Source organism: Flavobacterium chungangensis (genome assembly GCF_042654045.1).
Taxonomy (GTDB): Bacteria; Bacteroidota; Bacteroidia; order Flavobacteriales; family Flavobacteriaceae; genus Flavobacterium; species Flavobacterium chungangensis.
The window spans coordinates 1-57,671 of the sequence record NZ_JBHSFY010000016.1 but is presented as its reverse complement, the minus strand read 5'-3'; the positions used below and the strand labels follow the sequence as shown (position 1 = coordinate 57,671).

The following is a 57,671-nucleotide window of genomic DNA, read 5'->3' as shown; positions in this document are numbered from 1 at the left end:
ACACGATATCGGAAAAGTGCCGGATACGGAAAGTGATTTACCGCACGCACTTTTAGGTATGCAATGGGCTGAGAAATACGGCGAAAAAGAAGAAGTTTGCAACGCAATTGGAGCGCACCACGATGAGATTGAAATGAAATCTTTGTTATCTCCAATTATTCAAGTTTGTGACGCCATTTCTGGAGCAAGACCAGGAGCAAGACGTCAGGTTTTAGATTCTTACATTCAGCGTCTAAAAGATCTTGAAGATGTAGCTTACGGATTCAGCGGGGTTAAAAATGCTTATGCAATTCAAGCTGGTAGAGAACTTCGTGTAATTGTAGAAAGTGAAAAAGTTTCTGATGACAATGCAGCAAACTTATCTTTTGAAATTTCACAAAAAATTCAAACAGAAATGACCTACCCTGGACAAGTGAAAGTTACAGTTATTAGAGAAACAAGAGCTGTAAATATTGCTAAATAATCTTCGGAACATATACAAAAAATAAAGGCTGTCAATTGACAGCCTTTATTTTTACATCTATATTTAAGTTTTACATATCATTAAAAACGATTTTAAAACTGGTACCCACTCCTACTTCACTTTCTACTTCAACCGTTCCTTTCATAGCCTCAATTTGATTTCTTGTAATATACAACCCGATACCTCGAGCTTCTTCGTGTTTATGAAAGGTTTTATACATTCCGAATATTAAATCGCCGTAAACCTTCAAATCGATTCCGAGACCATTATCTGAAATCTTAAGCGATTTAAATCCTTCTGGCTCTATTGCAAAATCAAAAGTAATTATCGGATCACGATCAGGATGCGCATATTTAATTGCATTGGTTGTAAAATTCAGCAAAACACTTTCCATATACGCCGGATTAAAATTAATCGTAAGATACTTCGGAACGTTGTTGATTATCGTTACTTTTCGCTGTTTATCATAACCTTTAATAGTCGAAATTGTCTTCTCGATATACTCACAAAGCTTTAACGGAACGACTGCAATATTAATATTGCTTTGCGTTTTTACAATTTGGGTAAGATTTGAAATAGTCTCATTGAGATCGTTAGAAACGGCTCGCAAGTATTCCAGCATTTCAGCTACAGTTTGCTTACTAACATCAGCATCGATAAGATCTAAAATTGATTTTATGTTCCCGGCCTGTGTATTTAAATTGTGCGAAACAATATGCGAAAAATTCAATAAACGACTGTTTTGATCACTATACAGTTTCATAGTTTTCAAAAGTTCAAGCTCTTTTTCTTTTTGCGCCGACACATCTGTATGGGTTCCAATTACACGTAGAGGCTTTCCATTTTCATCGCGTTTAATCACTTTTCCCCGATCCAAAATCCATTTGTAATTCCCACTGGAAGTCATTACACGATGATAATTTTCGTAAAACGGAATCTTATTATCAAAATGTTCATGAATATCGGAGTAATATTTTGGAAGATCATCAGGATGAACGATTTTATCCCAACGTTCTGGATCATCAAAAATATCGGTAGATTCCAGTTCTAAAATTTTAAGAGACAGAGATGAATAAAAAACACTATTGGTAACCATATCCCAGTCCCAAATTCCAACCGTAGAAGCATCAAGAGCAAATTGAAAACGTTCTTCAGAAATCTTAAGTTTCTCTTCTTTATCTTTCAATTCCGTAATATCCGAAACATGTCCATAGAAAATGACATTTCCATTTGCAGAAGATTCTGTTTTAGAAGAAACCCTAAACCAGCGCATTCCTTTTTTTGGAAGAACAGCTCTAAATTCAATTTCCCAAGGTTTTATTTCTTTTCTAGCTTTGACTAAAGACTGAAAAAAAAGCTCACGATCCTGTGGTATAATTCGATCGTAAACTATAAACTTTACATCATTATTAAAATCCACTGCTGAAAGTTCAAATATTTCATCGGCCGATTTACTTACTAGTGGAAAGGTGTAATTATTATCAGCATCAATAACAAACTGAAAAAGCAGGTCGGGCATTTCGGCCAACAATTTTTTATAAAAATTATTTACCTCCAAGCAATCGTCATTTCCATATAAATCAAAAACCATATACTACTTTTTTATGTAAATAAGATATCGAGAACTTATGCGAGAGAAGCAAAACAAAACATCATATTTTACTGTATTAAATTCCTTTTAACGCAAATTTTTAACACAATATATAAATTTTCAAAACAAAAAACGTATAATACGATAAAAAATTACTTTCTCGGATGAAAACTATGCATAACTTCTTTTAAAAAACTGCGATCGAGATGAACATAAATTTCTGTTGTTGTAATAGATTCATGCCCTAACATTAATTGAATTGATCTCAAATCTGCACCATTTTCAAGCAGATGTGTAGCAAAAGAATGGCGTAAGGTATGCGGACTTATACTCTTCTTCAATCCCATTTTTTGTGCAAGATCTTTAATGATAGTAAAGACCATCGCACGTGTTAACTGATTTCCTCTTCGATTCAAAAACAAAGTGTCTTCTGCTCCTTTTTTAATATTGAGATTACAACGAATTGCATTTCTATAAATATCAATATATTTCTGAGTTAGTGATCCTATCGGAACAAACCTTTCCTTGTTTCCTTTACCCGTAATTTTAATAAAGCCTTCATCAAAAAATAGATCCGATATTTTTAGCGAAATCAACTCAGAAACACGAAGCCCACAACCATAAAGTGTTTCAAGCATAGCACGGTTTCGTTCGCCTTCGTTGGTACTTAAATCGATGTTTTCAATCAAAGCGTCAATTTCATTAAGCGATAAAGTATCGGGTAATTTACGGCCAGTTTTTGGTGCTTCAATTAACTCTAAAGGATTATCATTTCGATAATCTTCAAAAACCAGATAATTGAAGAAACTTTTGAGTCCAGAAATTATCCTTGCCTGCGATCTTGGATTTACTTCTTTAGCGACCGAATAAATAAATTGCTGTAATGTTTCATCTGAAATTTTTATTGGCGAAACATCTATTTGATTGGTTTCCAAAAAAAGGCACAAACGTTCAATATCAAAGCCGTAATTTTCGATTGTATTTTTAGACAAACCTCTCTCAATCCTCAAATACGACTGATAATCTTTTATGTATCTGCTCCAATTCATATTTACAAAGTAAATGATTTTTTGGCATAAAAAAACCTTCCTTAAAAAAGGAAGGTTCTTCAAATATTTTAATTTCTTAATTAAATTTATAGGCTGCAGAAATCTGGAAATTACCATTTTTTGCACTGTCATACAAATCTCCTGAGTCATCAATATTATCATCCCAAATAGGAGATAATCCCACAGTATAACGAAGACCAACTGAAAAATTATCAGTAAAACTATAACCTGCTCCAAAGTTAAAGCCAAAATCTACTGATTTTGTATCATCTTTAATATCATAACCATCAGATTTAGCTGACAACAAAAAACCAAGTTGAGGACCAGCTTCTACACTAAATTTTTTATCAACGATATAATATTTCGCTAGAACAGGAATATTTATATAGTTTAATTTTACATCTCCATCATCTCCAAAGCCATAATCAAATTTCGCTCCTTGAGTTGAGAATAAAAGCTCTGGCTGAATATAAAACTTCTCTACTACGTGGATTTCAGCTAAACCACCAATGTGAAATCCTACTAATGCATTAGCATCCCTCACATCTCCTCCAACGATACTTGAAATATTAAGACCTCCTTTTACTCCAAATCTGGTAGACTGAGCATTTGTGAATGCAAAAGCCATAATTGCAATGGCAGATAAGATAATTTTTTTCATTTTAATTTGTTTTGGGTTAAATTAATCAGATCAAATATAAAAATATTCTTCATAAATCTACATTAGGTTTTTAACAAATAAAATAGTAAATATTAGAGTAATTGTTAATTTTGAATTAAGCCAATTTAAAAATTAAAATTTTCGATACAAAAAAGCCTTTCTCAAAAATGAGAAAGGCTTTATAAAAAACTATTTATATTTCTTTTTAGAACTTATATCCAGCAGATAATGACAAAACCCTATAGTGCACTGTATTTATACCATGAAAAACATTAGTCAAACCAAAATTATATCTTGCTCCTGCTGATATATGTTTTGTAAAATCATAACCAGCACCAATATTAATACCAAAATCTACTACTTCTGATAAATCACCAAGATTTCCATTTCCCGAAAAAGAGTATTCAAAACTTCTCCCTTCATATCTTCCTTTAGTTGATAATAGAAGCCCAATTTGCGGACCAGCTTCAAGACTTAATTTATCCATGACATAGTACTTAGTCATAATTGGAATGTTCAGATAACTTAAATTAAATTCTTTGTTTATAGAAATAATCGACACCAGATTTTTCGTATGTAGCACCCTGAGTAGAATACAAAATCTCTGGCTGAATAAAAAGTCCCTTTGCAACTCTAAATTCTGCGAAACCTCCTAATTGGATACCTAACTTAGGCGTTTCATTTTCAATATTACCAACTAAACTTGACAACTGAACTCCTCCTTTTATTCCAAACTTAGTGTTTTGCGCATTTACAAAACCAAATACCATTACTGCAATTGCTAGAAAAAAGCTTTTTTTCATAATTTATATTTTTTACTTACGAATATCAAAAATTAAAATTTAGCCAATAATTGTTAAGACCCATAAAATTTAAATACATTCAAAAAAAGCCCTCCTCAATTGAAGAAGGCTTTCAAAAAAAACTAACTAAATGTTTTTTTTATTTGAATTTGTAAGTCATACCAAATCGAGCTGTACTAAAGAAGTTATTAAAAACATTTACATTTGCATCAAAAGTAGAAACAGCTTTACCACCTTTATATTTATAACTATCATAAGCCAAAATATCAGTTAAACCAAAATTAATAGCAAAACTGTCCGATACAAAATAATTAATTCCTAAACCTGCATTAAAGCCAACTCCAGAATATTTTGCTCCAGATTCTTTTCCGCTATCTAACCCAACTCCAGCTTCTGCATAAGTTTTAAATCTTTGACCAAGATTTAAAAAATAATAACGTCCAAAAACACCCGCTTTAAAAATTGAACTTTTATCAGCATCTGATCCCGTTGTCTTTTCTTTATAAGAACCAACCCCTAAGTCAAGACCAAGAGCAAATTTGTCTGTTAAAAAATACCCAGCCTTTGGGTTAAATTCAAAAAAATTAGTTTTTGTTTCTGTGTTTTTGTCATTTTTCGATGACAGACCTAAATTTCCTTCTAAAAGAATGTTTCCTTTAGAAAACCCAAATGAACTAGAATCTTGTGCGTTTGCAAAACTAAACCCCATTACTGCAATAGCAGCTAAAAAAATTTTTTTCATAAATTTTAAAATATTATTTGATTAACACCGAACAAAACTAAGATTACACTTACAAAAAATACTCCACTACAAGTTTAAAAAGTATTAAAATAAGGCAAAAATGAAATCGATATAGACCAATTGAAAATCAAAGCTTTGAAAGAAAAAAAGAGGTTTTTATAATATAAAAAAGCAGTTTGAGTGGGAATTTTAGTAATTATTTAATCCAAATTATAATGCAATAAAATGCTAAATATGTAGTTTTGAACTTTAAATAACATTTTAAAATACCAATTTTTAAAAACCTTTTTATGAAGAAAATACTTTTAGTAGCTGTTATGTTCCTTGCAACATCAGCAGCAGTAAACGCACAATTTGTACAAATCGGGGTAAAAGCAGGAGCTAACTTTGCTAACCAAACTGGAGGTTCTGATTTTAATGGAATCTCTGTTGATAAAGAAGGTATTACGAGTTACCACGCAGGTCTTGTAGCAGAACTTAAATTATTAGAAAAATTCTCAATTCAGCCAGAGCTTTTGTATTCTACTCAAGGAGCTACTTATAAAAACGCTCTTACTGAATTTAAAAACGAAATGGGATATATTGCTATTCCTGTAATGGCAAAAATTTACATGACTAAGTCTCTTAGTTTAGAACTTGGTCCACAGGCGTCTTTCCTTGTTAGTAATAAAAAAGAATTTGATGCTGCAGATCCAAAAACATTTGACTTTTCTCTTAACGCAGGTTTAGGATTAAAAGTTGTTGGAGGTCTTTTTGTTCAAGCTCGTTACGGAATTGGTCTTACTGAAATTTCAGAAGAAGCTGATTTTAAAAACTCTGTATTCCAACTTTCTGCTGGATACATGTTCTAAAAATATATCACATACTTTTACAAAAACCGCTCTATTTATTAGTGCGGTTTTTTTATTTTTACACTTATGTGTGAAATGTCATTTGTGAAATGTAAAAGGCATCACACTCCTTAATTAAAAACGAAATTACTTTATGAAAATCTGCATTATCAACGGACCAAACTTGAATCTTTTAGGAAAACGTGAACCCGAAGTTTACGGAAGTCAGACTTTTGAAGATTATTTTGAAACGTTGAAACAAAAATTTCCAAACATCGAACTTTCGTATTACCAAAGTAATATTGAAGGCGAACTGATTGGTAAAATTCAAGAATGCGGTTTTAGTTATGACGGAATTATTTTAAATGCAGGCGCTTACACACATACTTCTATTGGTTTAGGAGATGCGATGAAGGCAGTTACAACTCCTGTAATAGAAGTTCATATTTCTAATACTTATGCTAGAGAAAGTTTTAGACATCAGTCGTATTTATCCGGAAATGCCAAAGGTGTTATTCTAGGATTTGGTTTAAAAAGCTACGAATTAGCGATTCAGTCGTTTTTATAATTTTTTTTAAACAAATGTCATCCTGAGCGGAGTCGAAGGCTAATGAAAACCAGATGAGGCTTCGACTTCGCTCAGCCTGACAAAGAAGTCAGTAGTTTCTTATCGAATTTAACAAATTATTAGTAACCTCATTTTCAACTTCTTTTATTTTTGTGAGAGAAACCACTTTCATGAGAAACTATACTTTACTCGCTTTTTTATTATTTTCTATTTCTAATTTCGCCCAAATCAAAGGAACTGTAACCGATGAAAAGGGAAATCCGCTTCCATTTGTTTCTATTTTTCAAGAAGGTACCTATCAAGGCACCACTTCCAACGAACAAGGAAAATATCAGCTGAACGTAAAAGAAATTGCGGGAAGTACAATCATTTTTCAATATTTAGGCTATAAAACTCAAAAGAAAATTGTTCTCGCAGCAACGAAAACAGTCATTTTGGATGTTCAGCTTCGCGAAGAAAGCTTTGCATTAAATGAAGTTGTAATCGATCCTAAAAATAATCCTGCAAATGCAATTATAAGAAGCGCTATTGCCAATAAAAAAGAAAACTCAGATAAAACTGGAAGATACACGGCCGATTTTTATTCGAAAGGAATGTTTAAAGTCAAAGATCTCCCTAAAAAAATTCTAGGTAAAAAAGTAGATTTAGGCGAAGATATGGCTTCAAATTTAGATTCAACAGGAACAGGAATTCTATATTTATCTGAAACTATTTCGAAAGTTAGTCTTGAAAAACCAAACAAGTTTAAAGAAAACATTATAGCTTCAAAAGTTTCTGGAAACAACCGTGGTTACAGCTACAACACAGCAGCCTTATCGAACTATGATTTTTATGACAACGCTTTAGATTTTGATGTAAAGCTTATCTCTCCCATTGCAGATAATGCTTTCAATTACTACAAATACAAATTGGAAAGCACTTTTTATGATGACAACAATCAGCAAATTAATAAAATTAAAGTTATTCCGAAACGCGATAAAGAACCCGTTTTTGAAGGTTACATCTATATTGTAGATGATAGTTTTGCGATTTATGCCATCGATTTGGACATCAAAGGGTATAGAATGAAAAATGAATTCACTGAAATAATGAATCTAAAACAGAGTTTCAGTTATAACTCCAAAAATAAAATATGGTCCAAAAACGCGCAGACACTTTCTTTTAACGCAGGCATTTTTGGAATAAAATTCTCTGGAAATTTCAATTATGTATACTCCAATTATGAATTCCCAGATACTTTTGATAAAAAAACTTTTGGAAACGAACTTGTTGCTTTTGATCTCAATGCGAATAAAAAAGACGATGCTTTTTGGAATGAAATTCGTCCGATTCCGTTAACTCTGGAAGAAAGCACTGATTATGCCAAGAAAGACAGCCTTCAAACCATTAGAAAATCAAAAAAATACACTGATTCTATAGACGCCAAAAACAATAAATTTAAAGTTTGGGATGTCTTAATGGGTTATGATTATAAAAACACTTTCAAGAGATATTCTTTTGATTATAAAGGCTTGCTAAATATTGCTTCTTTAAGCTTCAATACCGTTCAGGGTTTTAATCTGGATTCTGGTTTTTCTTTTAAAAAATGGAGTGAAGACGAAGGAAAAAGCACTTCTATAAGCACCACCTTTAATTATGGTTTTTCTGATGAACGTTTTCGTGCAACTGGACAATTCAGCCATCGTTTTAATAATATAAATTATGCCACTATTTGGGGTTCTGGAGGAGTAAAAACAGCTCAATTTAATAGTGCAGAGCCTATTTCTAAATTGATCAATTCTATAAGTTCTTTGTTTTTTAAAGACAATTACATGAAGCTGTACAATTTAGAATTTGCAGAAATTAATTACGGTCAAGATATTGCAAACGGAATAAATCTTACAGGCAAAATTGGCTACGAACAGCGTAAACCACTTTTTAACACAACTGATTATTCATTCTTTAAAAAAGATGATATTTATTCTTCGAATAATCCTTTGGCACCAAACGATTTTACAACTCCTGCATTTGATCAGCATCATTTATTTAAAACTCTAGTGACAACAAGAATCAACTTTGGCAACAAGTACATTTCGAGGCCAGACGGAAGATTTAATTTTAAAGATGATAAATATCCGACGGTTTATCTAGCATTCGAAAAAGCATTCGCGGCAAGCGAAAAAAAATACGAATACGAAAGAATAGGTGCTTCTGTTCAATATGATTTATCTCTTGGAAATAAAGGTCTTTTAGGGACAAATTTTAGAGCTGGCAAATTCTTTAATGCAGAGAATATTTCATTTATCGATTACAGGCATTTCAACGGAAACCAAACCCACATAGGAACAAGCGAACGTTATTTGAATGTTTTTAATATGATGCCTTATTATTCTAACAGCACAAACGACAGTTATTTTGAAATGCATACTGAATACAATGACACTGGTTTTATCATGAATAAAATTCCGTTATTGAATCTTTTAAAATCTACAATGAATATCGGTTTTCATGCTTTAGCGATTCCAGACAAAAAACCATACTCTGAGTTTACAATTGGTTTAGACAATTTAGGTTTCGGAAAATTTAAATTATTCCGAGTAGATTATGTGCATTCTTATCAAGGTGGCATCCAACAAAACGGTGTTGTGTTTGGGTTGAAGATTTTGAATGTGGTAGATTAAGATACTAAGGTTCTGAGATGCTAAGATTCTAAGTTTTCTTTTAGTACTTAATACTAATTTTGTCAGGCTGAGCGAAGTCGAAGCCCTGCAAAGATTTTCAAACTAAAAAAAATCTGCTTAATTTATAATCTGGTTTTAAGTAGATTGTAAATTAAGTAGATTTTTAAATTAATCTTTGTCAAAGTTTAAAACTTTGACAAAGAAAAAACCTTAGAATCTTAGCATCTCAGAACCTTAGCGTCTTTAAGAGTGATAATCATCCGGCTCTATATGTATCAAAACATTTCCTAACTGCGGAATTTGTTCTTTCAATGTATCTTGTAATTTATGAGATAAATCGTGTCCTTCTTTTACTGAAATTTTTGCCGAAACTATGGCATGAAGATCAACATGATAACGCATTCCTGCTTTACGAATAAAACATTTTTCGGTTCCTAGAATTCCAGGAACAGTCAAAGCGACAACACGAATTTCTTCTACTAAGTCGTCGTTTAAGTTTTCATCCATAATTTCACCAAGTGCTGGTCTGAAAATTTTATAACTGTTGTATAAGATAAAAAAAGCTGCAAAAAGCGCAGCCCAATCATCTGCAGATTCGTAACCTTTACCCATAATTAAGGCAATCGAAATTCCGATAAAAGCAGCTACAGAAGTAATCGCATCGCTTCTATGGTGCCAAGCATCGGCCGCTAAAGATGAACTATTTGTTTGTTTGCTTCGTTTCATTACCAAACGGAAAGAGTATTCTTTCCAGATAATAATTGCGCCTAAAACATATAAAGTCCATGATTTCGGCAAATCGTGCGAAGTCCCAATATTCGCAATACTTTCGTAACCAATAATTGTTGCTGAAGTAATTAAAAATCCAACAACCAAAAACGTAATCAAAGGTTCTGCGCGCCCATGACCGTAAGGATGATTTTCGTCTGCTGGTTTATTCGAATATTTAATTCCAAACAGCACCAAAAATGACGCAAAGATATCTGTCGTCGATTCGATTGCATCTGCAATCAAGGCATAAGAATTGCCAAAAAAACCTGCAAGACCTTTTACAAGGGCCAAGCAGGTGTTTCCAACTATACTAAAGATAGTAGCTTTTATAGCTTTTTGTTCATTTGTCATTTAGACTATTTTTTTTCGCCACGAATTCACGAATTATTTTTTATAATCTTTGAAAATAAAATTCGTGAATTGCTTCGCCAGTTCGCTTTCGCTTGTGTCGTGGCAAATATTTTTTAAGCTCTCACGATTTTTGCGCCGATTGCTCTTAAACGCTCGTCAATACGCTCGTATCCACGGTCGATTTGCTCGATGTTTTGGATCGTACTTGTCCCTTTTGCAGAAAGCGCCGCAATCAATAATGAAATTCCTGCACGAATATCAGGAGAAGACATTGTTGTTGCTTTTAATTGAGATTCGAAATTATGCCCCATCACCACAGCTCTGTGCGGATCACATAACATAATTTTTGCTCCCATATCAATTAGTTTATCCACGAAGAACAAACGGCTTTCGAACATTTTTTGGTGAATTAAAACATCTCCTTTCGCTTGTGTTGCCACAACTAAAACGATACTTAATAAGTCAGGCGTAAATCCTGGCCATGGCGCATCAGCAATAGTTAAGATAGAACCATCGATATCTGTTTTTACTTCATATCCGTCTTTGTGAGCAGGAATGTAAATATCGTCGTTACGTTTTTCGATCGTGATACCTAATTTTCTGAAAGTATTCGGAATCAAACCTAAGTTTTCCCAGCTTACATTTTTGATCGTGATTTCACTTTTTGTCATAGCTGCAAGACCAATCCAAGAACCAATTTCGATCATATCTGGTAAAATTCTGTGCTCGCAACCACCAAGGCTTTCAACACCTTCGATAGTCAATAAGTTAGACCCAACTCCTGTGATTTTTGCTCCCATAGAGTTCAGCATTTTACACAATTGCTGCAAGTATGGCTCACAAGCAGCGTTGTAAACTGTAGTTGTTCCTTTTGCTAAAACTGCTGCCATTACAATGTTTGCAGTTCCAGTTACAGAAGCTTCGTCTAAAAGCATATCTGTTCCAGTTAATCCCTCTTTTGGAGATTCTACCCCATAAAAATGATCTTCTCTATTATATCTGAATTTTGCTCCAAGGTTAATAAAACCTTCAAAGTGTGTATCTAATCTACGACGACCAATTTTATCTCCTCCTGGTTTTGGAATATATCCTTTTCCGAAACGAGCTAAAAGCGGACCAACAATCATAATAGAACCACGAAGCGCTCCTCCTTCTTTTTTGAAAGCTTCAGTTTCTAAATATCCAACATTAACTTCGTCAGCTTGAAAAGTAATTGAACCTGGTTCGTTACGTTGAATTTTTACCCCTAAATTACCCAACAAAGTGATTAATTTATTGATATCTATAATATCAGGAATGTTATTAATTTTTACTTTCTCTCCTGTTAGAAGCACGGCACATAAAATTTGTAATGCCTCATTCTTTGCTCCTTGTGGAGTGATTTCTCCTTTTAAAGGAGTTCCTCCTTCGATTTTAAAAATTCCCATAGATTTCTTTTAGGTTCTTTCAAAGTTTCTAAGATTCTGAGATTCTAAGATTCTAAGTAAAAAAACTCAGCAACTTAGTAGCTTAGTAGCTTAGCAGCTTTTTTTATTTTTGTTTTTGTTTATTTTTCAAGCATCTAAGTAAAAAAACTTAGCAACTTAGGGGCTTAGCCTCTTAGTAGCTTTTTTTTACTTTTGATTATTATTTTTTTGAAATGTCTTTTTTTGACCGCCTTTATTATTGTTTTTGTTATTCTGAGTTTTCGGCTGTATACCAGAAGCTGTTTTATTAGACATGCGTTTATTGGTACGCATTAAATCTGTAGTGTTTAACAGTTCTTCAGTACTGTGCAATAAGTTGATTTTACCTCCCGATAATTCAAATAAATGCTCAAAAATCACATCGTCTTTTACAGTGTCTTTGTTCCAGCTCAAAAACGATTTTTTCATGTGATTCGCAATTACCATCACCAAAGCAGTTTTCATTTCGCCTTCTTCCCATTTATTAGCAACATCAATCATGTACTTAATGTTGTTTCCATAAAATCTATATTTCGGGAAATTCTGAGGATATTGTAAAATCTCCGGTTTGAGTTGCAAAACATCTCTTGATGGAATCGGATATGGCGATTCTACATTCAATTTAAAATCAGACATAATAAAAAGCTGATCCCAAAGTTTATGTTGAAAATCTGGAACATCGCGCAAATGCGGATTCAGACTTCCCATAACCTGAATGATATATTTTGCGGCTTTATTGCGCGTTTCATCATCTTCGATTGCAGTTGCCTGATCAATCAATTTTTGCAAATGACGACCGTACTCCGGAATAATTAAACGCAGTCTTTCAGAATTGTATTCTAAATTGAAAACAACGTCACTTGCGGCTTCTCTTTTATATTTTTCGATCATAAGTTTATAATGAAACTATACCTTCTATTGTAGAAACTTCTTTGTATTTACTGATTACATCATCTGAGCTGTGCATAGTAACATCTACAGAAACGCTGGTAAATTTACCAGTTTTTGATTTTGTTGTTTTAATCACCGCTCCCATTCTATCGAAAGCTTTTTCAACACGCTCTACATTATCTGCTACAGAAGGCACAATAAATTTGTACAAATATTCTGCTGGCCAAGTGTTTGCGTTATCAAGCTCCACTTTTAATCTTTCGTAAAATTCGGCTGTATTTTTTTCTTTATCGTTCTCCATTCGTAATTAAAAATAAACGCAAATATACGGTTTTGATTTTAGACTTTTGAGTTTAGATTTTAGATTTTTTTTGGGCTTAAAACTTTGTTTTAAAGGGACAAAGTTACAAAGGCGCAAAGGTGCAGAGAAAAAAGCAATCGAAGATTATTTCTTTGTAAATTTTACGCTTATATTTGAGAAATAATCTGCTTAAAAATTGTTCGCAAACATATAGAGTTTGTCTTTTGTCATCCTGAGGAACGAAGGATCACACTAGAAACTCGATAAAGATTGGAGAATTACTCTGCGGAGCTACTTGTGTGATCCTTCGTTCCTCAGGATGACAAGTTTGCGTTTAAACTCTTCGATATTAAAACACATTACAATGAAAAAAATCATCTTCTTACTTTTTACATTTTTCACTTTTTACAATATTCAAGCACAAGAAGTCAAAACCTTAACCTATTTCCAAAATGACACTTTAAAACTGGATTTAGATTTATATCTGCCTAAGAAAAAAGCGGGCGAAAAAATTCCGTTGATTATGTTCGCTTTCGGTGGAGGATTTTCTGGCGGAGAACGAACAAGCGAAAAAGAATTCGGAAAATTTATGGCTCAAAACGGTTATGCCGTTGCCAGCATTTCGTACAGTTTATATATGAAAGGAAAAGATTTTGGTTGCAAAGGAACTTTAACCGAAAAAATAAAAGCAATCCAAATTGGCGTAAGCGATATGTGGCAGGCAACAGCTTTCTTAGTTGAGAATGCTGATAAATATAATCTTGACACTTCAAAAATCTTTATTTCTGGAATTAGTGCTGGAGCAGAAATTGGTTTTCATGCTTCGTTCTGGGATTATAAATTAATGAATTTATACAAAAGCAATCTCCCTAAAAACTTTAAATACAAAGGTTTCATTGGAGGTTCGGGAGCGATTCAGGATATTAATTTGATTACAAAAGAAAAAGCAATTCCGATGTTATTGGCGCACGGAAGCAATGATGATACTGTTCCGTACGCTGCTGGTTCACATCGTTCTTGCCCAACAAATGCTTCTGGCTGGTTGATTCTTTTTGGCTCTTATGCCGTTTATAATCAAATGAACGATTTACATAAAGACATCGAACTGATTACTTTCTGCGGTGGCGGACATGAATTCTCTGGTTATCTTTTCCACGAAGGACAACAATATGTTTTAGATTTTGTGAATGATGTTTTGAAAGGCAAAAAGTTTGAATCGCATTTGATTGTTCCTTCTAAAAACGGAGAAAGTTCTGGGAAGTATTTGTTTTGTGAGTAATTCTTAAAATAAAGACAATGAAAGTTGATTATAAAAATTTTGAAATTGAAGTTATTGACGATGAAAATCATACTCTGAATTCGACCAAAAACTTACATCAATATCAGACCGTTTATTGTGAAGAAAGTGAATTTCATTCTGTTAGCAAGCACGGAATTATTATTAAAGAACATGGAATTGAGATTTCAAGCTTAATAATACATGAATTTGGGGGCGCAACAACAATCTCCGATGATTCTTTTATTATTGAAGATGATAAAATATGGATACGAATCTGCAATAAAATTTATTGTTTTTCAATCCCAAACTTAGAGCTTATTTGGCATAAAGAATTTGATTTCGCCACAAATTTTAGCTTTCACAAGCTTGAAAATGATTTCATCATATATGGAGAAGTAGAAATTTTCAGAATCACAAAGGAAGGAGAGATTATTTGGCGTTTCGGAGGAAGAGATATTTGGGTAAGTGTTGATGGAAAAAATCCTTTCAACATCGAAACTGATAAAATTCGATTATGCGATTTTCAGTCAAATGAATATATTCTTGATTTTGATGGAAAAGAATTAGAATTCAATCCCAGAATAATTGAGACCGCGAACAAAAAGAAATGGTGGCAAATATTTGGCTAAAGCCGAAACGCTAATCTGTAAAATTCCGTTGGTTAAAACCAACGGCAATTCAAATAAAAATTGCTCCAGCGGAGCAAAATATTTATAGCAAATTTCAATTTCCCGCATATCAAAAGCTCCAGCGGAGCGGCATATAAATTATTCAAAATGTGTCGCCCCGCTGGGGCTTTTTAACAAATAATCAATTCTGTTTTCTATAAATATGTCGCTCCTCCGGAGCTTTTTAACCTATGACATCCTTATTTTCTCTATAAATATGTCGTCCCTCTGGGACTTTTTTGTTTCGTAAAATTATATTCATAAAATAACTCCAAAAACAAAACCATCTCTCCTTTTTAGCCCTGATGGAAGCGGAAATCCTTTTGCTTTTTTCTTTAAAAAGCAAAAGATTGCAGCGGACAGCAGGAACCCATGACTAGAAAAAATGCCAAATCTTTTGCTTCAAGTAAATATTCTTTTTAATTATAAATAAGTTTAGGTAAATTTGCGCTTTATTTTTAGAATAGTGCAAAAAGAAATTATAGTCTTGCTTGGCGGACCTGGTACTGGAAAATCAACACTTATTAACGAATTGGTAGCTCGTGGCTTTTGCTGCTATCCAGAAATCTCTAGACAGGTTACCATGAAAGCGCAAGAACAAGGCATTGAGCAGTTGTTTCTAGAACAGCCGCTTTTGTTTAGCGAAATGCTATTGGAAGGTCGTATCGATCAATATAAAAATGCTCTTGAAGAACCTGACAATGTGGTTTTTATTGACAGAGGAATTCCAGATGTGGTAGCTTATATGGATTATATTGGCGATGAATATCCCGAAAGTTTCGTTAAAGCTTGCGAAGATTATAAATATTCTAAAACTTTTATTTTACCGCCTTGGGAAGAAATTTACCAAAGTGATTCTGAACGTTATGAAAATTTTGATCAGGCAGTAAAAATCCAAGAGCACCTTGTTGAAACTTACAAAAAATATGGTTACGAACTGATTGAAGTTCCTAAAGATACAGTTGAAAACAGAATTCTTTATATCTTAGACAAAATTTAGCGGTATGGTTTAAAGTTGCAAAACTAGAAACTGTTTTCTAAATTTTTAACTTTAAAACCAAAGCAATGCTCGGAGCACAGGATATTCTTCTAAAATACTGGAAACACGACAGTTTTAGACCGTTGCAAAAAGAAATTATCGATTCGGTTCTTGAAGGACAGGATACTTTTGCCGTACTTCCTACGGGCGGCGGAAAATCCATTTGTTTTCAGGTTCCGGCCATGATGCAAGAAGGAATCTGTCTCGTTATTTCGCCTTTGATTGCCTTAATGAAAGACCAAGTGATGAATCTGCAGAAAAGAGACATCAAAGCGATTGCGCTTACGGGCGGAATTCATACGGAAGAACTGATTGATCTTTTGGACAATTGCCAATACGGAAATTATAAATTTCTCTACTTATCGCCAGAGCGCTTGCAATCGGATTGGATTCTGGAACGCATTAAAAACCTACCTATCAATTTAATTGCTATTGACGAAGCGCATTGTGTTTCGCAATGGGGTCATGATTTTAGGCCTGCGTATCTTAAAATTTCGGAATTGAAAAAGTTCTTTCCGAAAATTCCGTTTTTAGCTCTGACTGCAACAGCAACTCCGAGAGTTATTGAAGATATTAGAACGCAGTTAGAATTAAAAAATCCACGACATTTTCAGCAGTCGTTTGAGCGAAAAAATATCGCTTATATGGTTTTTGAAGTTGAAGATAAACTATATAGAACCGAACAAATTCTTAAAAAGAATCCACAGCCTTCTATTATATATGTGCGAAATCGCAAAGGGTGTTTAAACATGTCTTCGCAATTGCAATCGTTAGGTTTTACATCAACTTACTATCACGGCGGACTTTCATCTAAAGAAAAGGACAAGAATATGCAGTTGTGGATGTCTGAGCAGGCGCAAGTTATTGTTGCCACGAATGCCTTCGGGATGGGAATTGACAAAGACAATGTAAAAACGGTTATTCATACGCAACTTCCAGAAAACTTAGAAAATTATTATCAAGAATCTGGACGCGCAGGACGAAATGGCGCAAAAGCCTTTTCGGTACTTTTATATAATAATTCAGATTCTATCCAGACTGAGCAGCAATTTTTAAATATTTTGCCAGACAAAAAGTTTCTGAAAACGATGTACAACAAACTTTGCAATTACTTTCAGATTGCTTACGGAGAAGGTTTAGACGAAACTTTTTCTTTCAAACTGAATCATTTTTGCAACAAATATGACTTCCCTACTCTTAAAACCTATAATGCTTTACAGTTTCTGAATCAGCAGGGAATTATTACCATGTCTCAGGAGTTTTCAGAGAAAATCAATATTCAGTTTTTGATTGAATCTAAAGAAGTGATTCGATACATGAGCTTAAATCCAAATGAAGAAGAAATCATTTTAGCGATTTTAAGAACTTATCCAGGAGTTTATGAGGTAAAATCTAATTTAAACCTGGGATTGATTGCTAAAAAAGCGAATCGTTCTGAAGAACAGGTTCTTGCTGTTTTAGAAAAATTAAAAGAAAAAGAAATTATTGAATATAAATCTAAAAATAACGATGCTACAATTTTATTTAATGAAGTCCGAGAAGATGACCATACTATAAATAGAGTTTCGAAATATTTAGAAAAACAGAATGAAGTAAAAAAAGAACAACTTTTATCGGTTCTTCATTATATAAAGGACAATAAAACCTGCAAAAACAGATTAGTGTTAGATTATTTTGGAGAAGAAACAAAAGAAAACTGCGGCATTTGTTCGTACTGCATTACACTAAAAGGAAAAATTACCGAAGCCGATTCCATTGCAGACAAGATTTTATCTTTACTCAGAACCGCTTCTCTGACTTCGAGAGAAATAGAAAATCAGATAAAAATGGATACAAAAGACATTTTGTCTGTTCTTCAGGAATTACTCGAAAACAATCATATCATTATACAAGCGAATAATAAATACACTTTAAAATCATAATGGAGAAATTGAAAATTATATTTATGGGAACACCAGAATTTGCCGTTGGCATTTTGGACACCATTATTAAAAATAACTATGATGTTGTTGGCGTAATTACTGCTGCAGATAAACCAGCAGGACGCGGACAAAAAATTAAATATTCGGCTGTTAAAGAATATGCACTTGCCAACAACCTTACTTTATTGCAGCCAACCAATTTAAAAGACGAGAGTTTCTTAGCTGAATTAAAAGCTTTAAATGCCAATTTACAAATTGTAGTTGCTTTTAGAATGCTGCCAAAAGTAGTTTGGGAAATGCCAAGTTTAGGAACTTTTAATCTTCATGCTTCTTTATTGCCAAATTATCGTGGGGCTGCTCCTATTAACTGGGCTATTATTAATGGCGAAACTAAAACTGGTGTTACGACTTTCTTTATTGATGATAAAATTGATACCGGTGCCATGATTTTAAATTCTGAAATCAATATTGAGCCAGAAGAAACGGCTGGACAATTGCACGATCGTTTAATGAAACTAGGAAGTACCACTGTAATTGACACTTTAAAAGTTATTGAAAGTGGAAATGTTACCACAACAATCCAAGAAGACAACGACGATATTAAAACGGCTTATAAATTAAATAAAGAAAACTGCAAAATTGACTGGACAAAATCTGGGGCAGAAATTAATAACTTAATTCGAGGATTAAGTCCGTATCCTGCATCTTGGTGTTTTTTAAAAGATCAAAATGAAGAATTAAACATCAAAATTTACGAAGCCAAACTAGTCTCAGAATCACACTCTTATGAGATTGGAAAGCTTATTAGCACTAAAAAAGAAATTAAGATTGCAATAAAAGAGGGCTTTATTCAGTTATTAAGTCTACAATTTCCAGGAAAAAAGAGAATGCTTGCTTCAGAATTATTAAATGGAGTGAGTTTTTCAGAAGTTGCAAAAGTGTATTAAGGTCAGTAAAACAGGGGTTTGTACCTGTTTTTCATCGATGAACAACACTCTTTATGAACAAAAAAAGCAAGTTATTAACAATTTTTGCTAAAAATAAAGAAAACACTTGCACGCAACGGATTTCCTACTAAATTTGTGTATTAACAATTTTTTTTAACCAACAATTAATAACTAATTATTATGAACAAATCAGAATTAATCGATGCTATCGCTGCTGATGCAGGAATTACAAAAGCTGCGGCGAAATTAGCTTTAGAGTCTTTTTTAGGTAATGTAGGAACTACTTTGAAAAAAGGTGGAAGAGTTTCATTAGTAGGTTTCGGATCATGGTCAGTATCTTCAAGAGCTGCTAGAGACGGTAGAAACCCTCAAACAGGAAAAACTATCAAAATCGCAGCTAAAAACGTTGTAAAATTTAAAGCTGGTGCTGAATTAGAAGGTGCAGTGAACTAAGTAAGAAAGTTCTCTAAACTTATAATATAATTAAAACCTTCCTTCTGGAAGGTTTTTTTATGCGGTTTAACGATTTTTTTTGTGATTTTAATTTTTTTATGATTAAATTTAATAAAAATTGTAACCGTATGATTTCAGAAAAATTAAAAAAAGGACACCTGCTTATTGCCGAGCCTTCAATAATTGGAGATTTATCTTTTAATAGATCGGTAATTTTATTAGCAGACCATAACAAAGAAGGATCAATTGGTTTTATAATTAACAAGCCATTAAAATATACTATTAATGACTTGATTCCTGAAATTGATGCTAACTTTAAGATATATAACGGCGGCCCTGTAGAACAAGACAACCTTTATTTTATTCACAATATTCCTGAGTTAATCCCAAATAGTGTTGAGATTTCAAACGGGATTTATTGGGGTGGCGATTTTGAGTCAACCAAAGACTTAATAAACAACGGATCTATTAGTAAAAATAATATTCGTTTTTTCTTAGGTTATACTGGTTGGGAAGAAAATCAGCTTGAGAATGAAATGCAGGGAAACTCTTGGATTATTGCTGATAATAATTACAAAAATAAAATTATCGGAAAATCTACTACCCATTTTTGGAAAGAGCAGATTATTGAGCTTGGCGGCGATTATCTTATTTGGTCTAACGCACCTGAAAATCCATATCTGAATTAATTTTCAGAGATGGATTCATTTAGTCGCTGCACTAATAAATGAGCCAGATTTGTTGTAAACTCCTTTTTTCGATATTTAGTTATCGGCTGTATTCCCATGATTACATTAGTTAGAAATAATTCGTCTGCTTTTTGAAGATCAAACGGCGAAATTATTTCTTCTGATACTTCTATACCTTCTATTTTTTTAGCTAGAGCTAAAATCTGCTTACGCATAATTCCGTTTAAAGCACCTTCTGAAACCGGAGGCGTAATAAGCTTGTTGCCCATTACCATAAAAATATTTCCCTGAAGTGCTTCTACAACATTTTTACTATCATTCAGTAAAATGCAATTGGCCAAGTCATTTTCACTCGCGTAAATACTTCCTGTAATATTAATTATCTTATTTGTCGTTTTAAGAGAAGATAATAATTGTTTTGTCACATAGAAGTCTTTATACAAATCTACTTCGTATTCGTTTGCATTTATACTGTACGCTTTATTTCCAAGAGAAATAGCGTTGATTAAGAATGAAATACCATTACTTTTTGGAAGATATAAACCACCATCGTTTCTAAAAACGGTAATTCTTGCTCGTGCTGAAGCCTCAATTCCTTCTTCTTTTACCAAACTAAGAATCTGCTCTTCAAAATACTCCATTGTAAAATCCATCGGAATCATCATTCTAACCACACGCATTGAAGCCATTAATCTAAAATAATGATCTTCAAGGAACAAGATTTTCCCATTGACAATTTTTACTGTTTCGAATATTCCGTCACCATACAAAAAAGCGCGGTTTAGAGTTAACATATTGTCTTCCTGCGCTATATTTCCGTTAAAATTAATCATAAAAAAACCCTGAATTTTGTTCAGGGCAAATATAAGGTATAAAATAGACTTTTGCTAAACAGATCCTATAAGATGTTTTAGATCTGAGATCTGATTCTCCCACAATTGTTTAGCTTCGCCTAATTCATCTTTGTCGGCAAAATCGACTACCATAAGCGATACATCTTTAGTCAATTCATCGACTAAAATATGAAGTTCAAAAAAGTACTCAGTATCTTTACTGCTGTCATCAACCCATTTGAATTTTACTTTTTCTCCAGATTTTTTTGAAGCCAGACGCGCTTTTTCCTGTGAATCATTCCACATAAAGGTAAAAAATTCACCTCTTGAATTAACATTGTCAGCAAACCATTCTTGTAAACCTGACGGAGTTGATATATATTGATACAATAATTGCGGCGAAGAATTGATCGGAAACTCTATTTCGTAACGTATTTTTGAATCCATGTGCTACTTTAATTTTTTTCGAAATATAAGAATATATGTCCAAAAACAATGCATTTTTAAAAATATTTTTTTTTCTTCATTTTATGCTTGTATGCTTTAATAATATTTATATCTTTGCACCCGCAATCAGGAATTCATGATAGCAGTCCAGGCGAGGTAGCTCAGTTGGTTAGAGCGCAGGATTCATAACCCTGAGGTCACGGGTTCAACTCCCGTCCTCGCTACTAAAAGGTAAAACCCTTAGACAGAAATGTTTAAGGGTTTTTTATTATCTTTAAATAAAAAATACTCCTAATTTTATGGAAGGCGAAATAAATTTAAACACCATTTTAGAGAATCTTAATCCTGTCCTTAATGAAGGAAAATATGTTTTTACAAAAGTAGATTCGCTAGAACAGATTCCTTTTTCAAAGATTTTATTTCTATTTAAAGAAAAAGAAGGAATTACTGTAGTATTAGAAAAACATTTTGCAGAAGAACTTAATCTTCATTTCTCTTACATTGCTTCTTGGATTACTTTAGAAGTTCATTCTTCTTTAGCCGCTGTGGGTTTGACCGCTGCGTTTTCTCAGGCACTAGGAAATGCCAATATTAGTTGCAATGTAGTTGCCGCCTATTTACACGACCATATATTTGTTGATGAAAATGACGCTCTGAAAGCAATGGACGTACTTCTGAAATTGAAAGAAGAAAATAAAAATTCTTTGTAATTAAAAAATCAAAAAATAAGCATAAAAACTGCCATTAAAATAGTTATTTTGCAGAGGTAATTTATAACATATGGACATAGTAAAATTTAAGATCACATCTAAAACTATAAAAGTAGAAGTACGTAATTCTAATAATTATGTTTTTAATTTCAATACTGCTTTAGATATTGCCAAAGAAGACAAAGATGTTTTATTAAAACTTTACAATGCGCTTGATCTTCTTTTTAAGAAAGAGCAAATTAGCGAAAACAAAAACTACATTTCGCCAAATCAAACCAACATCTTAGATCAGATTTCTGCTGCAGATTTGGAAAAGGAGGATAATTAATTTTATCCTGAGACCCTCTTTTTTAAATTAAAAACCAATTCCCGTTAATTCTTTTAACGAATCTCAAATGGATAACAAAATCATTTCTGAAAGAATAATTGAGTTGAAAAATGCTGATCTCAAATTGAGAAACAAGCTTATTGAAAACAAAAAACTTTTTGAAGGATATGATGAAGAAATGGAAAAGTTGCATAAACAAAATGCAATAATCTTAGATGAAATCATAAATACAATCGGTTATCCGACGATTGATAAAGTTGGGAAAGAAGCCAGCGAAGCTGCTTGGCTAATCATACAACATTCTATTGGATCTCCAGATTTCATGAAACGATGTGCAGAGCAATTGCATAATGCAGTCAAAGAAAATCAAGCAGACCCTATTAATCTTGCCTATTTAACAGACAGAATAGCCGTCTTGGAAGGAAATCCACAACTTTACGGAACCCAATTTGATTGGAATGAAAAAGGAAATTTAAGTCCAAATTTATTCGATGACTTAAAAATGGTAAATCAAAGAAGACAATCTATCGGACTCAACTCTCTAGAAGAACAAACCGAACTTATTCGAAATCGAACAATACTAGAAAATCAATTACCTCCCGAAGATTTCGAAAAACGAAAACAAGAAGCACTTGAATGGAGAAGAAAAACAGGATGGATAAAATAACTTCAAATCCAACTGTAATTCCCAATTAATTCCTCCTACTATAAAAAGTCTTCCTCAGTTTTTACCGACTCGAATAAAAACATTACTTTTAATCTGTATCCCCAAAAAAAGCATTTTCTGTATCTGTACCCAAATCTAAAATAGCATTAATTTCGCTAAAAAAAGATATGGAATCTAAAGCAACAATACAGAAAAAAATAACTTTTAGAGAGGTATATATATTTGACATGGAGATTTTACAAGACATCTTCAATAAAAATAGTAATGTGAAAGCTGAAGATAAAATGCTTTTTGGAATCCCTTTTCTTCTTTGCGAAAAAGACAATAAAATTAATTCGTTTGCTAGTTTACTATTGGATGAAAAGAACGAAATCATATTTCAAATTTATGATGACGGAAGTTTGAGTAATGAAGACAGAACAATATTTAATGAATACATTGAGAATTTTCTAAAGAAAAAGAGAAACGCAAATTTCAATAACGCCGAACAATTAAGACAAAGCACAGAACATTTTGTTCACTGCCTGAGCTTTTAGGCGCTTAACGGAAAAGAAAAAATGAAAAATCACGAAACATTATATTTTAAAATTGCCAAAATTATTGAGGATCAAATTCACAATGAGACTCTTTCGCTTGGCGACAAACTGCCTTCTGTTAGAAGTGCACAAAAGCTGTATAATGTTAGTTTAAATACCATTAAACAAGCGTATTTGGAATTGGAGAGCCGTTCGCTTATAGAATCTCGCCCAAAAACGGGATATTATGTGAGTAAAAGTTCGCAGCGTACCACTGCACTTCCTACAATCGCAAGTATAGACAACCATGAAAAAGAAAACACACCCGAAGATTTAATTGATAGAGTTTTCAGCACAATCAATAAATCAGATGTAACACAATTTGCACTCGGATTACCCGGAAAGAATTTCCTTCCTGTTGCTAAACTTAACAAAGGAATTATCAATGCTGTTCGCAATAGAGGCGATGCAGGCACCGCCTACGAACCTGTTCAAGGATCTGAAGAACTTCGACGAGCCATAGCCAAATGGGCATTGGTTATGGAAGGAAAAATTACGGAAGACGATCTTGTGATTACCTCCGGAGCTATGCATGCCATGTACAATGCCCTTATGGCCGTGACGTCTCCTGGAGATAGCGTTGCGGTAGAAAGTCCAGCCTATTTTGGAATACTTCAAGCAATTAAAGCATTAGGTCTAAAAGCGGTTGAAATTCCGACCCACCCATTGTATGGATTAGATCTTGATGCCTTGAAAAAAGTACTGCCTGAGATTAAGGCCTGTTGTTTTGTTACTAATTTCAATAATCCTATGGGTTTTCAAATGCCTGACGAAAACAAACGGGAATTGGTACGGCTAATTACTCAATACAACATTCCGTTAATTGAAGATGATATTTACGGCAATCTTTACTTTGGTTCAGAGCGCCCAAAACCTTGCAAATTTTATGATGAGGCTGGTTTGGTTTTGTGGATCGGATCTGTTTCTAAAACTCTTGCGCCAGGCTATCGTGTTGGCTGGATTGCGCCTGGGAAATTTAAAGATAAAATTATTCGACAAAAACTGGTTCAGACGGTTTGCAATTCTTCTTTATATTCAGATGTCATTGCAGATTTCTTAGAACACGGTCGTTACGATCATCATCTTAGAACATTTAGAAATAAGCTTTATGCGAATTATCTCCAAATTAACCGAGCTGTAGAATCTTATTTCCCGGACAACACTAAAATAGCACAACCAAAAGGCGGTTTTATGTTATGGCTGGAATTAGACGAAAGAATTTCTACAACAGAATTATACAACACTGCCCTAGCCCAAAAAATCGTCTTTGCACCGGGAAGAATTTTTTCGCAGTACAATCAATACAACAACTGCATGAGATTAACGTATGTTTTAGAATGGAATGAACGCGTAGATTCTGATTTGGAAAAATTGGGCAGAATAATAAAAAACAGTATTTAATAGCATTATGAAGAATAAAGACCAAGTAGAAATAGTTACTTATAACCCGAAGTATCAAAAAAGCTTTAAGGATTTAAATATAGAGTGGATTTCGACTTATTTTGTAGTTGAACCTAATGACGTAAAAGCGCTCGATCATGCCGAAGAATATATTATAAATAAAGGCGGAGAAATTTTTTCTGCCATTTTAAATGATGAAGTTTTGGGCGTTTGCTCCTTAATCAAAAGTGACGGAAAGGAGTATGATTACGAATTGGCCAAAATGGCTGTAAGTCCGAAAGCGCAAGGAAAAGGTGTTGGACTATTATTGGCTGAATCGGCAATAAAATGGGCTACAAAAAAAGGCGCTTCTAAAATTTATCTGGAAAGCAACACCAAACTGAAACCTGCTATTAAACTGTATGAAAAACTAGGTTTTAAAGAAATAACAGGCATTTCGTTGTCTTACGACAGAGTCGATATTCAGATGATACTCAGTATTTAATAATCCTATTAAAAAAACAAAACCCTTGGCATTTCAGTTCAAGGGTTTTTTATTTGAATTATACTGTAACATTTCTCCAACAAAAGCGTCAAATCTTAAATTAAATTACGGTTCTTTGTAACTTATTACATTCTCACTTGGGATTACTCAATTTCTGAATACAATAATATTGACTCCAACTGAGTTTAGAACTAGGAAGCTAGTCACGATATTTTCGTTATGGACAATAAAAAAATTATTTTAAGTTTAAAAAAAGGTAATGAAGCAGCTTTCAAAGAAGTCTACTTCAACTATTACGATAAACTTATAAATATTGCCAAACGATTCCATTCTTCTGTATTTACTCCCGAAGACTTTGTTCAGGAAACTTTCATAAGATTATACAATAAAAGAGAACTGCTTAACGAAGAGGTGCTGTTTGACAAACAGATATTTGTCATCTGCAAAAACATCATTCTCAATCATGTGAATAGAGAAAACAAAATAATACAGCTTGATCCTTCTCAAGTTGAAATGTTAGATGATGAAGAAACCGATTCAGGAATTTTTGAAGAAAGACAAGAAAAACTACAAAATTTCATAAATCAGCTTCCAGAGCAGCAGCAAAAAATATTTACTTTACACAAACTGGAAAACCTTAGCTATAAGGAGATTGCAGAAATAACGGATCTTTCTGAAAAGACCATTGCCAATCATATTTATCTCGCCAGTAAATTTATTCGAAAAAAAATCGAAAACCATTAGGAACTTTTTAGTTCTCGTTTGTTATACTAAAAAACAAGAACTAAAAATGCATATCGAAGCGTATAAAACTAATGTAAAAACAAAGAAAGACGCAAGTTTACTTGTAGCTTATTTACAGTTTATTATTTCTGATTGTATCATAAATTTTGATCGTCAAGGACAAGAAAACATCCTTAAAATCGAAACTAATCGAGACATAAAAGAAATGGTTTACGGTGTTTTTAACAAACAAGGTTTTCATTGTCAAATCATTTACACCTAAAAAAATGGATCAGGAGAAATTTGACGAGGAATTTAAAAAGTTATGGGAAGAGTCTCCCCTTTCTCATTCAGACAGCGAAAAAGAAGCTTCGTGGGAACAATTTCATGCTAAAACATTTTCTGAGAAGAAAAGAAAATTTAAACCTTGGCGTCTTTATGCTGCGGCTTCGGTTTTACTTTTTGCGCTTATTGGAACTGGAATATATTTCAACCAGGAAACTACTGCTGAAAATATAGTTTTGGCAGAAAATGTAATTGAAAATACTACCTCAGCAATAAAACATGTTGTTTTACCAGACAGCTCAAAAGTAGAATTAGGTCCGAATTCTAAAATTATTTACGGAAACAATTTTGCTTTAAACAGAAAAATAAAAATTGATGGTGAAGCTTATTTTAAAGTTAAAAAAGACAAACAGCATCCTTTTCAGGTTTTTTGCGATGAAACGACAACTACAGTTTTAGGAACTTCTTTTACGGTTAAAGAATCTGAAAATAAAGAAGTGACCGTCGAGCTTTTTGAAGGAAGCGTTCAAATGAATGTAAAAGGCCAAAGCCAAAAATGGATCTTGAAACCGGGGGAAAAATTTACATACGGAAACCAAACTGCTTCAGTATCCGAATTTAGCCGTTTTATAGATTTTGATAATGAAAATCTTTCTGCTGTAAGTCATTACATCGAAGAGAATTATGGCTATAAAGTGGTTCTTCCGAAAGAAAACCAAAATCAGAAAATCACTATTCGAATCAATCGAAAAGAAGATTTAAAAACGATTCTACAATTACTATCAGAAATGTATAACCTAAACTTTGAAATAAATGAAGATTTAAAGCAGATCACTTTTCAATGAAGACAAAAAAGGATGTAAGCCGCGAAACTCCACATCCTCCTTAATGTTCAGGATAACATTAAGTTATCCATTTAATAATATTCAAAAATACAAAATTTCATGAAGCATATAATTTCAGCGTGCTTTTTTTTATTCAGTTTATGTATGTCTGCCCAGAGCGTCACAGTAACTGTAGATCAAAACGTAACTTTAAAAGAATTCTTCAAGCAGATTGAAAATCAAACCGATTTTAAATTTGCTTTTACAGATCAGATAGATACCAATAAAAAGTATTTTACGCAAAAAAACACGTATAAGAATATCGAAATGAGTAAACTTATTTCGGAATTGAATCAAACTTCGATTGTACAGTTTTCTATTTCGGGCAATAATATTTTTGTCAAACAGAAATCTCAAACTCAAAAAACAGCTAAAAAAAAAAATAAGCTGACAGGTCGCATTTTTGATGATGAAAGACAACCCGTTATTGGCGCCAACGTTTTTATTAAAGAATTGGAAACAGGTGTTGTAACAGATGTTAATGGAAATTATAGCATTGAAGTTCCTGATGGGAATTATACGGTTCAAGTAAGTTATGTTGGATTTAAAAATGAGGAAAAACGAGTTTCTGTTACAGATGACAATAAAATCAATTTCAACATAGATCCAGATAGCCAGCAATTGGGAGAAGTTATTGTAATGAACAATAAAGCTGCCGATATTAAAGCAACTCAAATGAGTGTTAACAAGCTTTCGATGCAGGAAATTAAAAAAATTCCTGTTGCTATGGGCGAGCCAGATCCTTTAAAATCAATTTTAACTCTTCCTGGAGTTACCAATGCGGGAGAAGCTTCTTCTGGATTTAATGTAAGAGGTGGTGCTGCCGATCAGAATTTGATCCTTTTGGATGGCGCTCCGGTTTATGCAGATTCGCATATGTTTGGATTCTTCTCTATTTTTAATGCCGATATCGTTAACGGTTTAGATTTATACAAAGGGGGAATTCCTTCGAAATTTGGAGGACGTGTTTCTTCTGTTTTAGATGTAACACAGCAAACTGGAGATTTTGAAGAATATAAAGTAAACGGAGGAATCGGAATTATCTCAAGTCGTCTTTTAGTTCAAGGTCCGTTAGAAAAAGAAAAAGGTTCTTTTATTGTTTCTGGGCGTGCTTCTTATGCACATTTATTTATGAAATTGGCAGATAATAATAACTCAGCGATGTTTTATGATTTGAATGCCAAATTAAATTATCGTTTTAATGCCAAGAATACGCTTTCGTTTTCGGGTTATTTCGGAAATGATTTATTCGATATTAACGATCGTTTTGCAAGTACGTACGGAAGCACAATGGGAATTTTAAATTGGAAGCATAAATTTACTGATCGTTTAAACAGCAATTTATCCGTTTTCTACAGTGATTACAGATTCAATCTAGAAATTCCAATTGAAAGTTTTAAATGGGATAGCAATATTGCGAGCTACGGATTGAAATACAATTGGAATTTTCAACAATCAGAGAAGTTTAAAATCAATTATGGAATTGATGGTTTGTATTATAATTTCAATCCTGGCGTTGTAAAACCGACTTCTTCAGATTCGCAATTTAATTATATGCAGCTGGATAAAAAATATGCTTTAGAAACTTCTGCTTTTGTCGATTTTGAAAATCAGATTTCAGAAAAACTGACTTTCCGCTATGGACTTCGTTACAGCATGTTTTACCGTTTAGGAGATGAAACCATCAGCACTTACGAAAACAATCAGGCTGTTGTCTATAATCCTTTATACAATATTTATGAGGAAGGAACTCCAAACGGAAGCATTTCTTATGGAAAAGGAAAAAAAATCAGCAACTTCAATAATTTTGAACCGAGAGCGGCATTATCTTATGCTTTTAACGACGAAACTTCTGTTAAAGCTAGTTACAACAGAATGGCACAGTACATTCATATTTTATCAAACACACAGTCTCCTTTACCAATGAGCATCTGGACACCAAGCGGACCTTTTACAAAACCTCAGCTTTTGGATCAATATGCGATGGGTTATTTCAGAAATTTCAAAGACGGAGATTACTCTTTAGAAACCGAATTATTCTATAAAAATGTTCAAAATCGTATTGACTATATTGACGGCGCTGATGTTTTGGCTAACAACAATATTGAGCAAGTTATTCTAAACGGAAAAGCCAGATCTTATGGTTTAGAATTGTTATTCAGAAAAAATACAGGCGTTTTCACCGGATGGGTTTCTTATACTTTATCTAGAGCAGAACAAAAAACGCCAGGGAGAACTCCCGAAGAACCAGGAATTGCAAACGGCGACTGGTATTTGTCTGGTTACGACAAACTACATAATTTGAGTATTGTGGGAAGTTATGAACTAAACCCGAAATGGTCTTTTAATGGAAATTTCACGTTACAGTCTGGACAGCCGGTAACGTATGCCAATGGCTATTATGAAATGGGAGGCATTCATATTCCGAATTATTCTTTGAGAAACGAAAATAGATTACCACTTTTCCATCACTTAGATGTTGCGGCCACATACACGCCAAAACCAGACAAAAAGAAAGGATGGCAAAGCTATTGGGTATTTAGCCTTTATAATATTTATAACAGAAAAAATGCGGCTTCTATGAGTTTTACAACCAATGAAGATACAGGAGCAAATGAAACCAGAAGGCTTTCTATTTTCGGAATTGTACCTGGAGTTTCTTATAATTTTAAATTTTAATGCTATGAATAAATTGAAAAAATATACAATAATGAACAGAGCACTGGCATTAATAAGTCTTCTTTTTGTTTTTTCTTTTGCTTCTTGCGAAGATGTAGTCAATCTGGATCTGGAAACTGGCGAAACGAAACTGGTTATCGATGCTGAAATAATCTGGAAAAAAGGAACTGACGGAAGAGAACAAACTATAAAAATTAGTAAAACGGCTCCTTATTACAACAATTCTACGCCAAAAGTTTCTGGCGCACAAGTACGAATAGAAAACAGTAACGGAGATGTTTTTACCTTTAACGAAACCGAGGCAGGAGTTTACAAATGCACCAATTTTATTCCTGTAATCGATGCCGATTATAAATTATTTATCAATGCTGAAGGGCAAAGTTTTACGGCAACAGAAAAATTAACTTCTGCAACTCCAATCAATAAAATTGAACAAAATATCGTTCCTGATTTTGACGGAACAGATATCATTGAATTGACTTTTTATTACAACGACCCAGCAGATCAGATCAATTATTATGTAACCGATTATCAAGCTTCATTTTTGATTTACCCTGAATATGAAATCACAAATGATGAGTTTTACAACGGAAATGAAATCAGTACTAGATATTCTAATGAAGACAAAATGAAACCTGGAAATACGGTTACAATTACGCACAGAGGCGTTTCTAAAAACTTCTATAATTACTGGAAATTAATTTTGGAAGCTTCCAGTTCAAATCCTTTTTCTGTTCCTCCAGGAAATATTAGAGGAAATATTATAAATACTTCTGATGCTAATAATTTCGCCTTTGGCTATTTTAGATTGTGCGAAGCTGATCAAATTGATTATTTGGTGCAATAAGAAGTAAAAAACCACCTTTCAAAAGAGGTGGTTTTTTATTTATTCTAAAATTTGAGTGAAACAACTTTTTTCTATATTTTAGTACAAATTAATTAAGAACACATCAACGTTTCTTTATTATTGACTTGATGGTCTAGCCACTAATCTCTGCATCATTTCTTAAAAATGAAAATAAAAAAAGCTCTGTTTATATTATCTTGTCTCGTTTTAGTCTCCTCCTGTGAAAAGTATAACAGAAGCAAATCAGAAGCATATTTTGAAGGTATAGATTTAGATTTTGTCATTTTAGAAAAGAAACCGCTAAACCATGGGAGAGAAGTTAATTTAAAAATAAAAAACAACAAAAATAATACGATTGAGATTTATTGTGAAGAGAATACTTTATTCGCTTGGCATTACAAAGACTTTGAAATTGGTGACACAATAGTCAAAAAACAAAACGAAGATTTTTTTACAATTCATAAAAGAGACACCATACTATATTTCAAGTTTGGATACAAAAAATAAAATATTTCATTTCTAATTTGGCTTCTCAATTTCATAAATGAAATTCAATTTCGGTTTTTCTCCAAAATAAGCTACTACTTCCTCCGCTATTTTTTCGGCTCCTATTCTTGAAATCGCAATTTGCGAACGAATATTCTCGGCACCAATATGAAATTTCACTTTTGAAACATATTGAAAAAGATAATCCAGCATCGTCTTTTTTACACTTAGGTTAAAACCTTTTCCCCAACAGGAGACAGCATAAAAAGTATAACCAATCAAAATGCTGTTGTCTTCTTGATTAAAATCATAAAATCTTGTACTGCCAACAACTTCGCCAGTTTCTTTACTTATAATTTTAAAAGCGCCTTTACTTTTCATGGCTCCCTCAAAAAAAATTTCAAAGACTTCTTTTTTCCATCGGTCTTTGTTGGGATGCTGTTCCCAAATTTTAGGATCGGAAGCCACTTTGTATAATGCATCAAAATCTTTTTCTTCTAAAGGAGATAGAATGCAAAGATCATTTTCTAAAACGGGTTGTAAATTAAAATTCATTATTCTTATTTTTATAAAACTAATTCCTCAAAAATTGGATCTTGCAAAAGCGAACCATACAGAGATTCTATAGCATGTTTAGAACCATGTATCTGCCATTCTAAAATAATATGATCTACTGTACGGTGTTGCACTAAGAGTTTAGCTTTTATACCGTAAGTCGAAAAAAGCTCTTTACATCTCGCATGACCCGCATCTGAGCGCTTAAAGGTTATTCGAAGCGTTTTATGCTCATTTATTAGGTCAATTTTATCCTGAAGAAAAGTTAGCATCGTTAGAATTATAAGAATCATAAGTGCCGCACAAGCCGAAGCAAAATAATACCCCGCTCCTACTCCCATACTAACCGCCGCTACCGACCATATTGTCGCTGCCGTTGTAATGCCCGAAACATGATTGTCTGATCTAAAGATTACTCCCGCACATAGAAAACCTAAACCGGTTACAATATTAGAAGCTATACGATCTGGATTTCCAGCTCCTCCAATCCATTGGGACATTAATGTAAAAAAACAAGCTCCGACAGAAATCATTATTGTAGTGCGAAGTCCAGCTGCTTTTCCTCTATATTCTCTTTCTGCTCCAATTAAAGCTCCCCAAAATGCTGCTAAAAGCAATCTTATGATAATTTCTACTTCCATTTAAGTCTTGTAATTTTTCCATTAAAATTAAGGAAAAAACACAAAAAAACCTCCAAAATCAAAATGACTTTGAAGGTTTTACATTTACTATTTTATACTAAGGACTATTTTTCTTTCAATAGCTTTTCTAAATATTCAATTTTATCTTTTTCAGCTTGCAACAAACGTTCGTAAAGCTTTTTATTTTCTTCAACAGATTCTATTAATTTATCTAATGGATTAAATGTACATACATTATTACTTCCAAAATTAGTTCCCTGACTATGGCTAAAATCATTTTCTGTGAAAGTATTAAAATAATTAATTACTCCTTCCTCAGAAAAATTCTTAATAGCTTCAACACTTACGCCTAAAGCTTTAGCAACTTGAATTAGTTTCTCTTCATCAATAGTCTCACTATTTTCCATAATAGAAACAGCTTGCTGGTTTGTTCCTAGCGCCTGTGCCAATGCTTCTTGTTTCATGTCTTTCAGTTCACGAATACGGCTTATTTTTCTACCGATGTGATTTGGTCTGGTTAATGTACTCATAGTTCAAAGATAATAATTACGACTTTAAAAATAAGAAATATGTATCTTACATAATTTGTTCTGTATGATACCGAAAAACAGTAAATAGAAACTTATTTTTGCATCATGACAAAAATACAACTTTTCAGACAAAAATAAATTTTAAAAATCCAGTTTACTTATATTCTTTTTCTTTTTGTGCATACCAATCTTTCATAACATAAAAAGCTTTCTTTTTAATTCCTTGATCGGAGACTAAACCTTTGCGGTTAAAGAAATCCTGAATATTGGGCAACTGCCTTCTTGGTGATCTAAAGTCAACCAAAATCCAAGGCGAAACTCCAGCCAAACCTTCAATTCTATTAAACATTTGCGTATTTTGAATATATAATTCTTCTTGATATTCTTCGTTCCAACGTTCTTTTTTATCTCCATGTAAACCTTGTAACGCTTCGCCTCCAAACTCGCTGATGATAACGGGTTTGTTATACGGAATTACCCATTGCATGTCTTTGCAAGATTCGTTGGTTCCTCTGTACCAGCCTAAATATTGGTTGAAACTCACGATATCTACATATTCATTCATATTATCATGAAGCGTATTAATGTTGTTTGAACTCGAAGTAACTTCCATCGCCATACTAATTAAACGAGAATTGTCCTGCGTACGCGCATATTTTGCCAATTTACTTAAGAAAACATCACGATCGTCGCCATGCGGAGTTTCGTTTGCAATTGACCAAATCACAATTCCGCAACGGTTTTTATCTCTATAAATCATATCGTGCAACTGACGTTCGGCATTGGCATACGTATTTGGGTTTGTCCACGAAATGGTCCAATAAACCGGAACTTCAGACCAGATCATTAATCCCATTTTTTCGGCTTCTTTGACCATATTTTCATTGTGCGGATAATGCGCCAAACGAACATAATTACAACCAAATTCTTTTGCCCAAGTCAATAACGTAATGGCATCATTTTGAGACCAAGCTCTTCCAGATCTAAAAGGCGCTTCTTCGTGAATGCTGATGCCGCGTAAAAAGACTTTTTTTCCGTTTAACAGAATTTCCTTGCCTTTGGTTTCGATGGTTCTGAAACCAATTTGGTCGGCAATATTTTCATCTGCTTTAGAAATGGTAACATCGTATAATTTTGGTTTTTCAGGTGTCCATAAAACAGGATTGGCTTTGATTTCAAAAGAGGCAATTCCTTTAGCATCGGTTGTAACGCTTTTTTTAATTTTCAATTCTGGAATGGAAACAGAAACCGTTTGATTTGCTGATTCGCTGTTTAGTTTTATCCAGCCCGAAATTTTTCCTTTTTCTTTTTTATCCAATTGAACCAAATAATCTTCGATATACGTATTCGGAACTTGAGCCAGAGTTACGTCTCTTGTAATGCCGCCGTAATTCCACCAATCCATATTTACGGTTGGCACGTTATCTTTATGGCGTTTGTTGTCGACTTTTACTACTACAAAATTGTTTCCGTCGACCAACAAATCGGTTACATCAAAATTGAAAGGGGTATAACCTCCAATATGTGTTCCTGCCAGTTTTCCGTTTACGTAGACTTTCGCATCATAATTAACCGCTCCAAAATGAAGAATTCCTTTGGTTTTGGCGTCTTTTTTATAATTGAAATCTTTCTGAAACCAAACCGTTCCTTCGTAAAAAAACAATCTTTCGTCTTTCGAATTCCAATCAGACGGAATATCCATAACTGATGAGGTTGCGAAATTATATTCGCTCAACTCTGTAGTATTCCATTTTTTATTTTCGAAAAAGCCATTGTCTTTAAAAGGCTCTAAACGATAATTGTAATATCCGTTTTCGAGAGGATCTACAATATATCTCCATTTTCCGTTTAACGTAATATTGTTTCGAGCTGAAATGTTAGATACCAACGGAATTTCCTGTGCTATTGTTTTTCCCATTAACAGAAAAGTACAACACAGCAATATTATCTTTTTCATAGTTAAAATCATTTTGGTTTTGAGAGTCTTTAGTTAGTAAAATATGAAGATTATAAAGTTAAAAAGTTTCTTTAAAGCTGTATTAAATCAAACTCATTCATTTCTATAAAATACCCCATCAAATACTTATCAGTTTTGTGTTATGAGGCGTATTTACTTTGTTTGTCTTAAAACGATGTATTACCAATAAGAATTTATATGTCGCTCCGCTGGAGCTTTTTGAATCTGAGGATTTAAATTATGCTATAAATATTTTGCTCCGCTGGAGCAATTCATAAAGACTCAGAATTTCTAGATAATAATTTTTAATCTATATTTAATCCAAAAAAGATTTATCCCTTTTTTCATTAAACATGGAACAATTAGAAGACATAATAAAACAAGTTTCCACTAAAAATAAAAGAAACCTTTTTACCTTTTTAACGGGCGCCGGAATTTCTTCTGAAAGTGGAATTCCGACTTATAGAGGTGTTGATGGTATTTGGATCAAGGGAACTAAATTTCATAAACCTGAAGAATTTGGGACTTTTAAATACTTCCAAGAAAATCCCGAAGAAGTTTGGCAATATTCATTGTTTAGAAAAAAAATGTTCGAAAATGCAAAGCCAAATGCAAGCCATTACGAATTGGTCGAAATTGAAAACATTTTAAAAGACAGATTTTATCTAATTACTCAAAACATAGACAACCTACACAGGTTAAGCGGAACAGAAAGAATTTTCGAAATTCATGGAAATAACAGACAAATAAAGTGTTCAAACGGTTGCAGAGAAATTATAAATCTACCTGAGGAAATAAAAGGAAAAGAGATTGATAGAGATTTAACCGAAAGAGAAATAGAGCTTTTAAAATGCAAAAGTTGCGGAAGTTGGATGAGACCAAATATTCTGTGGTTTGACGAATATTATGACGAACAAACAAATAAAAAGTTCAGTTCCTTAAAAATTGCCAAAAATTCTGGAATACTTTTTATTCTAGGAACTTCTGGCGCAACAAATTTACCTGTTGCAATTGCAGAAACAACTTTAAAATATGGCGGAACTATCGTTGATATTAATATAGAAGACAATCAGTTTACGGCTTTGATAAAAGATAAAAAGAATAAAATTATCATTCGAAAAACATCTACTGAAGCTTTAAAATTGATTAAAGAAATGATTAAACATATGCATACTATAGTTAAAACTCCAATATGAGAACAATTATGATACTAACATTCATCTTCCTTACAAACAATATTTTTTCATAAAATTATTTTGACTACAAAAAAGAGCGAAATCTTTTTAATTTAAAGCTATTAAGTAAAAAGCTATATATCTATTATGCAAACAAACAATGATTGATTATAAAAAATTTCTGAAAAGTAAAATAGATCCGAATTGCGGAATATCCGAATTTATCTTAGATTCCGATATCTCCCTTTTTTATGAATATTTAAGTAATGACAAAATTAAAATTTTAGAAAAAGAATATAATAATCCTAGAATAAACTATTATCAATTAAAGATATGGGATAGCGTAATACTGATTTTTAATCATCAAAAGCTTTTAAAAAGTATTATCATAAAGGACAGTCATATCAATTTTGAAGACTATTATATTGGGATGAAATTTGAGGAAGCAATGAGTCGCACTACCTCATTTTATAATGTTGATGATGATGAAGATTCGATTTTTCACGTTTTATTTAAAGGAATAAAATTTAATTTAGATGTAGATTTACATGACAAACTATATATAGGGTCTATCGAAATTTTTGATTTTACTAACAGAGAATATATATAGTTCTGTTTGTTAAGACGAGCCTGCTCCTCAAAGAGTTCATTATGAAAAGCTCCGCAAATGTCTCTTGACTGCCTCTTAATAGTGTCTAACTTTTTAGGTGTATTCTACTCTGGCTTTGCGTATATATATAAAAAACAGAAGCCATTTCAACTAAGAAATGGCTTCTGATTCTTTTATCAATCCTAAAATTTTCCCGTAAGCAATAGCTGCTTTATGAACTTGAATCGTCCAATCTTCTGCAGCATTGTCATCAGCTCCATCAGAAATATATTTTAAACTTAAAAACGGAATATTTTCTTTCATGGCAATCATGGCTAGAGCGTAAGCTTCCATATCAACCACATTGTAAGCGTCTGAACAATGTCCCATTTCGAAATTATCTCCTGTTCCGCAGATTCCTTCTTGAAGATTATCCATTAACAAACCATATTCTAAAAGTGGCGGCAAACCAGAAAGTGGCGTTTCGTATAAAGCAAATCCTAAACCGCAAACGTCCATATCTCTTTGTACAAATTTGGTACAGCAAATTACATCTCCTTTTTGAAAACAGCTACTTCCCGCCGATCCTAGATTTATGATTACAGAGGGCCTTTTCTTTTGAATGGCTTTTGTTAATTCGTAAGCTGCATTTACTTTTCCTATTCCGGTAATTAAGACATTGTGATCTTTAAAAACTTCTGCCGCTTCAGATTCAAGAGCAAAACAGAATAATATATCTTCAATAGCAAATGATGCCGTTTGATTAATTTGTATCATGTGTAATTTATTTTCGGTTTACAAAAATACGTTTAAAAATTTACGATGCTCTAACCTAAATTTAAAATCCAAAAAAGACGTTAAAGTCTGTTTTAGCTATTGGATTTTATGATATAAAAAATACATTTGCGAGAACCAGTAAAAAATTTAAAACCAGAAAGAATAACTGCATGGATAGTGAAAAATTTATTTTCTGCCTTGAAGGCGTTAAAGATATAGACGATCATACCCAGACCAATGTGGTAAAATGTTTGGAAGAATTGGCTATTGACCAAGGTATTTCGAGCATTCATAAAACTTGCGATACGATCGAAGGTTTAGAAGAAAGTCTGAACATTTTGCTTTACGAAGATCATAATTTCAAAGATTATGAAATCATTTATTTAGCCATGCCAGGTCAGGAAAATAATATCTGTCTTCACGATTATTATTATAGCATTGAAGAAATTGCAGAATTGTTTGAAGGAAAAATGAAAGGAAAAATTATTCATTTTGCCAATCTTAAGGTTTTAGATTTAAATGAAGAAGAAGCGCAATATTTCTTAGACATAACAGGAGCGAGAGCCATTTCTGGCTACGGTTCTACGTATAATAAAATTGCCAGCTGCAGCACGATTGACAAAGCTTTTTTTAGCTTGTATCAGGAAAACGACAATTTGATTGAAGTTGTTGAAGATCTGTATGCTAAACATTACAATCTCTGCAAACTGCTTGATTTTAGATTATATTATTAGAATGAAAAAACAGGCAGAGAAAATAAAAACCTATAATCCAAAAGGATTTCGAGAAAAGTTTTTAGGAGAAGACAATCCTATTCATTTGCTTTTTAAATCGAATTCTGATCATTTTTTCTGTTTGGAAATCGAAGAAATGATGCAGATGCAGCATCCTGTTCCGCCTTCGAAACATTCTTGCCATACTTTGATTTTTATTTCGTCAGGTCAGCATGTTATGAAATTGGGGTATCAGGAATATGTCACGACCGATAATGAAATGATTATGGTTCCTGCAGGTCAGATTTTTTCGCTTGATAATGTCAACAACATTCACAAAGGTTATATCTGCCAGTTTCATCCCGATATTTTGATTCGGAAATATGGCAGCCGTGAACTGCTCAATGATTTTGACTTTCTAAAAATTTCAGGAGATCCCAAAATTAAACTTGCTCCCGAAGATATTGTCCCAATTACCAATATTTTGGAACGATTGAAAAAGGAATATTCTGAAAAAACGGTTACAGATTTAAATATTGTTCAGTCGTATCTGATTACTTTGTTTTATGAAATGAATAAAAATGCGGTGAAGACTTCTAAAAGTATTTCGGCGGCAGAAGCAATTACGGGGAAATTTAAAGAATTGATTCATGACCATATTAAAACGCAACATCAGGTCAATTACTATTCCTCGATGCTAAATGTTACTCCCAATCATTTAAACAAATGTGTCAAAAATGTAACAGGAAAATCTGCTGTAAAATGGATTGACGAAAACATATTGCTAGAGGCCAAATATTTATTGTTTCAAACCACACTTTCTGTAGGTGAAATCGCAACGCAAGTTGGCTTTGAAGATCAATCTTACTTTAGTCGATTTTTTAAAAAAGCAGAAGGAATCTCTCCTATTCGGTATCGAAAAATGATTGATAAGTCCTAATTATTGATTATAGAATCCTAACAAATATGCGGGTGTTTTTCAGAAATTTGCTTCCTCAAAAATGCAAATTATGATTTATGTTTTTAAAACTTCCGTTGACACCCCATCTAAATTTGAATTGGCCTCTATACTTCTAAATGAAATATTACCTAATTCTTTGTGGAATTTTGACCTCGAAGATTGCGATAACATTCTGAGAGTTGACAGCGAGCTGAATGTAACCGCATTACTTCAAAACAATAGTATTTTCGATTGTATCGAATTAGAATAAAACTTTACAAGCCTTTTAAATTTATATGGAATCAAAATTATACCAAAACCGAACTTTTGAAACGATTGATTATTCGGATCAGAGTTTAGCCAATGTCGAATTTGTAAACTGCGAATTCATTAATTGCAATTTTTCTAAAAGTGATTTAAGTCATAACGACTTTCTAGATTGCACTTTTAAAAATTGCAATCTTTCTTTGGCTACTTTGAGAAATACGGGATTAAAAAACATCAAATTTATTGGCTGTAAATTAATGGGATTGGATTTTAGCGCTTGCAATAGTTTTTTATTTTCGATGAATTTTCAAGATTGTGTTTTAGACTATTCTACTTTCATTTATAAAAAACTGAAGAAAACCAATTTTATAGATTGCCTTTTAAAAGAAGCTGATTTTTCTAATACCGATTTATCTTTGGCCGTTTTTAAAAACTGCGATCTTTCGGGTGCCACTTTTGTGGAAAGCATTTTGGAGAAAACCGATTTCAGAACTTCCAAAAACTATGCTTTTGATCCATCAGAAAATAAAATTAAAGGAACAAAAGTTTCCCATACGGCACTTGCGGGTTTGCTTCAAAAATTTGATTTATCCATAGAATGATTTTTAGTTTTCAGTCGCAGTCACAGTTTTCAGTAACTGAAGACTATTTCTAAAATTAAAAAGCGGGATTACAAACTAAATTGTATCCCGCTTTTCTCTATTTAATCAACCACGATTTTTATTTTATCCAACGTGGATCTCCCACTTTTCTATCAATTAATGTTTGATTTTTAACTGTAAAATCACCATTTACTGCATTCGTAAATTGAGGATCTAATACAGTTGCAGAAGCATCTGGTCTATTATTACCTGTTGTTATCTGTAAATTAGGCGAATTGAAATTATTATTATTTGCAAACCCTGGAGCAGCCGTTGCAGTAGAGTTGGTATAAACTGCAGATCCAACTGCTAATAATGTATTACGTACTGTAGATAAATTAGAAACAAAACGTATATACAAAATTCTACTTGCTGCTGGTAATGTAGGTGCATAGATTGTACATCCATCGATTAGCACATTACTTGTTAATCCAGTTCCTGTTAATCCTGAAGCAGCATCTAAACGGATGAAATCACGTGATGAACAGGTGTCAAATGTACTTTTTGTTAAAGAAACACTTGCCACATAAGTAGTTCTGAAGTCAATAAAATCAGCACCTGCATTAACGTTTACATTTTCAATAATACTATTATCCACAGAGAATGATTTCAATCTTGCTGAGGCATTTCCGTAGATTAATTGAGAAGGATAATCATGAACATAACATCCGCTTATTAAAACATCTCCTAAACCTGTAGCCGCTGCTGTCGCAATTGCTATTGCTCCACCAGTTGTACCAGTTCCGTTTAAGTCTAAATCGATTAATGAAAGGTTAACCACTTCACTTGAATTAGCCGGATTATTAGCCAACGTAAAATTAACTTTTAGTTTTGGTTTGTTTTCTGGTCTTAAACCTCTTAACGTTATTGTTTTATTTATTGCAATTGTTCCCGTTTGAGCTGTATAATCTCCTGGCATGAAAACTAAAACAGATCCAGATGGCGCATCAATAATTTTCTGAAGGAAATTATCTCCTTCTTTAACTAATATTCCTGTTCCAATGTCAATTCCAGTAGTAAAAGTTGCATTACCCCTTTTCTTTGTTCCGTTTAATAAAATTGCAGTATAAGCAGTTTCTGGTGTTAAGCCTGTGATTGTAGCTACCCCAGCTGTCTTTTCAGCTGCTGTAATGGTGTGCGCAATATTTCCAGGCATAGCAGTAATTTGTGTTACAGCGCTATTTGGAGTCCATCTCAATGTAACTTGAGTTGCTTGAATATCTGCATCTTGAACAGGGAACATGATCTGCTCAGATAATGTTGTAGCTGTTATAACCGACCATTTAGAATCTGCTAAGCCAGAAGTAACTGCTTTTACTCTAATAGAATAAACCGTTTCTCCCTCTAATGCTACTTTTACAGGAAGTTCTGTAGGAGCAACATTTATCGTTTTGTAAATTGTAGCGAAGCTTGGATCATCGGCACTAAATTCAACTACATAATGATCTGCATTTTCATCTGCTTTAACCGTCCAATCTAACTCAACCGTGGTTGAGTTTCTGATAGTAGCTTTAAGTCCGATGGGAGAAAATTCTCTTGTATTTCCTATACCGTCTAATAACGCTTCATTATAACTTTCACAGCTAGAAATTGCAACTGAAAGAAGTAATACGGTTATTAATCCTTTAAATATATTTATTGTTTTCATCATAATAACTTATAATTTATTATTAGTTTTTTGAAAGATTTTAATAACCGTAATCATTTTTTAACTGACCATTACTTGCATCAAGAAATACTTGCCATATTGGCCAGAATTGTCTCTCATCAGGATTTACTCCCGCTTTATACAATGAAGCTATCTTAGCATCTGCAGCAGTTCCTGTCCATGTCCACGCAGTAGAAGAATACAATGCTCCTGGATTTGTAGTTTCTCCACGATTAAGTCCATAGATATCTAAACTTACATTATCTGACTGATATTTATAGTACAAAGTAGCTGGCACATCTGCATATTGTCCTGTACGAGTAGATAATTCTGCCATTTTTTGCTTTGCTTTATCTAAGTTTGTTTTAAGCAAATTCCAACGGATAAGCGCTTGTTTACGTTCCATCTCTCCTGTAAACTCATATTTATTTTCTTCAACCAGAGCATTAAACATTGCATCTTTGCTCGTTAAGGCATTTACATAAGATTCAACCTTAGTCGCTTGATCTGCTGTAGAAAATGATCTTCTGCGAATTTCTTTCAAATAAGGCATTGCTGCACTTGGACCTTCTAATTCGTTTGCTGTTTCAGCAGCAATTAAAAGCACCTCAGCATAACGCATGTACATTTTATTAACCCCGTCATCATTAGTTGAAGTTACATAACGTTTCATCCATTCGTAACGATATTTACCAAAATACCATGTATCTAGAGTACCCAATTCTTGTTTTGCAATACCATTTACTGCTGCACCATATTTGTAAGGTACGCAAGTAACATTTCTACGTGTATCTGCTTGATCATAGTCATAGAAAACAAATGGCAATGGTCCTGCTACACCTCCACGGTTAGCTCCATTAGCTTGAAATTGATCAGCTGCTGCAGTGTGTTTTACTGCAAAAGTGAATAACATTCTACCACGCCCATCAGAAAAAGGAAGCTCCCAAAGAGATTCTCCTCCTGCAGCAGTATTTTCTTCATTGTATTTTCTCCATAATCCTTCAAAAGTAGATTCTAAACGAGCAGAACCACTTTGAATTACCTCGCGAGATTCTTTTAATGCCAATGCATACATGTTGGCAACTGAAAGTTCTGGATCACTACTTCTTCTTACTCCATCAGGATATTGCTGATAACCACTTGCTGCTAAAGCCAAACGTGCTCTAAATGCTTTTACAAAAGCTTTATTTACATGTTCTACTGTATTTGTATAAGCAGTTTCGTTAGGCCATGCCACCAATGTTGATGCCTCACCTAAATCTGCAATTAATTGTTTGTAAATAACATCTCTACTCGCTTTAGGCAAATATAATGTTGCAGTAGTGATAGGCTCAAAACGAGCTGGAACATCACCCCAAGACTTAAGCAAATCGGCATAATAGATTGCTCTTAATGTTAAAGCTTCTCCTAGTAGTTGTCCCATTTCTGAGCCTGGTGTAGGATTCCCATATTGACGTAAACCCTTAATACAAATATTTGCACGCTCAATACCTGAATACATCATTGAATATGCATTGTTCGTAGTATTCATCTCCGTATTAGTTGGCTTTGCATCATACACACACAAATCTGCTTTATCTCCTGCTGTTTGCGAAGTATTGTACCATTCTACATCTGTATTTAATCCATAATATGGTAAAAATCTTCCTCTATAAGAATTGGTCTCTGCGAATGGCACTTTTATTCCGTCAATAGCTCCTTTTGCAAGTGCTACTTCAGAAAATATCAAAGATGGTTCTAATGTTGACTTTGCATCTGTTTCTAAATAGTCATCTTCAAATTGCTGGCAAGAACTAAATAAAGCCGCAATAATCAATCCCGCTATTATTATTTTATGTTTCATTTTGTGATCGTTTAAAATTAGAAATTAAGATTCATTCCAAAAATCATCTGTCTGCTTCTTGGATAAGGACTTGAATCTACCCCTGGTGTAAGTGGATTTTTTCTTTTTGTTGAAACTTCAGGGTCAGAACCTTTAAAGTCAGTCCAAACAAAAACATTGCTAGCCGTTAAATAAAATCTCAATTTTGAAATTCCTAGTTTAGATGTAAACATTTCAGGTGTAGTATACCCTAATGTTAGAGTATTCAATCTTAAAAAAGAAGCATCTTCAACTGCCCAATCAGTAAAAATAGCAGATCTCATATAAGGAGACCACATTGTTGTATTAGCATTAAGAGCTGCTAAAGCTTCAGGATTATCTGTTACTAATTGTCCTGTTGCTGGATCTAAGTTAGTCCATCTTTGACCATCAGCCATAGTAGAATTTAAGTTTTTATATCTTCCTGAAGCTGTAGCTGTCGAAAATTCAATTTTATCGGCATTATATATCTCATTACCAATACTCCAATTAAAAGCAGCCATTAAATCAAAACCATAAGCATTACCATTAATCACAAAACCTCCTGTGCTTTTAGGATTAACATTACCAATAACGGTTTTATCGTTTACATCTACTTTGCCATCTCCATTAATATCTTTTAATTTCATATCTCCAGGCTTAAGACTACTTCCGTCTCCCACTAGTGAAGTAGAGGTATTAACTACTCCGCTTTTCAAAACATACTTTCCTCCAACATAATCAAAGTCTGAAACTTCATATCTACCATCATTTCTATAACCGTACATACTACCCAACGAAGAACCCACTGCTACTAAATAATCATCTCCAATTTGTGAAGAAGCCCATCCTGTTGCTTGTCCAAAATCACTCATAACTCCTAAAGAGTTAATACGATTTTTGTTTATTCCCATATTGAATGAAAAGTTTAATCCGTATTTCGCTTTTTCAATTGCAACTACATTTATAGTAGCTTCAAAACCTGTATTTTGTGTTTCTCCCATGTTACGATATTGGAAATCATATCCAACTCCTGAAACTGGAAAGTTGATTAATAAATCACTTGTAATATTTTTATAAACATCAAAATTACCACTTAAGCGATTTTTGAAAAATGCGAAATCTAAACCAAAGTTTTGAGTTACTGTTGTTTCCCATTTCAAATCAGGGTTAGGCATTGTTTTAGAAGGCGCCCAAACACTAGTAACACCGTTAATCCAGGTAGTTGCTGTAGATTGGAAAATTTGTACTTGCTGTCCAACAGGAATATTATTATTTCCTGCTTCTCCATAACTTGCTCTTAATTTTAAAAGACGTAGCCAGCTTTTATTTTTTAAGAAATTCTCTTCAGAAAGTTTCCATCCTGCAGCAAATGCTGGAAAATATCCCCAACGATTTTGCTCTTGGAATTTACTAGAACCATCTGCACGGAATGTAGCTGTGAAAATGTAACGGTTTTTGTAATCGTAATTTGCACGTCCAAAAAATGACAATAATCTATCATCAGGACTGTAATAGTTATCTACTGATTGTGGAGTTCCTTGTGTTGTTAATGTTTTTGCTTTTTCAAAATCAAAAAAAGTAGGATATCCATGAATTGTATTTGTAAGCGTATTTGATGTATAATTAATGCTTTCTTCTCCAACAAGAGCTGTCAAATGATGATCTTCTCCCATTATTTTTTTGAAATCATAATTCAACGTATTAGCATTTCTAAAACGTTTCTCTTTACTATCTGACATAATCATTGCAGGCATATTCTGTAACGTCGCCAGCGGTGAATTAGCCACATAATAAGTAGTAAGACCATAAAAGCGATAATCCTGATTATTAAAATTATCTAGACCTAAATCTACTTTCAATTTTAAATTGTCTACAATCTCCCATCCAAAACTTCCTAACATATTAAAGTTTTTACGAAACTGTTGACGATTATTATCCGAAATAGATGTAAAAGGATTTATTAACATATCTGTTCCATCCCCATTAACATCTTCTGAAGTTAACCCCGCAACCGGAAGTGGCGCATAACCCACAATAGTACGCATACGTGAATCTGATGAAGATTTCTCATTTTGTTCATTTACACCACCACCATCAATTTCAGTATCTGAATAACGCACAGTAAAACCAACATCTATCTTATTACTTATTTTGCTTTTTAAAGCTAATGCTAAGTTATTTCTTTTGTAGTTTGAACCAATCATAATCGCCTTTTCATCGTAATGAGCATAATTAAAGTTATAATTAAGCTTATCCGTTCCACCTCTAATTCCTAGATCACGACTTTGAACTTCTCCTGTGCGTCCAAAAATTTGCTCTTGCCAATCATCACCTTTAAGACCTTGGTACAAATCGTGATCTTGCCAATTTCCAAAATACTTTGTATAGCTGTCTGGGTTAGAAGGTACTTTAGTTCCGCTTTGCGAAAGCAAGGCATATTCATATTGCCATTTCGTATAATCCTCTGGAGATAAAACATCAATTTTATTCGCCATCTTTTTCATACCGTAAAACATATTAAAGTTTACGGCCATTTTTCCATCTTTTCCGCTTTTTGTTGTAATAAGAATTACCCCATTTGCACCACGTGATCCGTAGATTGCAGTTGAAGCAGCGTCTTTTAAAACGGTCATTGTTTCAATATCAGATGAAGAAATATCATTCATATTATTGATAGGGAATCCATCTACAATAATTAAAGGCGAAGCGTCTTGAGTAAGTGAACCTCCTCCACGAACTCTAATTTTAATATCAGCATCTGGAGAGCCCTCTGCTGCAGTTACCTGCACACCGGCAATTCTACCCGTTAAAGCTTCAGCAACATTGGCCACTGGCACTTTTTTCAAATCAGCACCTGAAATAGTAGAAACTGCACCAGTTAAATCAGATTTCTTAGCTGTTCCGTATCCAATTACAACAACTTCATTTAAGTTGTTAGAATCTTCAGACATCGTTGCGTTAACCTTCGTTTTTCCCTCGGCAGAAATGTCAATGTTTTTGAATCCTATAAAAGAAAAACTTAATACTGCTTTCGGATTGGTTAGTTTTATTTTGTAATGCCCGTCAAAATCGGTAGAAGTTCCGTTCTTAGTTCCTTTTTCTAAGACGTTTACCCCAGGAAGAGAAAGTCCCGCAGCATCCTTCACGGTTCCCTCTATCGTTGTGCCCTGCGCGTGTACTTGACTACCGATCAATAAGCACAGTAAGAAAACAAGTTTAAAGCAAAAATTTGCTCCTTTGTTTAATAGTTCTTTAAAGTTCATGGTTGATTGTTTAAGTTATTAAAAGTTTTTTCTTTTTGGTTTAAGTGTTTTTTTGTGGTTACTTTCAATTCATTTTATAGTTAATTTTTGTTGTTTTATTTTAACAGTAATTTTTCTACCTCCTCACTAAAGCTTTATTTCTGCTCTCTTTTCCGTCTTTCTACTTAATCGATTTCGAACAATCAAAAAAAAGTTGTAATCGATTACACAAACATAGATATTTTTTTCAAACGAAAAATAAAATTTCCCAAAAATTTCATAAAAAAAATTACATATTGAAAATTTTATTGCTTTTTTATGTGGGATATATAATTTATATCGACTTAAAATATTAAAAATATTATTATTAATCGTTCATTTGATTCTGTTTTGCAAAAAAAACAATCGATTACATGAATATTAATTACGAAATTATTAGGTGTTAATTTTACACTTAAAAAGTTAAAGTGATCCTAAAAAAAATTAAATTAGAAAGAAAGAAGCTTCTTATTTTAAAGTGTATTTTCTGACTAGAAGGCGTCTGATGAATAACCCGAAGAAGAGTTTGAGCTTTAATTAATTCGTTTAAGGCACAAAAAAAGCCCTTAAACAAAAGTTAAGAGCTAAGAAAAATGAATATTTTTAAAGTTACACAGGCTGCATCTGAACTTGTTTTTGATGCAACCTCATCAATATGAATGTAATGATCATTCCGATTACCGACATCACAACTCCAATAAGATTTGGAGACGAATAACTGAATCCCGCAGCCAAAGGTAATCCGCCAAGAAAAGCACCTAAAGCATTACCAATATTAAAACTTCCTTGAAGTGATGCCGAAGCAATCATTTCTGCTCCTTTTGCTGTACGTATCATCAGCATCTGAATCGGTGCAATAACCGAGAATGAAATCGCTCCAGTTAAGAAAGTAAGAAACAGTGATACATATTGATTGAATGAGAAAAAGTAAACTAGAATTAAATCTAAAGACATTACTAACAATAAAGCTAATGTAGTTGGCGCTGGCGAAAAACGATCTGCCAATTTACCTCCTACAAAATTACCAACCACCATTCCTAGTCCTGCTAAAATCAGGATAGACGAAACGTCTTCTGGTGAAAATTTAGACACATTAATTAATAAAGGAGCAATATAACTGATCCAGGCAAAAAGACCTCCAAAACCAATTGCGGTAATTCCGATAATTAGCCAAGCTTCTGTTTTCTTAAAGAACTGGAGTTGTGTTTTCATATTTACACTTTCTCCTTTTTCAAGATTTGGCATCCAAAGATAAATTGCCAAAAAAGTCAATAATCCAACAATAGCAATTAATATAAAAGTATAACGCCAAATAAAATGATGACCTATATAAGTTCCAATTGGCACACCTATTAAGTTGGCAATCGTTAAACCAGCAAACATTATAGAGATTGCCTGCGCTTCTTTTCCTTTATCTGCCAAACGGCTTGCGACTACCGCTCCCACTCCAAAGAATGCTCCATGCGGTAATCCAGATAAAAATCTAGACGCAAATAAAATATTATAATCGGGAGCAATAATGGACAATGCGTTAAAAACGGCCAACATTAAAGCTAAAATTAAAAGCATTTTTTTAGGTGCATAATTTCTTCCTGCGATTACTAACAAAGGCGCTCCAATAACAACTCCAAGTGCATAAGAAGAAATTAAATATCCTGCAACCGGGATTGAAACTTTCATATCTGAAGCAATATCTGGGAGCAATCCCATCATTACAAATTCTGTAATACCAATAGTTAACCCTCCTAAAGAGAGCGCAATAAGACTTTTTTTCATTTTGATTTATTGTAGAAAGGAATAGATTTCTACGAAGCAAAATTAACACCGTTAGCCTTAAAAAAAATTGTAAATTTGTGACATAAAATTGTATATTTAAGTTATGCCTAAATTAAATCAGTTTAAAACGCTTGTTCTTGATGAATTTGAAGAAGAGAAGTTTCATCTTCCTCCGCATACGCATACGTATTATGAAATCATCTATATAAAGAAAGGAAGCGGAATTCATCACCTCAATCATAATCTGCTTCCATATAAAGCTGGAGATCTATTTGTTATTTCGCCAGACGACGAACATTATTTTGATATAAAGAAAAGTACCCGATTCATTTTCATCAAATTCACCGATAATTACTTCAATTCTAAACAAAATCTTACTTGCGATGAATTTTTAGTAAATACTCCCGAAAGCTTCATGCGCGATAAAATCCTAAAAGAAACGGTTTTGAAGTTTGATGAACCTTGCAAAACGATTTTAAAAAACACGGTTGAAAACATCGTAACATATGGACATTATATAGATGTTACCTCATCTCCCATTGTTTTCTATCAGATTCTTTCTCTCTTTGGTTTAATTAAAGAAACAATTCGAGGAATGAATTTACAGATGAAATCGACTCATTTGGATAGCGAACAAATTGCGAATTACATTCATCAGAATATTTATCAACCCAAACTGGTTCAGGTAAAAGTGATTGCGGATCATTTTAATATTGCTCAAACCTATTTTAGTGCTTATTTCAAAAGAACTTTCAGCATAAGTTACCGCGAATACATTCATAATTTAAGAACGACTTTAATCGAAAAAAGATTTCATAACAATCAATTGCCAATAAAACAGATTGCCTACGAATTTGGTTTTACAGATGAAAGCCATTTGACGAATTATTTCAAAAAGCGTAAAAACATGAAACCAACTGATTTTAAGAAACTGTAGTTATCGAAATCTTAAAAAGTAATTTCTCCACACATTTTTAACTAAATTTGTACTTCTAAAAAACAATTTCTTTGAAAAAGAAAATCCATATAATGCTGCTTTTTATAACACTCAGTTTCTTTTTGAACCCGAGTTATACTTACGCATGCAATATGGTGCATCATAAAGAAATTGCTTCTAAAGAAGAAAACAGCTGTTCTAAAAAATGCTGTGAAAAGAAAACTTCAAAACAGGAAAAACACAATTGTGACGGAAAATGTCGTCATTCTGGCTGCACAACTTCTTCATTGCAATTTGTTATTTTAACTTCAAATGATCTTGATTTACAAAACGATGTTTTTAATTTTTCTTTAAAAAACGCGATTTCATCTTACAGCAATTCTACAATTTCTTCTGGATTTACTTCTATTTGGCTCAAGCCGAAAATATAATTATCGTATTGATGACAGCCCATATTGGGTCTTTTTTAGAACTAAATTTTTAATTAATTTTAAAGGAAATAAAATCCTTTACCTAAATATTATACACAATGAAAAAATCAATCATAGCTTTAGCAACAGTACTTACAGTATTATTTAGCGCCAATAACATTCAGGCAAATACAGCAAAATTAGAATCGGGAACAACAGAAATCGTTGATTCGAGTCAGCTTCAATCTGTTTACGATGCTTATTTTACTGTAAAAGATGCACTTATTAAAAGTGACAGCAAATTGACTTCGGCGAAAGCCAAAGACTTACTGACAGCTATTACAGCAGTAAAAATGGACAAACTAAAAAGCAACGAACATACGGTTTGGATGAAAGTGGTTAAAAAACTAACTGCCGATGCTAAAAGTATTTCAGCAACAACAGATCTTAAAAAACAACGTGAGACTTTTAAATCTTTATCTAAAAGCACTTACGATCTTATAAAAGTTTCTAATCCAGAACAGCCAATCTACAAACAATATTGCCCAATGGCAGATGCTGATTGGTTGAGCAAAGAAAAAGCAGTTAAAAATCCGTATTACGGTTCTTCTATGCTGACTTGTGGAAATGTGGTAGAAACGATTAAATAATATGAAGCTTTACATCAAAAATATGGTGTGCAGCCGATGCAAAATGGTAGTGAAGTCTGAGTTCGAAAAGCTCGGACTTCAAACTATCTCTGTTGAATTGGGTGAAGTCGAACTGGAAAAAGAAATCAGCGACGAGCAAAAAGAAGTTTTATTAGAAAACCTTCAAGTTTTAGGTTTTGATTTAATTGACGATAAAAAAACAAAAACCGTCGAAAGAATAAAAAATCTGATTGTCGATTTAGTGCATCATAAAAACAACGAACTTAAAATCAACTTATCTGATTATTTGGCAGAAAACTTAAATCAGGATTATAATTCGTTAAGCAACTTATTTTCGGAGATTGAAAATACCACGATTGAAAAGTATTTCATCAGTCAGAAAATTGAAAAAGTAAAAGAATTATTGATTTATAATGAGCTTTCGTTAAGCGAAATTGCAGATATTCTCAACTACAGCAATGTGGCACATTTGAGTAATCAATTCAAGAAAATTACTGGCTTTACTCCTACTTCATTCAAACAATCAAAAGATAAAATGCGTATTCAGATCGAGAATTTATAGTTTTTTGATTTTTAACCGCAAAGAGCGCAAAGGTTTACGCAAAGTTCGCAAAGACTTTTTTATTTAGCCACAGATTATGAGGATTAAAAAGATTTTAAAATCTGTGTTAATCTTTTTAATCTGTGGCTAAATTTTTATTCGCAAAGTTCACAAAGCATACAGATAAAGCTTTGAGAACTTTAAAAATCTCAAAACAAACAAAAACTTAGCGCTCTTTGCGTAAATTCTTTGTCCGCTCTGCGTTAAAAAAACAGCATTTTCAGATCGACAGTATATAGTGTTTATTGAACCGCAAAGAGCGCTAAGAATTACGCAAAGTTCGCAAAGACTTTTTTATTTAGCCACAGATTATGAGGATTAAAAGGATTTTAAAATCTGTGTTAATCTTTTTAATCTATGGTTAACTTTTTATGCGCAAAACTTTAAGAACTCCCTAATCTAAAAAAAATAAACCTTCGTGTGCTTTGCGTAAACCTTTGCGCACTTTGCGGTTAAATAAAATTTTGTAAATCTTACAAATCATTCCCAAAATTCTACAAATCAAACTCACAGATACTTCGGAAATTTGCATTGTAATACTTAAAAACCAATACAATGACTCATCAATATATAATTTCAGGAATGTCTTGCAACGGATGTCGAACCAAAGTAGAAAAAACTTTAAATGAACTTGAAGGCGTTCAGGCGGAAGTAACTTTAAATCCTCCAACGGCTACCATAACGATGGATAAGCACGTTCCTACTGAAAAGTTTCAGGAAGTTTTATCTGCAGCTGGAAAATATACTATTGAAATGGATTCTCCAAAAAATCATGGAGAAACTGCTAAATCTTGCTGTTCTGTCCATAAAAAAGAGCATCACGATTATCAGCATAAAGCAGAAACTAAAAAAGTACATCAGCACAGTGCAAATGGCGTTTATTACTGCCCCATGCATTGCGAAGGCGACAAAACGTACAACAAACCCGGAGATTGCCCAGTCTGCGGAATGGACTTAGTACCGCAAGTTGCTATAACTGCAACACAATTTACTTGTCCAATGCATCCTGAAATCGTTTCAAACGAGCCAGGCGATTGTCCGATTTGCGGAATGGATTTGGTTCCGATGCAAGCTTCTGAAAGTGAAGAAAACAAAACCTATTCTGATTTATTGAAAAAAATGAAAATTGCGATTTTGTTTACACTTCCTATTTTCATTATCTCAATGTCAGAAATGATTCCGAATAATCCGCTTTACAATATAATGTCTATCGAAAAGTGGAATTGGGTTCAGCTTTTATTTTCGATTCCCGTTTTGTTTTACGCAGGATGGATGTTTTTCGTTCGCGCTTACAAATCTATTGTGACTTGGAATTTAAATATGTTTACTTTAATTGGAATAGGAACCAGTGTTGCGTTCCTATTTAGTATTGTCGGAATGTTTTTCCCAGATATTTTTCCATCGGAATTCAAATCACATCACGGAACCATTCATTTATATTTTGAAGCAGCGACCGTAATTATCACTTTAGTTTTATTAGGACAATTATTGGAAGCTAAAGCTCACGGACAAACGAATGGCGCGATTAAAGAATTATTAAGATTAGCGCCAACTGAAGCGACTTTAGTTGAAAACGGAGTAGATAAAGTAATCTCTATTCATAATATTAAAAAAGGTGATTTACTTCGTGTAAAACCAGGAGAGAAAATTCCGGTTGACGGAAAAATAACTTCTGGCGAAAGCAGCATCGACGAATCTATGATTACGGGAGAACCAATTCCGGTTGATAAAAAAACTAACGATGCCTTGATTTCTGGAACAATAAACGGTACCAAATCGTTTGTTATGATTGCCGAAAAAGTAGGATCAGAAACCATGTTGTCTCAAATTATTCAAATGGTAAATGACGCCAGCAGATCTCGCGCTCCAATTCAGAAATTAGCCGATCGCGTTTCTAAATATTTTGTGCCAACAGTTGTGATCATTTCGATTTTAACATTCTTTCTTTGGGCAAAATTTGGTCCAGAACCCGCTTATGTTTACGGATTAATTAATGCGATTGCCGTATTAATTATTGCTTGTCCTTGCGCACTTGGACTGGCAACTCCAATGTCGGTTATGGTTGGTGTTGGAAAAGGAGCTCAAAACGGAATCTTGATTAAAAATGCCGAAGCGTTGGAAAACATGAATAAAATTGATGTTTTGATTACCGATAAAACAGGAACAATCACCGAAGGGAAACCATCTGTAGAAAAAATCTACGCCATAAATAATGACGAAGATTTTCTGCTTCAAAACATTGCCTCTTTAAATCAGCATAGCGAACATCCTTTGGCACAAGCCGTGGTCAATTTCGCGAAAGCACAAAATAGTTCATTCAAAGAAGTTCAAGGTTTTGAAACTATTGCTGGAAAAGGTATTTTAGGAACTATCGAAGGCAAAAAAGTAGCTTTAGGAAATAAAAAATTAATGGAAGAAATAGGCGCTTCTGTTTCTAATGATTTAGAACAAAAAGTTGTTGCCGAACAAAATTTAGGAAAAACCATTTCATATATCGCAATTGATACTATTGTTTTAGGCTACGTTGCCATTACTGATGCCATCAAAGAAAACAGTGCAAAAGCGATCAAAGAATTAATCGCTCAAGGCGTTGAGGTTATCATGATGACGGGCGATAATCATAATACCGCAAAAGCAGTTGCAGAACATTTGCATCTAAGTTCCTTTAAAGCAGATTGTCTTCCACACGATAAATTAAAAGAAATTGAACGTCTTCAAGCTCAAGGAAAAATTGTTGCCATGGCGGGAGACGGAATCAATGATGCACCTGCTTTAGCACAATCTAACATCGGAATTGCAATGGGAACAGGAACTGATGTTGCGATAGAAAGTGCTAAAATTACTTTGGTCAAAGGCGATTTAAACGGAATTATAAAAGCCAAAAACCTCAGCCATGCTGTAATGTCAAATATCAAACAAAACTTATTCTTTGCTTTCATTTATAATACTTTGGGCGTGCCAATTGCAACGGGAATCTTATATCCGTTTTTAGGAATTTTGCTTTCGCCGATGTTGGCTGCTGTTGCCATGAGTTTGAGTTCTGTCTCAGTAATTGTAAACGCTTTACGATTGAGAAATTTAAAATTATAATTTATGATTAATATCAAATATATCCTAATACTTTCTTTAATCGCTTTTCAGTTAAGGGCTCAAAAAGTAGTGCGTTACGATTTGTATGTTCGTGATACCATTGTCAATTTTTCAGGTAAAGAAAAACGAGCGATTGCAGTAAATGGACAAATTCCGATGCCGACTTTAACTTTTACCGAAGGTGATACTGCAGAAATCTACGTTCATAACGAACTTAAAAAAGAAAGCACTTCAATGCATTGGCACGGATTGTTTCTGCCAAATAAAGAAGATGGTGTTCCGTATTTAACTCAAATGCCCATAGAACCTGGAACTACTCATAAATATACCTTTCCGATTATTCAGAACGGAACGTATTGGTATCACAGCCATTCTGGTTTACAGGAACAAATTGGTTTGTACGGCCTTTTTATCATCAATAAGAAAAAAGACGATTCGACGATCAGAAAGGGAATTGACGATTTACCAACAATCCCAGTTATTTTAAGCGAATGGTCGGATTTGAAACCGGAGAATATTCAACGAATGCTGCACAATGCCAACGATTGGTTTGCAATTAAAAAAGGAACAACACAAAGTTACTCTGAAGCCATAAAACAAGGACATTTTTCAACTAAAGTGACCAACGAATGGAAAAGAATGAACGCGATGGATGTCAGCGATGTCTATTATGAAAAGTTTCTCATCAATGGTCAAAATGAACAACAGTTTTCTGATCTTAAACCAGGTTCAAAAGTCCGATTGCGAATTGCAAACGGAGGTGCTTCCAGTTATTTCTGGCTAACTTATGGTGGAGGAAAAATCACCGTTGTAGCTAGTGACGGAAATGATGTTGAACCTGTAGAAGTCGATCGTTTGATTATTGCGGTTTCTGAAACCTATGATGTTGTGGTAACGATTCCCGAAAATGCTAAATCTTTTGCTTTTTTGGCTACAGCCGAAGATAGAACAGGATCAGCTTCTTTATTTTTAGGAAATGGAGACAAACAGCCAATTCATCATCTTTCAAAACTAAAATATTTTGAAGGCATGAAAATGATGAACGATATGATGAAAATGAATGGCGAAATGAATGACATGGGTATGAATATGTCTCTGAATAAAATGGACATGAATGCCGTGATGTATCCTGAAATTTCGGGTGAAGATGAGAATGCAAAACCTGCTATGGATCATTCAAATCATAATATGGAAGGCATGAAAATGGAAAACGATAGTACTGAAACCTCTGAAATTGTGACTTTGAATTACGGAATGCTAAAATCTCCGTTTAAAACCAATCTTCCAAAAGATGCGCCAGTAAAAGAATTGCGTTTTACGCTTTCTGGAAATATGAATCGCTACGTTTGGAGTCTGGACAATAAAGTGGTTTCTGAAACCGATAAAATTTTAATTAAAAAAGGAGAAAACGTTCGTATCGTTTTATACAACGGTTCAATGATGCGCCACCCAATGCATTTACACGGGCATGATTTTAGAATTTTAAATGAACACGGTGATTATTCACCTCTCAAAAATGTGATTGACATTATGCCAATGGAAACCGACACCATCGAGTTTCAAGCCAATGCAGATGGTGATTGGTTTTTTCACTGTCATATTTTATATCATATGATGGCTGGAATGGGGAGAATTTTCAGTTACGAAAATTCAGCACCAAATCCGTTGATTCATCATCCGGAAATGGCTTTCAAAATGTTGAAAATGGACGATCGAATGTTTCATTTTATGGCAGAAAATGATTTTGCAACCAATGGAAATGATGGTGAAGCGATGTTTAGCAACACGCGTTGGAGTATCGGAACCGAATGGAGATTGGGTTACAACGACAAACATGGCTATGAAACGGAAACTCACATTGGACGTTATATTGGAAAAAATCAATGGCTGATGCCTTTTATAGGTTTTGACTGGCGTTATCGAAAAATGGGAATGGACGAACAAGAACAAAATCTTTTCGGGCAGAAAAACACCAAAGACAATCGTTCTGTTTTTAGTGCCGGTCTTGAATATACTTTACCAATGCTTATAAAAGCACAAGTTGAAGTGTATACGGATGGAAATGTTCGTTTACAATTTGAACGAAAAGATATTCCGCTTTCGCAAAGACTTCGAATGAACTTAATGTGGAATACCGATAAAGAATATATGGCGGGTTTAAAATACATCGTAGCAAGAAACTTCGGAATTACAACGCATTATGACAGCGATATGGGAATTGGTTTTGGGGTTAATTTGAATTACTAACTGTTTTTTTGAACCATATAAGTAATAAGTTCAGAATTATAACAACTTGTTTAAATAGATTAATTATAGTACTTTTATTACAAATTTAAAATAATTAATTATGAGTTGGGATATTGTTCTATTTAGTTATGCTGAAAAAATAATCTTAATTCAAGATTTGGATGAAGAAAAACTTTTACCAATAGATTTTGACAAAGTACTTCTTGAAAATTGTTCAACAAAAAAAACAGAAGATAAAAATAATAGCAATGATTTCTTTTCTGATTCTATTAATGATAATATTAATTTCCATCTCGATGATGAGCCTAGTAGTATTAAAATGATGGCGCTTTACAGTGAAGAGGCATTATTCAAGATTGTAGAATTAGCAAAAGTTCATAATTGGCAAATTTTCGATACTTCATTAGGTGAAATGTTAGACTTAGAGAATCCTATGAAAAATGGATTTAGCAATCATCAAAAATATGTTAATCAGATTATGAAAAACAGGCAATAAAAATCAATTCACTTTTACCAAAACATTAACAATAAAACTATTCTTACAGATGTAAAATCAGTTTATATTTGATTCACCAATTATAATCTCTAACACAAAAAACATTTAATTAAAATGACAAAAGTTATCACAGTAATGACAGCAGCCTTATTCTCAATTGGCGTAATGGCTCAAGAAACAAAACCAGTCTCAAAAGATAAAGCAAAAAAAGAATCTTGTTGCAAAAAGACAACAGACAAAAAAGATAAAAAATCTTGTTGTGTTAAAAAATAATTGAAACTTAATTTCAAAGAAAAAGACCTCAGTTCTAGAGTGCACCCAAAAGTTTAGACAAATTAATAACTAAGTTTTATAATAATGAGCTCGATATTGTATCGGGCTCATTGCTTTTAGATTAAGTTTTATTCTGTCATTATTATAATAATTAATATACTC

The 57,671-nt window shown here is 33.3% G+C and carries 56 protein-coding genes, 1 tRNA gene and 1 pseudogene (1 of these 58 running past the window's edge); 37 read left to right on the top strand and 21 right to left on the bottom strand.

Features of this window, described 5'->3' with window-relative positions:
* On the top strand, positions 1-463 hold the final stretch of the coding sequence (gene rny, locus ACFO3N_RS21025; RefSeq protein ID WP_091497308.1) for a ribonuclease Y. It extends 1,097 nt beyond the left edge of the window; the window shows 463 of its 1,560 coding nt (coding positions 1,098-1,560); its start codon lies beyond the left edge, outside the window; it ends in the stop codon at positions 461-463.
* A gap of 70 nt (positions 464-533) precedes the next feature.
* Here the strand turns inward: rny and ACFO3N_RS21020 are convergent, their stop codons facing one another.
* The 5 genes and pseudogenes from ACFO3N_RS21020 to ACFO3N_RS20995 form a co-directional block, all read right to left on the bottom strand.
* On the bottom strand, positions 534-2,054 hold the full coding sequence (locus ACFO3N_RS21020; protein WP_379800865.1) for a PAS domain-containing sensor histidine kinase: 1,521 nt from the start codon (positions 2,052-2,054) through the stop codon (positions 534-536).
* A gap of 152 nt (positions 2,055-2,206) precedes the next feature.
* Positions 2,207-3,103 carry a site-specific tyrosine recombinase XerD gene (gene xerD, locus ACFO3N_RS21015; RefSeq protein WP_379800863.1) on the bottom strand — a complete coding sequence of 299 codons (897 nt, stop codon included), beginning with the start codon at positions 3,101-3,103 and terminating at the stop codon, positions 2,207-2,209.
* Between the two features lie 76 nt (positions 3,104-3,179).
* A complete protein-coding gene (locus ACFO3N_RS21010; RefSeq protein ID WP_379800861.1) occupies positions 3,180-3,764 on the bottom strand; it encodes a porin family protein in 585 nt (194 codons plus the stop codon).
* A 205-nt stretch (positions 3,765-3,969) separates the two neighbouring features.
* A pseudogene (locus ACFO3N_RS25075) lies at positions 3,970-4,534 on the bottom strand (porin family protein).
* A gap of 172 nt (positions 4,535-4,706) precedes the next feature.
* Positions 4,707-5,309 carry an outer membrane beta-barrel protein gene (locus ACFO3N_RS20995; RefSeq protein ID WP_379800858.1) on the bottom strand — a complete coding sequence of 201 codons (603 nt, stop codon included), beginning with the start codon at positions 5,307-5,309 and terminating at the stop codon, positions 4,707-4,709.
* A gap of 290 nt (positions 5,310-5,599) precedes the next feature.
* On the opposite strand from ACFO3N_RS20995, the gene ACFO3N_RS20990 reads away from it, so the two are divergent.
* The 3 genes from ACFO3N_RS20990 to ACFO3N_RS20980 all read left to right on the top strand — a co-directional run bounded on the left by ACFO3N_RS20990 (position 5,600) and on the right by ACFO3N_RS20980 (position 9,367).
* A complete protein-coding gene (locus ACFO3N_RS20990) occupies positions 5,600-6,160 on the top strand; it encodes a porin family protein (protein WP_379800857.1) in 561 nt (186 codons plus the stop codon).
* Between the two features lie 133 nt (positions 6,161-6,293).
* Entirely contained in the window at positions 6,294-6,707 is a 414-nt protein-coding gene (gene aroQ / locus ACFO3N_RS20985; RefSeq protein ID WP_248728072.1) for a type II 3-dehydroquinate dehydratase, read from the top strand.
* A gap of 170 nt (positions 6,708-6,877) precedes the next feature.
* Entirely contained in the window at positions 6,878-9,367 is a 2,490-nt protein-coding gene (locus tag ACFO3N_RS20980) for a DUF5686 and carboxypeptidase regulatory-like domain-containing protein (protein WP_379800856.1), read from the top strand.
* A gap of 243 nt (positions 9,368-9,610) precedes the next feature.
* Here the strand turns inward: ACFO3N_RS20980 and ACFO3N_RS20975 are convergent, their stop codons facing one another.
* The 4 genes from ACFO3N_RS20975 to ACFO3N_RS20960 form a co-directional block, all read right to left on the bottom strand.
* Positions 9,611-10,489, bottom strand: coding sequence for a cation diffusion facilitator family transporter (locus ACFO3N_RS20975; protein WP_379800855.1), 879 nt, complete (start codon positions 10,487-10,489; stop codon positions 9,611-9,613).
* Positions 10,490-10,602: 113 nt separating this feature from the next.
* Complete coding sequence (gene murA / locus ACFO3N_RS20970; RefSeq protein ID WP_095929490.1) at positions 10,603-11,916, bottom strand: UDP-N-acetylglucosamine 1-carboxyvinyltransferase; 1,314 nt, start codon at positions 11,914-11,916, stop codon at positions 10,603-10,605.
* Positions 11,917-12,102: 186 nt separating this feature from the next.
* On the bottom strand, positions 12,103-12,825 hold the full coding sequence (locus tag ACFO3N_RS20965) for a DUF4290 domain-containing protein (protein WP_379800854.1): 723 nt from the start codon (positions 12,823-12,825) through the stop codon (positions 12,103-12,105).
* A gap of 4 nt (positions 12,826-12,829) precedes the next feature.
* Positions 12,830-13,126 carry a DUF493 family protein gene (locus ACFO3N_RS20960; RefSeq protein WP_066033683.1) on the bottom strand — a complete coding sequence of 99 codons (297 nt, stop codon included), beginning with the start codon at positions 13,124-13,126 and terminating at the stop codon, positions 12,830-12,832.
* Positions 13,127-13,490: 364 nt separating this feature from the next.
* Between ACFO3N_RS20960 and ACFO3N_RS20955 the strand changes: the two genes are divergently transcribed.
* From ACFO3N_RS20955 to ACFO3N_RS20925, 7 genes are all read left to right on the top strand, one after another.
* Positions 13,491-14,405 (top strand): alpha/beta hydrolase family protein, encoded by a 915-nt coding sequence (locus ACFO3N_RS20955; protein WP_379800853.1) that lies wholly within the window; start codon positions 13,491-13,493, stop codon positions 14,403-14,405.
* 17 nt (positions 14,406-14,422) lie between these two features.
* Positions 14,423-15,034, top strand: coding sequence for a hypothetical protein (locus tag ACFO3N_RS20950; RefSeq protein WP_379800852.1), 612 nt, complete (start codon positions 14,423-14,425; stop codon positions 15,032-15,034).
* Positions 15,035-15,539: 505 nt separating this feature from the next.
* Entirely contained in the window at positions 15,540-16,073 is a 534-nt protein-coding gene (locus ACFO3N_RS20945; protein WP_250837272.1) for an AAA family ATPase, read from the top strand.
* A gap of 65 nt (positions 16,074-16,138) precedes the next feature.
* A complete protein-coding gene (locus ACFO3N_RS20940; protein WP_379800851.1) occupies positions 16,139-18,034 on the top strand; it encodes a RecQ family ATP-dependent DNA helicase in 1,896 nt (631 codons plus the stop codon).
* The gene (fmt, locus tag ACFO3N_RS20935; RefSeq protein ID WP_379800850.1) at positions 18,034-18,981 is read left to right on the top strand and encodes a methionyl-tRNA formyltransferase; all 948 of its coding nucleotides are present in this window, start codon (positions 18,034-18,036) and stop codon (positions 18,979-18,981) included. Before ACFO3N_RS20940 ends, fmt begins: the two co-directional genes overlap by 1 nt.
* A 180-nt stretch (positions 18,982-19,161) precedes the next feature.
* Positions 19,162-19,434: an HU family DNA-binding protein gene (locus ACFO3N_RS20930; RefSeq protein ID WP_008464760.1), complete on the top strand. Its 273-nt coding sequence runs from the start codon at positions 19,162-19,164 to the stop codon at positions 19,432-19,434.
* Positions 19,435-19,562: 128 nt separating this feature from the next.
* Entirely contained in the window at positions 19,563-20,123 is a 561-nt protein-coding gene (locus ACFO3N_RS20925; protein ID WP_008464759.1) for a YqgE/AlgH family protein, read from the top strand.
* Here ACFO3N_RS20925 and ACFO3N_RS20920 read toward each other — a convergent pair.
* On the bottom strand, positions 20,120-20,956 hold the full coding sequence (locus ACFO3N_RS20920; RefSeq protein WP_379800849.1) for an aminotransferase class IV: 837 nt from the start codon (positions 20,954-20,956) through the stop codon (positions 20,120-20,122). The two genes, ACFO3N_RS20925 and ACFO3N_RS20920, sit on opposite strands and share 4 nt — an antisense overlap.
* 54 nt (positions 20,957-21,010) lie before the next feature.
* The gene (locus ACFO3N_RS20915; protein WP_095929482.1) at positions 21,011-21,403 is read right to left on the bottom strand and encodes an START-like domain-containing protein; all 393 of its coding nucleotides are present in this window, start codon (positions 21,401-21,403) and stop codon (positions 21,011-21,013) included.
* 150 nt (positions 21,404-21,553) lie between these two features.
* Between ACFO3N_RS20915 and ACFO3N_RS20910 the strand changes: the two genes are divergently transcribed.
* The 13 genes from ACFO3N_RS20910 (at position 21,554) to ACFO3N_RS20850 (ending at position 31,493) form a co-directional block, all read left to right on the top strand.
* A tRNA-Met gene (locus ACFO3N_RS20910) sits at positions 21,554-21,627 on the top strand.
* A 75-nt stretch (positions 21,628-21,702) separates the two neighbouring features.
* A complete protein-coding gene (locus tag ACFO3N_RS20905) occupies positions 21,703-22,113 on the top strand; it encodes an ACT domain-containing protein (protein WP_379800848.1) in 411 nt (136 codons plus the stop codon).
* Between the two features lie 70 nt (positions 22,114-22,183).
* Positions 22,184-22,441 carry a hypothetical protein gene (locus ACFO3N_RS20900; RefSeq protein WP_248728084.1) on the top strand — a complete coding sequence of 86 codons (258 nt, stop codon included), beginning with the start codon at positions 22,184-22,186 and terminating at the stop codon, positions 22,439-22,441.
* Positions 22,442-22,508: 67 nt separating this feature from the next.
* Positions 22,509-23,108 (top strand): DUF6624 domain-containing protein, encoded by a 600-nt coding sequence (locus ACFO3N_RS20895; protein ID WP_379800847.1) that lies wholly within the window; start codon positions 22,509-22,511, stop codon positions 23,106-23,108.
* 167 nt (positions 23,109-23,275) lie between these two features.
* Positions 23,276-23,644 carry a hypothetical protein gene (locus tag ACFO3N_RS20890; protein ID WP_379800846.1) on the top strand — a complete coding sequence of 123 codons (369 nt, stop codon included), beginning with the start codon at positions 23,276-23,278 and terminating at the stop codon, positions 23,642-23,644.
* Positions 23,645-23,665: 21 nt separating this feature from the next.
* Positions 23,666-25,084, top strand: coding sequence for an aminotransferase-like domain-containing protein (locus tag ACFO3N_RS20885; protein WP_379800845.1), 1,419 nt, complete (start codon positions 23,666-23,668; stop codon positions 25,082-25,084).
* A 7-nt stretch (positions 25,085-25,091) separates the two neighbouring features.
* Complete coding sequence (locus ACFO3N_RS20880; RefSeq protein WP_379800844.1) at positions 25,092-25,568, top strand: GNAT family N-acetyltransferase; 477 nt, start codon at positions 25,092-25,094, stop codon at positions 25,566-25,568.
* Positions 25,569-25,787: 219 nt separating this feature from the next.
* The gene (locus ACFO3N_RS20875; RefSeq protein WP_379800843.1) at positions 25,788-26,312 is read left to right on the top strand and encodes an RNA polymerase sigma factor; all 525 of its coding nucleotides are present in this window, start codon (positions 25,788-25,790) and stop codon (positions 26,310-26,312) included.
* Positions 26,313-26,358: 46 nt separating this feature from the next.
* On the top strand, positions 26,359-26,574 hold the full coding sequence (locus ACFO3N_RS20870) for a hypothetical protein (RefSeq protein WP_250837282.1): 216 nt from the start codon (positions 26,359-26,361) through the stop codon (positions 26,572-26,574).
* Between the two features lie 4 nt (positions 26,575-26,578).
* Complete coding sequence (locus ACFO3N_RS20865; protein ID WP_379800842.1) at positions 26,579-27,421, top strand: FecR family protein; 843 nt, start codon at positions 26,579-26,581, stop codon at positions 27,419-27,421.
* A gap of 99 nt (positions 27,422-27,520) precedes the next feature.
* Positions 27,521-30,139, top strand: a complete 2,619-nt coding sequence (locus ACFO3N_RS20860) for a TonB-dependent receptor (RefSeq protein WP_379800840.1) — start codon at positions 27,521-27,523, stop codon at positions 30,137-30,139.
* Positions 30,140-30,143: 4 nt separating this feature from the next.
* Positions 30,144-30,986: a DUF4249 domain-containing protein gene (locus tag ACFO3N_RS20855; protein WP_379800839.1), complete on the top strand. Its 843-nt coding sequence runs from the start codon at positions 30,144-30,146 to the stop codon at positions 30,984-30,986.
* Positions 30,987-31,151: 165 nt separating this feature from the next.
* Positions 31,152-31,493, top strand: coding sequence for a hypothetical protein (locus ACFO3N_RS20850; protein ID WP_379800838.1), 342 nt, complete (start codon positions 31,152-31,154; stop codon positions 31,491-31,493).
* 12 nt (positions 31,494-31,505) lie between these two features.
* Here the strand turns inward: ACFO3N_RS20850 and ACFO3N_RS20845 are convergent, their stop codons facing one another.
* From ACFO3N_RS20845 to ACFO3N_RS20830, 4 genes are all read right to left on the bottom strand, one after another.
* Entirely contained in the window at positions 31,506-32,027 is a 522-nt protein-coding gene (locus ACFO3N_RS20845; protein ID WP_379800837.1) for a GNAT family N-acetyltransferase, read from the bottom strand.
* Between the two features lie 11 nt (positions 32,028-32,038).
* Positions 32,039-32,668 (bottom strand): MgtC/SapB family protein, encoded by a 630-nt coding sequence (locus tag ACFO3N_RS20840; RefSeq protein WP_379800836.1) that lies wholly within the window; start codon positions 32,666-32,668, stop codon positions 32,039-32,041.
* A 104-nt stretch (positions 32,669-32,772) separates the two neighbouring features.
* A complete protein-coding gene (locus tag ACFO3N_RS20835; protein ID WP_379800834.1) occupies positions 32,773-33,198 on the bottom strand; it encodes a helix-turn-helix domain-containing protein in 426 nt (141 codons plus the stop codon).
* A 154-nt stretch (positions 33,199-33,352) separates the two neighbouring features.
* Positions 33,353-35,155 carry a glycoside hydrolase family 2 protein gene (locus ACFO3N_RS20830; RefSeq protein WP_379800833.1) on the bottom strand — a complete coding sequence of 601 codons (1,803 nt, stop codon included), beginning with the start codon at positions 35,153-35,155 and terminating at the stop codon, positions 33,353-33,355.
* Positions 35,156-35,508: 353 nt separating this feature from the next.
* Between ACFO3N_RS20830 and ACFO3N_RS20825 the strand changes: the two genes are divergently transcribed.
* Together ACFO3N_RS20825 and ACFO3N_RS20820 are read left to right on the top strand one after the other, a co-directional pair.
* Positions 35,509-36,351: an SIR2 family NAD-dependent protein deacylase gene (locus ACFO3N_RS20825; RefSeq protein ID WP_379800832.1), complete on the top strand. Its 843-nt coding sequence runs from the start codon at positions 35,509-35,511 to the stop codon at positions 36,349-36,351.
* 139 nt (positions 36,352-36,490) lie between these two features.
* Entirely contained in the window at positions 36,491-36,940 is a 450-nt protein-coding gene (locus tag ACFO3N_RS20820; protein ID WP_379800830.1) for a hypothetical protein, read from the top strand.
* 150 nt (positions 36,941-37,090) lie between these two features.
* Here the strand turns inward: ACFO3N_RS20820 and ACFO3N_RS20815 are convergent, their stop codons facing one another.
* Complete coding sequence (locus tag ACFO3N_RS20815; protein WP_379800829.1) at positions 37,091-37,696, bottom strand: 5'-methylthioadenosine/S-adenosylhomocysteine nucleosidase family protein; 606 nt, start codon at positions 37,694-37,696, stop codon at positions 37,091-37,093.
* A gap of 170 nt (positions 37,697-37,866) precedes the next feature.
* On the opposite strand from ACFO3N_RS20815, the gene ACFO3N_RS20810 reads away from it, so the two are divergent.
* The 3 genes from ACFO3N_RS20810 (at position 37,867) to ACFO3N_RS20800 (ending at position 40,218) form a co-directional block, all read left to right on the top strand.
* Positions 37,867-38,430, top strand: a complete 564-nt coding sequence (locus ACFO3N_RS20810; RefSeq protein ID WP_177212208.1) for a DUF6642 family protein — start codon at positions 37,867-37,869, stop codon at positions 38,428-38,430.
* A gap of 1 nt (position 38,431) precedes the next feature.
* Positions 38,432-39,349, top strand: coding sequence for a helix-turn-helix domain-containing protein (locus tag ACFO3N_RS20805; protein ID WP_379800828.1), 918 nt, complete (start codon positions 38,432-38,434; stop codon positions 39,347-39,349).
* 296 nt (positions 39,350-39,645) lie between these two features.
* A complete protein-coding gene (locus tag ACFO3N_RS20800) occupies positions 39,646-40,218 on the top strand; it encodes a pentapeptide repeat-containing protein (protein ID WP_379800827.1) in 573 nt (190 codons plus the stop codon).
* Between the two features lie 118 nt (positions 40,219-40,336).
* Here the strand turns inward: ACFO3N_RS20800 and ACFO3N_RS20795 are convergent, their stop codons facing one another.
* From ACFO3N_RS20795 to ACFO3N_RS20780, 4 genes are all read right to left on the bottom strand, one after another.
* Complete coding sequence (locus ACFO3N_RS20795; RefSeq protein WP_379800826.1) at positions 40,337-41,908, bottom strand: DUF4957 domain-containing protein; 1,572 nt, start codon at positions 41,906-41,908, stop codon at positions 40,337-40,339.
* 37 nt (positions 41,909-41,945) lie between these two features.
* Positions 41,946-43,748, bottom strand: coding sequence for a RagB/SusD family nutrient uptake outer membrane protein (locus tag ACFO3N_RS20790; protein ID WP_379800825.1), 1,803 nt, complete (start codon positions 43,746-43,748; stop codon positions 41,946-41,948).
* 17 nt (positions 43,749-43,765) lie between these two features.
* Positions 43,766-47,011, bottom strand: a complete 3,246-nt coding sequence (locus ACFO3N_RS20785) for a SusC/RagA family TonB-linked outer membrane protein (protein WP_379800824.1) — start codon at positions 47,009-47,011, stop codon at positions 43,766-43,768.
* Between the two features lie 627 nt (positions 47,012-47,638).
* Positions 47,639-48,805 (bottom strand): MFS transporter, encoded by a 1,167-nt coding sequence (locus ACFO3N_RS20780; RefSeq protein ID WP_379800823.1) that lies wholly within the window; start codon positions 48,803-48,805, stop codon positions 47,639-47,641.
* Between the two features lie 103 nt (positions 48,806-48,908).
* Here ACFO3N_RS20780 and ACFO3N_RS20775 point away from each other — a divergent pair, with 103 nt between their 5' ends.
* From ACFO3N_RS20775 to ACFO3N_RS20740, 8 genes are all read left to right on the top strand, one after another.
* Positions 48,909-49,742: an AraC family transcriptional regulator gene (locus ACFO3N_RS20775; RefSeq protein WP_379800822.1), complete on the top strand. Its 834-nt coding sequence runs from the start codon at positions 48,909-48,911 to the stop codon at positions 49,740-49,742.
* 71 nt (positions 49,743-49,813) lie between these two features.
* Positions 49,814-50,173 carry a hypothetical protein gene (locus tag ACFO3N_RS20770; protein ID WP_379800821.1) on the top strand — a complete coding sequence of 120 codons (360 nt, stop codon included), beginning with the start codon at positions 49,814-49,816 and terminating at the stop codon, positions 50,171-50,173.
* Between the two features lie 98 nt (positions 50,174-50,271).
* On the top strand, positions 50,272-50,802 hold the full coding sequence (locus tag ACFO3N_RS20765; RefSeq protein ID WP_379800820.1) for a DUF3347 domain-containing protein: 531 nt from the start codon (positions 50,272-50,274) through the stop codon (positions 50,800-50,802).
* Position 50,803: 1 nt separating this feature from the next.
* The gene (locus tag ACFO3N_RS20760) at positions 50,804-51,364 is read left to right on the top strand and encodes a helix-turn-helix domain-containing protein (protein WP_379800819.1); all 561 of its coding nucleotides are present in this window, start codon (positions 50,804-50,806) and stop codon (positions 51,362-51,364) included.
* A 594-nt stretch (positions 51,365-51,958) separates the two neighbouring features.
* Positions 51,959-54,493, top strand: a complete 2,535-nt coding sequence (locus tag ACFO3N_RS20755; RefSeq protein ID WP_379800818.1) for a heavy metal translocating P-type ATPase — start codon at positions 51,959-51,961, stop codon at positions 54,491-54,493.
* Between the two features lie 3 nt (positions 54,494-54,496).
* Positions 54,497-56,740: a multicopper oxidase family protein gene (locus ACFO3N_RS20750; RefSeq protein ID WP_379800817.1), complete on the top strand. Its 2,244-nt coding sequence runs from the start codon at positions 54,497-54,499 to the stop codon at positions 56,738-56,740.
* Between the two features lie 100 nt (positions 56,741-56,840).
* Positions 56,841-57,236, top strand: a complete 396-nt coding sequence (locus tag ACFO3N_RS20745; RefSeq protein ID WP_379800816.1) for a hypothetical protein — start codon at positions 56,841-56,843, stop codon at positions 57,234-57,236.
* A 114-nt stretch (positions 57,237-57,350) separates the two neighbouring features.
* On the top strand, positions 57,351-57,509 hold the full coding sequence (locus tag ACFO3N_RS20740) for a hypothetical protein (protein ID WP_379800815.1): 159 nt from the start codon (positions 57,351-57,353) through the stop codon (positions 57,507-57,509).
* A 69-nt stretch (positions 57,510-57,578) separates the two neighbouring features.
* Here ACFO3N_RS20740 and ACFO3N_RS20735 read toward each other — a convergent pair whose 3' ends face one another.
* On the bottom strand, positions 57,579-57,665 hold the full coding sequence (locus ACFO3N_RS20735; protein ID WP_379796460.1) for an IS3 family transposase: 87 nt from the start codon (positions 57,663-57,665) through the stop codon (positions 57,579-57,581).
* Positions 57,666-57,671: the final 6 nt, after the last annotated feature.

Coding starts and splice junctions, on each gene's coding strand:
- ACFO3N_RS20915 (WP_095929482.1), bottom strand. CDS start 21,403: ATGGATTCAAAAATACGTTACGAAATAGAGTTTCCGATCAATTCTTCG.
- ACFO3N_RS20810 (WP_177212208.1), top strand. CDS start 37,867: ATGGATAGTGAAAAATTTATTTTCTGCCTTGAAGGCGTTAAAGATATA.
- murA (WP_095929490.1), bottom strand. CDS start 11,916: ATGGGAATTTTTAAAATCGAAGGAGGAACTCCTTTAAAAGGAGAAATC.
- ACFO3N_RS21010 (WP_379800861.1), bottom strand. CDS start 3,764: ATGAAAAAAATTATCTTATCTGCCATTGCAATTATGGCTTTTGCATTC.
- ACFO3N_RS20855 (WP_379800839.1), top strand. CDS start 30,144: ATGAATAAATTGAAAAAATATACAATAATGAACAGAGCACTGGCATTA.
- ACFO3N_RS20950 (WP_379800852.1), top strand. CDS start 14,423: ATGAAAGTTGATTATAAAAATTTTGAAATTGAAGTTATTGACGATGAA.
- ACFO3N_RS20885 (WP_379800845.1), top strand. CDS start 23,666: ATGAAAAATCACGAAACATTATATTTTAAAATTGCCAAAATTATTGAG.
- ACFO3N_RS20995 (WP_379800858.1), bottom strand. CDS start 5,309: ATGAAAAAAATTTTTTTAGCTGCTATTGCAGTAATGGGGTTTAGTTTT.
- ACFO3N_RS20925 (WP_008464759.1), top strand. CDS start 19,563: ATGATTTCAGAAAAATTAAAAAAAGGACACCTGCTTATTGCCGAGCCT.
- ACFO3N_RS20750 (WP_379800817.1), top strand. CDS start 54,497: ATGATTAATATCAAATATATCCTAATACTTTCTTTAATCGCTTTTCAG.
- ACFO3N_RS20990 (WP_379800857.1), top strand. CDS start 5,600: ATGAAGAAAATACTTTTAGTAGCTGTTATGTTCCTTGCAACATCAGCA.
- ACFO3N_RS20840 (WP_379800836.1), bottom strand. CDS start 32,668: ATGGAAGTAGAAATTATCATAAGATTGCTTTTAGCAGCATTTTGGGGA.
- ACFO3N_RS20940 (WP_379800851.1), top strand. CDS start 16,139: ATGCTCGGAGCACAGGATATTCTTCTAAAATACTGGAAACACGACAGT.
- ACFO3N_RS20775 (WP_379800822.1), top strand. CDS start 48,909: ATGCCTAAATTAAATCAGTTTAAAACGCTTGTTCTTGATGAATTTGAA.
- ACFO3N_RS20760 (WP_379800819.1), top strand. CDS start 50,804: ATGAAGCTTTACATCAAAAATATGGTGTGCAGCCGATGCAAAATGGTA.
- ACFO3N_RS20965 (WP_379800854.1), bottom strand. CDS start 12,825: ATGATCGAAAAATATAAAAGAGAAGCCGCAAGTGACGTTGTTTTCAAT.
- fmt (WP_379800850.1), top strand. CDS start 18,034: ATGGAGAAATTGAAAATTATATTTATGGGAACACCAGAATTTGCCGTT.
- ACFO3N_RS20895 (WP_379800847.1), top strand. CDS start 22,509: ATGGATAACAAAATCATTTCTGAAAGAATAATTGAGTTGAAAAATGCT.
- ACFO3N_RS20805 (WP_379800828.1), top strand. CDS start 38,432: ATGAAAAAACAGGCAGAGAAAATAAAAACCTATAATCCAAAAGGATTT.
- ACFO3N_RS20835 (WP_379800834.1), bottom strand. CDS start 33,198: ATGAGTACATTAACCAGACCAAATCACATCGGTAGAAAAATAAGCCGT.
- ACFO3N_RS20955 (WP_379800853.1), top strand. CDS start 13,491: ATGAAAAAAATCATCTTCTTACTTTTTACATTTTTCACTTTTTACAAT.
- ACFO3N_RS20815 (WP_379800829.1), bottom strand. CDS start 37,696: ATGATACAAATTAATCAAACGGCATCATTTGCTATTGAAGATATATTA.
- ACFO3N_RS20870 (WP_250837282.1), top strand. CDS start 26,359: ATGCATATCGAAGCGTATAAAACTAATGTAAAAACAAAGAAAGACGCA.
- ACFO3N_RS20865 (WP_379800842.1), top strand. CDS start 26,579: ATGGATCAGGAGAAATTTGACGAGGAATTTAAAAAGTTATGGGAAGAG.
- ACFO3N_RS20820 (WP_379800830.1), top strand. CDS start 36,491: ATGATTGATTATAAAAAATTTCTGAAAAGTAAAATAGATCCGAATTGC.
- ACFO3N_RS20795 (WP_379800826.1), bottom strand. CDS start 41,908: ATGATGAAAACAATAAATATATTTAAAGGATTAATAACCGTATTACTT.
- ACFO3N_RS20850 (WP_379800838.1), top strand. CDS start 31,152: ATGAAAATAAAAAAAGCTCTGTTTATATTATCTTGTCTCGTTTTAGTC.
- ACFO3N_RS20765 (WP_379800820.1), top strand. CDS start 50,272: ATGAAAAAATCAATCATAGCTTTAGCAACAGTACTTACAGTATTATTT.
- ACFO3N_RS20930 (WP_008464760.1), top strand. CDS start 19,162: ATGAACAAATCAGAATTAATCGATGCTATCGCTGCTGATGCAGGAATT.
- ACFO3N_RS20920 (WP_379800849.1), bottom strand. CDS start 20,956: ATGATTAATTTTAACGGAAATATAGCGCAGGAAGACAATATGTTAACT.
- ACFO3N_RS20755 (WP_379800818.1), top strand. CDS start 51,959: ATGACTCATCAATATATAATTTCAGGAATGTCTTGCAACGGATGTCGA.
- ACFO3N_RS20975 (WP_379800855.1), bottom strand. CDS start 10,489: ATGACAAATGAACAAAAAGCTATAAAAGCTACTATCTTTAGTATAGTT.
- ACFO3N_RS20790 (WP_379800825.1), bottom strand. CDS start 43,748: ATGAAACATAAAATAATAATAGCGGGATTGATTATTGCGGCTTTATTT.
- ACFO3N_RS20825 (WP_379800832.1), top strand. CDS start 35,509: ATGGAACAATTAGAAGACATAATAAAACAAGTTTCCACTAAAAATAAA.
- xerD (WP_379800863.1), bottom strand. CDS start 3,103: ATGAATTGGAGCAGATACATAAAAGATTATCAGTCGTATTTGAGGATT.
- ACFO3N_RS20900 (WP_248728084.1), top strand. CDS start 22,184: ATGGACATAGTAAAATTTAAGATCACATCTAAAACTATAAAAGTAGAA.
- ACFO3N_RS20780 (WP_379800823.1), bottom strand. CDS start 48,805: ATGAAAAAAAGTCTTATTGCGCTCTCTTTAGGAGGGTTAACTATTGGT.
- ACFO3N_RS20785 (WP_379800824.1), bottom strand. CDS start 47,011: ATGAACTTTAAAGAACTATTAAACAAAGGAGCAAATTTTTGCTTTAAA.
- ACFO3N_RS20845 (WP_379800837.1), bottom strand. CDS start 32,027: ATGAATTTTAATTTACAACCCGTTTTAGAAAATGATCTTTGCATTCTA.
- ACFO3N_RS20980 (WP_379800856.1), top strand. CDS start 6,878: ATGAGAAACTATACTTTACTCGCTTTTTTATTATTTTCTATTTCTAAT.
- ACFO3N_RS20905 (WP_379800848.1), top strand. CDS start 21,703: ATGGAAGGCGAAATAAATTTAAACACCATTTTAGAGAATCTTAATCCT.
- ACFO3N_RS20800 (WP_379800827.1), top strand. CDS start 39,646: ATGGAATCAAAATTATACCAAAACCGAACTTTTGAAACGATTGATTAT.
- ACFO3N_RS20860 (WP_379800840.1), top strand. CDS start 27,521: ATGAAGCATATAATTTCAGCGTGCTTTTTTTTATTCAGTTTATGTATG.
- ACFO3N_RS20875 (WP_379800843.1), top strand. CDS start 25,788: ATGGACAATAAAAAAATTATTTTAAGTTTAAAAAAAGGTAATGAAGCA.
- ACFO3N_RS21020 (WP_379800865.1), bottom strand. CDS start 2,054: ATGGTTTTTGATTTATATGGAAATGACGATTGCTTGGAGGTAAATAAT.
- aroQ (WP_248728072.1), top strand. CDS start 6,294: ATGAAAATCTGCATTATCAACGGACCAAACTTGAATCTTTTAGGAAAA.
- ACFO3N_RS20740 (WP_379800815.1), top strand. CDS start 57,351: ATGACAAAAGTTATCACAGTAATGACAGCAGCCTTATTCTCAATTGGC.
- ACFO3N_RS20960 (WP_066033683.1), bottom strand. CDS start 13,126: ATGGAGAACGATAAAGAAAAAAATACAGCCGAATTTTACGAAAGATTA.
- ACFO3N_RS20890 (WP_379800846.1), top strand. CDS start 23,276: ATGGAATCTAAAGCAACAATACAGAAAAAAATAACTTTTAGAGAGGTA.
- ACFO3N_RS20830 (WP_379800833.1), bottom strand. CDS start 35,155: ATGAAAAAGATAATATTGCTGTGTTGTACTTTTCTGTTAATGGGAAAA.
- ACFO3N_RS20745 (WP_379800816.1), top strand. CDS start 56,841: ATGAGTTGGGATATTGTTCTATTTAGTTATGCTGAAAAAATAATCTTA.
- ACFO3N_RS20880 (WP_379800844.1), top strand. CDS start 25,092: ATGAAGAATAAAGACCAAGTAGAAATAGTTACTTATAACCCGAAGTAT.